Source organism: Verrucomicrobiota bacterium JB022 (assembly GCA_030673845.1).
Lineage (GTDB): Bacteria > Verrucomicrobiota > Verrucomicrobiia > Opitutales > Oceanipulchritudinaceae > WOUP01.
This window is the reverse complement of record JAUTCQ010000001.1, coordinates 228,796-283,834: the sequence shown is the minus strand read 5'-3', so window position 1 is coordinate 283,834 and position 55,039 is coordinate 228,796. Positions and strand designations below refer to the sequence as shown.

At 61.4% G+C, this 55,039-nt stretch carries 64 protein-coding genes, 2 tRNA genes and 1 pseudogene (2 of these 67 running past the window's edge); 58 read left to right on the top strand and 9 right to left on the bottom strand.

Annotation, left to right across the window (positions count from 1 at the left end; translation table 11 throughout):
* The 25 genes from Q7P63_01315 to Q7P63_01195 form a co-directional block, all read left to right on the top strand.
* Positions 1-200 carry the 3' portion of a hypothetical protein gene (locus Q7P63_01315; GenBank protein MDP0498713.1) on the top strand. Its footprint begins 61 nt before the window's first position, so the window shows 200 of its 261 coding nt (coding positions 62-261); its start codon lies beyond the left edge, outside the window; its stop codon occupies positions 198-200.
* Positions 201-208: 8 nt separating this feature from the next.
* Positions 209-373, top strand: coding sequence for a hypothetical protein (locus tag Q7P63_01310; GenBank protein ID MDP0498712.1), 165 nt, complete (start codon positions 209-211; stop codon positions 371-373).
* A gap of 22 nt (positions 374-395) precedes the next feature.
* Positions 396-770, top strand: coding sequence for a hypothetical protein (locus Q7P63_01305; GenBank protein ID MDP0498711.1), 375 nt, complete (start codon positions 396-398; stop codon positions 768-770).
* A 7-nt stretch (positions 771-777) separates the two neighbouring features.
* On the top strand, positions 778-1,110 hold the full coding sequence (locus Q7P63_01300) for a hypothetical protein (GenBank protein ID MDP0498710.1): 333 nt from the start codon (positions 778-780) through the stop codon (positions 1,108-1,110).
* A 21-nt stretch (positions 1,111-1,131) separates the two neighbouring features.
* Positions 1,132-1,293: a hypothetical protein gene (locus Q7P63_01295; GenBank protein ID MDP0498709.1), complete on the top strand. Its 162-nt coding sequence runs from the start codon at positions 1,132-1,134 to the stop codon at positions 1,291-1,293.
* Positions 1,294-1,485: 192 nt separating this feature from the next.
* The gene (locus Q7P63_01290) at positions 1,486-2,553 is read left to right on the top strand and encodes an ATP-binding protein (protein MDP0498708.1); all 1,068 of its coding nucleotides are present in this window, start codon (positions 1,486-1,488) and stop codon (positions 2,551-2,553) included.
* Positions 2,553-2,834 (top strand): hypothetical protein, encoded by a 282-nt coding sequence (locus Q7P63_01285; GenBank protein ID MDP0498707.1) that lies wholly within the window; start codon positions 2,553-2,555, stop codon positions 2,832-2,834. Before Q7P63_01290 ends, Q7P63_01285 begins: the two co-directional genes overlap by 1 nt.
* A complete protein-coding gene (locus Q7P63_01280) occupies positions 2,827-3,525 on the top strand; it encodes a hypothetical protein (GenBank protein ID MDP0498706.1) in 699 nt (232 codons plus the stop codon). The genes Q7P63_01285 and Q7P63_01280 overlap by 8 nt, the downstream gene beginning before the upstream one ends.
* Positions 3,526-3,528: 3 nt before the next feature.
* A complete protein-coding gene (locus Q7P63_01275; GenBank protein ID MDP0498705.1) occupies positions 3,529-4,023 on the top strand; it encodes a hypothetical protein in 495 nt (164 codons plus the stop codon).
* Positions 3,998-4,201 carry a hypothetical protein gene (locus Q7P63_01270; GenBank protein MDP0498704.1) on the top strand — a complete coding sequence of 68 codons (204 nt, stop codon included), beginning with the start codon at positions 3,998-4,000 and terminating at the stop codon, positions 4,199-4,201. Before Q7P63_01275 ends, Q7P63_01270 begins: the two co-directional genes overlap by 26 nt.
* A complete protein-coding gene (locus Q7P63_01265) occupies positions 4,198-4,659 on the top strand; it encodes a RusA family crossover junction endodeoxyribonuclease (GenBank protein MDP0498703.1) in 462 nt (153 codons plus the stop codon). Before Q7P63_01270 ends, Q7P63_01265 begins: the two co-directional genes overlap by 4 nt.
* On the top strand, positions 4,656-6,167 hold the full coding sequence (locus Q7P63_01260; GenBank protein MDP0498702.1) for a DEAD/DEAH box helicase: 1,512 nt from the start codon (positions 4,656-4,658) through the stop codon (positions 6,165-6,167). Before Q7P63_01265 ends, Q7P63_01260 begins: the two co-directional genes overlap by 4 nt.
* Positions 6,164-6,907, top strand: coding sequence for a DNA cytosine methyltransferase (locus Q7P63_01255; protein MDP0498701.1), 744 nt, complete (start codon positions 6,164-6,166; stop codon positions 6,905-6,907). The genes Q7P63_01260 and Q7P63_01255 overlap by 4 nt, the downstream gene beginning before the upstream one ends.
* Positions 6,908-6,939: 32 nt before the next feature.
* The gene (locus Q7P63_01250) at positions 6,940-8,898 is read left to right on the top strand and encodes a bifunctional DNA primase/polymerase (GenBank protein ID MDP0498700.1); all 1,959 of its coding nucleotides are present in this window, start codon (positions 6,940-6,942) and stop codon (positions 8,896-8,898) included.
* Between the two features lie 124 nt (positions 8,899-9,022).
* Positions 9,023-9,562 (top strand): hypothetical protein, encoded by a 540-nt coding sequence (locus Q7P63_01245; GenBank protein ID MDP0498699.1) that lies wholly within the window; start codon positions 9,023-9,025, stop codon positions 9,560-9,562.
* Entirely contained in the window at positions 9,522-10,223 is a 702-nt protein-coding gene (locus Q7P63_01240) for a hypothetical protein (GenBank protein ID MDP0498698.1), read from the top strand. Before Q7P63_01245 ends, Q7P63_01240 begins: the two co-directional genes overlap by 41 nt.
* A gap of 439 nt (positions 10,224-10,662) precedes the next feature.
* On the top strand, positions 10,663-11,376 hold the full coding sequence (locus Q7P63_01235) for an N-6 DNA methylase (protein MDP0498697.1): 714 nt from the start codon (positions 10,663-10,665) through the stop codon (positions 11,374-11,376).
* Between the two features lie 34 nt (positions 11,377-11,410).
* Positions 11,411-12,073 carry a ParB/Srx family N-terminal domain-containing protein gene (locus Q7P63_01230; protein ID MDP0498696.1) on the top strand — a complete coding sequence of 221 codons (663 nt, stop codon included), beginning with the start codon at positions 11,411-11,413 and terminating at the stop codon, positions 12,071-12,073.
* Positions 12,070-13,581, top strand: coding sequence for a ParB N-terminal domain-containing protein (locus tag Q7P63_01225; GenBank protein ID MDP0498695.1), 1,512 nt, complete (start codon positions 12,070-12,072; stop codon positions 13,579-13,581). Before Q7P63_01230 ends, Q7P63_01225 begins: the two co-directional genes overlap by 4 nt.
* Positions 13,578-14,000: a hypothetical protein gene (locus tag Q7P63_01220; protein MDP0498694.1), complete on the top strand. Its 423-nt coding sequence runs from the start codon at positions 13,578-13,580 to the stop codon at positions 13,998-14,000. The genes Q7P63_01225 and Q7P63_01220 overlap by 4 nt, the downstream gene beginning before the upstream one ends.
* Positions 14,001-14,045: 45 nt before the next feature.
* Complete coding sequence (locus tag Q7P63_01215; GenBank protein MDP0498693.1) at positions 14,046-14,750, top strand: methionine biosynthesis protein MetW; 705 nt, start codon at positions 14,046-14,048, stop codon at positions 14,748-14,750.
* Between the two features lie 54 nt (positions 14,751-14,804).
* On the top strand, positions 14,805-15,377 hold the full coding sequence (locus tag Q7P63_01210) for a hypothetical protein (protein ID MDP0498692.1): 573 nt from the start codon (positions 14,805-14,807) through the stop codon (positions 15,375-15,377).
* Between the two features lie 16 nt (positions 15,378-15,393).
* A complete protein-coding gene (locus Q7P63_01205; GenBank protein MDP0498691.1) occupies positions 15,394-15,987 on the top strand; it encodes a hypothetical protein in 594 nt (197 codons plus the stop codon).
* Between the two features lie 55 nt (positions 15,988-16,042).
* On the top strand, positions 16,043-19,087 hold the full coding sequence (locus Q7P63_01200; protein ID MDP0498690.1) for a COR domain-containing protein: 3,045 nt from the start codon (positions 16,043-16,045) through the stop codon (positions 19,085-19,087).
* 103 nt (positions 19,088-19,190) lie between these two features.
* Positions 19,191-20,894: a phage terminase large subunit family protein gene (locus Q7P63_01195; GenBank protein ID MDP0498689.1), complete on the top strand. Its 1,704-nt coding sequence runs from the start codon at positions 19,191-19,193 to the stop codon at positions 20,892-20,894.
* Positions 20,895-20,946: 52 nt separating this feature from the next.
* Here Q7P63_01195 and Q7P63_01190 read toward each other — a convergent pair whose 3' ends face one another.
* Complete coding sequence (locus Q7P63_01190; GenBank protein ID MDP0498688.1) at positions 20,947-21,333, bottom strand: hypothetical protein; 387 nt, start codon at positions 21,331-21,333, stop codon at positions 20,947-20,949.
* Positions 21,334-21,630: 297 nt separating this feature from the next.
* Complete coding sequence (locus Q7P63_01185) at positions 21,631-22,143, bottom strand: hypothetical protein (GenBank protein MDP0498687.1); 513 nt, start codon at positions 22,141-22,143, stop codon at positions 21,631-21,633.
* A gap of 424 nt (positions 22,144-22,567) precedes the next feature.
* On the opposite strand from Q7P63_01185, the gene Q7P63_01180 reads away from it, so the two are divergent.
* The 16 genes and pseudogenes from Q7P63_01180 (at position 22,568) to Q7P63_01105 (ending at position 33,891) form a co-directional block, all read left to right on the top strand.
* The gene (locus Q7P63_01180; GenBank protein MDP0498686.1) at positions 22,568-22,822 is read left to right on the top strand and encodes a hypothetical protein; all 255 of its coding nucleotides are present in this window, start codon (positions 22,568-22,570) and stop codon (positions 22,820-22,822) included.
* Complete coding sequence (locus Q7P63_01175) at positions 22,819-23,073, top strand: hypothetical protein (GenBank protein MDP0498685.1); 255 nt, start codon at positions 22,819-22,821, stop codon at positions 23,071-23,073. Before Q7P63_01180 ends, Q7P63_01175 begins: the two co-directional genes overlap by 4 nt.
* A 15-nt stretch (positions 23,074-23,088) precedes the next feature.
* Positions 23,089-24,312: pseudogene (locus tag Q7P63_01170) on the top strand (phage portal protein).
* A 33-nt stretch (positions 24,313-24,345) separates the two neighbouring features.
* Positions 24,346-24,987, top strand: a complete 642-nt coding sequence (locus tag Q7P63_01165) for a hypothetical protein (GenBank protein MDP0498684.1) — start codon at positions 24,346-24,348, stop codon at positions 24,985-24,987.
* A 15-nt stretch (positions 24,988-25,002) separates the two neighbouring features.
* A complete protein-coding gene (locus Q7P63_01160) occupies positions 25,003-25,797 on the top strand; it encodes a S49 family peptidase (GenBank protein ID MDP0498683.1) in 795 nt (264 codons plus the stop codon).
* Between the two features lie 15 nt (positions 25,798-25,812).
* Complete coding sequence (locus tag Q7P63_01155; protein ID MDP0498682.1) at positions 25,813-26,223, top strand: hypothetical protein; 411 nt, start codon at positions 25,813-25,815, stop codon at positions 26,221-26,223.
* A gap of 52 nt (positions 26,224-26,275) precedes the next feature.
* A complete protein-coding gene (locus Q7P63_01150) occupies positions 26,276-27,184 on the top strand; it encodes a hypothetical protein (GenBank protein MDP0498681.1) in 909 nt (302 codons plus the stop codon).
* A 98-nt stretch (positions 27,185-27,282) separates the two neighbouring features.
* Positions 27,283-27,600, top strand: coding sequence for a hypothetical protein (locus Q7P63_01145; protein ID MDP0498680.1), 318 nt, complete (start codon positions 27,283-27,285; stop codon positions 27,598-27,600).
* A gap of 1 nt (position 27,601) precedes the next feature.
* Positions 27,602-27,853 (top strand): hypothetical protein, encoded by a 252-nt coding sequence (locus Q7P63_01140; GenBank protein ID MDP0498679.1) that lies wholly within the window; start codon positions 27,602-27,604, stop codon positions 27,851-27,853.
* Complete coding sequence (locus Q7P63_01135; protein ID MDP0498678.1) at positions 27,850-28,518, top strand: hypothetical protein; 669 nt, start codon at positions 27,850-27,852, stop codon at positions 28,516-28,518. The genes Q7P63_01140 and Q7P63_01135 overlap by 4 nt, the downstream gene beginning before the upstream one ends.
* A 15-nt stretch (positions 28,519-28,533) precedes the next feature.
* Positions 28,534-28,962 (top strand): hypothetical protein, encoded by a 429-nt coding sequence (locus Q7P63_01130; GenBank protein MDP0498677.1) that lies wholly within the window; start codon positions 28,534-28,536, stop codon positions 28,960-28,962.
* Positions 28,963-28,987: 25 nt separating this feature from the next.
* Positions 28,988-29,275 (top strand): hypothetical protein, encoded by a 288-nt coding sequence (locus tag Q7P63_01125; GenBank protein MDP0498676.1) that lies wholly within the window; start codon positions 28,988-28,990, stop codon positions 29,273-29,275.
* Positions 29,272-30,138: a hypothetical protein gene (locus Q7P63_01120; protein MDP0498675.1), complete on the top strand. Its 867-nt coding sequence runs from the start codon at positions 29,272-29,274 to the stop codon at positions 30,136-30,138. Before Q7P63_01125 ends, Q7P63_01120 begins: the two co-directional genes overlap by 4 nt.
* Positions 30,139-30,159: 21 nt before the next feature.
* Positions 30,160-32,817: a hypothetical protein gene (locus Q7P63_01115; GenBank protein ID MDP0498674.1), complete on the top strand. Its 2,658-nt coding sequence runs from the start codon at positions 30,160-30,162 to the stop codon at positions 32,815-32,817.
* Positions 32,818-33,235: 418 nt separating this feature from the next.
* Positions 33,236-33,649, top strand: a complete 414-nt coding sequence (locus tag Q7P63_01110) for a hypothetical protein (GenBank protein ID MDP0498673.1) — start codon at positions 33,236-33,238, stop codon at positions 33,647-33,649.
* 11 nt (positions 33,650-33,660) lie between these two features.
* Positions 33,661-33,891, top strand: coding sequence for a hypothetical protein (locus Q7P63_01105; GenBank protein MDP0498672.1), 231 nt, complete (start codon positions 33,661-33,663; stop codon positions 33,889-33,891).
* Here Q7P63_01105 and Q7P63_01100 read toward each other — a convergent pair.
* The gene (locus tag Q7P63_01100; GenBank protein ID MDP0498671.1) at positions 33,888-34,046 is read right to left on the bottom strand and encodes a hypothetical protein; all 159 of its coding nucleotides are present in this window, start codon (positions 34,044-34,046) and stop codon (positions 33,888-33,890) included. The two genes, Q7P63_01105 and Q7P63_01100, sit on opposite strands and share 4 nt — an antisense overlap.
* A gap of 19 nt (positions 34,047-34,065) precedes the next feature.
* Here Q7P63_01100 and Q7P63_01095 point away from each other — a divergent pair, with 19 nt between their 5' ends.
* Genes Q7P63_01095 through Q7P63_01060 form a run of 8 tightly spaced genes read left to right on the top strand, consistent with a single transcriptional unit; the run spans position 34,066 to position 43,246 of the window.
* The gene (locus Q7P63_01095; protein ID MDP0498670.1) at positions 34,066-37,443 is read left to right on the top strand and encodes a hypothetical protein; all 3,378 of its coding nucleotides are present in this window, start codon (positions 34,066-34,068) and stop codon (positions 37,441-37,443) included.
* Positions 37,440-39,461 carry a phage BR0599 family protein gene (locus Q7P63_01090; GenBank protein ID MDP0498669.1) on the top strand — a complete coding sequence of 674 codons (2,022 nt, stop codon included), beginning with the start codon at positions 37,440-37,442 and terminating at the stop codon, positions 39,459-39,461. Before Q7P63_01095 ends, Q7P63_01090 begins: the two co-directional genes overlap by 4 nt.
* Positions 39,458-39,970 carry a hypothetical protein gene (locus Q7P63_01085; GenBank protein ID MDP0498668.1) on the top strand — a complete coding sequence of 171 codons (513 nt, stop codon included), beginning with the start codon at positions 39,458-39,460 and terminating at the stop codon, positions 39,968-39,970. The genes Q7P63_01090 and Q7P63_01085 overlap by 4 nt, the downstream gene beginning before the upstream one ends.
* A complete protein-coding gene (locus tag Q7P63_01080; GenBank protein MDP0498667.1) occupies positions 39,960-40,151 on the top strand; it encodes a hypothetical protein in 192 nt (63 codons plus the stop codon). Before Q7P63_01085 ends, Q7P63_01080 begins: the two co-directional genes overlap by 11 nt.
* On the top strand, positions 40,148-42,067 hold the full coding sequence (locus Q7P63_01075) for a hypothetical protein (protein MDP0498666.1): 1,920 nt from the start codon (positions 40,148-40,150) through the stop codon (positions 42,065-42,067). Before Q7P63_01080 ends, Q7P63_01075 begins: the two co-directional genes overlap by 4 nt.
* Before the next feature lie 3 nt (positions 42,068-42,070).
* A complete protein-coding gene (locus Q7P63_01070; protein ID MDP0498665.1) occupies positions 42,071-42,505 on the top strand; it encodes a hypothetical protein in 435 nt (144 codons plus the stop codon).
* Between the two features lie 17 nt (positions 42,506-42,522).
* Entirely contained in the window at positions 42,523-42,804 is a 282-nt protein-coding gene (locus tag Q7P63_01065) for a hypothetical protein (protein MDP0498664.1), read from the top strand.
* Positions 42,794-43,246: a hypothetical protein gene (locus Q7P63_01060; protein MDP0498663.1), complete on the top strand. Its 453-nt coding sequence runs from the start codon at positions 42,794-42,796 to the stop codon at positions 43,244-43,246. The genes Q7P63_01065 and Q7P63_01060 overlap by 11 nt, the downstream gene beginning before the upstream one ends.
* On the opposite strand, the gene Q7P63_01055 is transcribed toward Q7P63_01060, so the two are convergent.
* The 5 genes from Q7P63_01055 to Q7P63_01035 form a co-directional block, all read right to left on the bottom strand.
* Complete coding sequence (locus tag Q7P63_01055; protein MDP0498662.1) at positions 43,247-44,449, bottom strand: site-specific integrase; 1,203 nt, start codon at positions 44,447-44,449, stop codon at positions 43,247-43,249.
* 133 nt (positions 44,450-44,582) lie between these two features.
* Positions 44,583-44,658 (bottom strand) — tRNA-Thr (locus tag Q7P63_01050).
* 108 nt (positions 44,659-44,766) lie between these two features.
* Positions 44,767-44,842, bottom strand: a tRNA-Lys gene (locus Q7P63_01045).
* A 125-nt stretch (positions 44,843-44,967) separates the two neighbouring features.
* Complete coding sequence (locus Q7P63_01040; GenBank protein MDP0498661.1) at positions 44,968-45,567, bottom strand: nitroreductase family protein; 600 nt, start codon at positions 45,565-45,567, stop codon at positions 44,968-44,970.
* Positions 45,568-45,620: 53 nt separating this feature from the next.
* Entirely contained in the window at positions 45,621-46,703 is a 1,083-nt protein-coding gene (locus Q7P63_01035; protein MDP0498660.1) for a glycosyltransferase family 9 protein, read from the bottom strand.
* 128 nt (positions 46,704-46,831) lie between these two features.
* Here Q7P63_01035 and Q7P63_01030 point away from each other — a divergent pair, with 128 nt between their 5' ends.
* From Q7P63_01030 to rpsO, 7 genes are all read left to right on the top strand, one after another.
* A complete protein-coding gene (locus Q7P63_01030) occupies positions 46,832-47,749 on the top strand; it encodes a lipid A biosynthesis acyltransferase (GenBank protein MDP0498659.1) in 918 nt (305 codons plus the stop codon).
* Positions 47,750-47,838: 89 nt separating this feature from the next.
* Positions 47,839-48,243: a hypothetical protein gene (locus Q7P63_01025; GenBank protein ID MDP0498658.1), complete on the top strand. Its 405-nt coding sequence runs from the start codon at positions 47,839-47,841 to the stop codon at positions 48,241-48,243.
* A 220-nt stretch (positions 48,244-48,463) separates the two neighbouring features.
* Positions 48,464-49,252, top strand: coding sequence for a glucosaminidase domain-containing protein (locus tag Q7P63_01020; protein MDP0498657.1), 789 nt, complete (start codon positions 48,464-48,466; stop codon positions 49,250-49,252).
* A gap of 10 nt (positions 49,253-49,262) precedes the next feature.
* Complete coding sequence (locus Q7P63_01015) at positions 49,263-49,631, top strand: DUF721 domain-containing protein (protein MDP0498656.1); 369 nt, start codon at positions 49,263-49,265, stop codon at positions 49,629-49,631.
* Positions 49,632-49,763: 132 nt separating this feature from the next.
* Positions 49,764-51,710: a PAS domain-containing protein gene (locus Q7P63_01010; protein MDP0498655.1), complete on the top strand. Its 1,947-nt coding sequence runs from the start codon at positions 49,764-49,766 to the stop codon at positions 51,708-51,710.
* A complete protein-coding gene (locus Q7P63_01005) occupies positions 51,710-52,333 on the top strand; it encodes a uridine kinase (protein ID MDP0498654.1) in 624 nt (207 codons plus the stop codon). The genes Q7P63_01010 and Q7P63_01005 overlap by 1 nt, the downstream gene beginning before the upstream one ends.
* A gap of 181 nt (positions 52,334-52,514) precedes the next feature.
* A complete protein-coding gene (gene rpsO, locus Q7P63_01000) occupies positions 52,515-52,787 on the top strand; it encodes a 30S ribosomal protein S15 (GenBank protein ID MDP0498653.1) in 273 nt (90 codons plus the stop codon).
* Positions 52,788-52,911: 124 nt separating this feature from the next.
* Here the strand turns inward: rpsO and Q7P63_00995 are convergent, their stop codons facing one another.
* Positions 52,912-53,514 (bottom strand): hypothetical protein, encoded by a 603-nt coding sequence (locus tag Q7P63_00995; protein MDP0498652.1) that lies wholly within the window; start codon positions 53,512-53,514, stop codon positions 52,912-52,914.
* Positions 53,515-53,738: 224 nt separating this feature from the next.
* On the opposite strand from Q7P63_00995, the gene Q7P63_00990 reads away from it, so the two are divergent.
* Entirely contained in the window at positions 53,739-54,101 is a 363-nt protein-coding gene (locus Q7P63_00990) for a hypothetical protein (protein MDP0498651.1), read from the top strand.
* A gap of 136 nt (positions 54,102-54,237) precedes the next feature.
* Positions 54,238-55,039, top strand: partial view of an ATP-binding protein gene (locus Q7P63_00985; protein MDP0498650.1) — the 5' portion only. It continues 26 nt past the right edge of the window; 802 of the gene's 828 nt are visible here — the first part of the coding sequence; the start codon lies at positions 54,238-54,240; its stop codon lies beyond the right edge, outside the window.

Below are 55,039 nucleotides of genomic sequence, written 5' to 3'. Positions count from 1 at the left end.
CGAAGCTTCCAGACGATTCGCTCCGGGCGAGGCTGGACGATCTGCGCAAGCTCACCGAGTCGGACGCCTACGTCCACCGGATCATGCTGCTGATCGACGGCGCCATCCTCCGGGGCATCCCGCCCGAAAAGGCGAGCTACCTGGCGGCCATGGCCTTTCAGGGCGCACTCGCCGCCGAACATCAAACCACTGCCGCGTAACCCTACCGATGAAACGCCGCCGCAAGCAGCCTTCTCTCGATCCGGAAACGCTGGATCGCATCCAAGAGCTTCGCGCCGAGGCCGCCTACTACCTGGGCATCGGCCGCCGCATCGCTGCCATCCGACACATCCACCGGGCCCTGCGCCTCCGCCGCGCGGCCCTTTCCAACTGAATCCTTTCCACACCTTCCTGTCATGTATGCACCCACTGAAATCAACGCCACCGGCCGCTTCACCATCGAGCAATGGGACAAGATCCCCGGCTACGCCAAGGCCCACTTGCTCCACATGGCTCCCGATGGGCCGATCCTGCCTTTCGACGGCGACGCCACGATCTACACCTACGGCGACGGCCCCGACCTCGACCCCGCCTACATGGCGCTTTGGGCCGGGCGCTTCGATGGGGACCGCGAGCCGCTGCTGGTGCACGAGTGGAAGTTCGATCACTGGGCGTTCGAACAGCGCATGTCGGTCGAGGAGTTCCGCAGCCTGCTCGGCAACCTTCAGTTGATCTACCCGGAGCACCTGCGCCCGAAGGCCGACGAGCCCCAACCGCAGCCCGCCGCCTGATCTCGCCATGATCGACGGCATTGAAACACCCGCCGCCCTTGAGGCCCTGATCGAAAGGGTGGCGGCCGAGACGGCCCGGCAGACCCGCGAGGATACGATCGACTTCCTCGTCAAGCGGGGCCTGTTGACGCCACGGGGCAACGTGAAGCTCGAGACCCGCCAGCAACAGGCGGACTACCTCCACATGCCGGTCTCCACCTACCGCCTCCGCATCCTCCCGATGATCAAGGACATTCCCAACCTGAACCGGAACCACCTCGACCGCGCCTACAAGGTCTACCAGGCGCAGAAAGCGGAGAGTGACCGCAAACGCCCAGGCCGCAAGGCCCGCGCCTCCTGATCTCCCCTGCCCTTACCTGCCATGCACTCGCTGATCGATTCCTTCCCGCCCCTTTGCCCCGAGCTGCACGACGTCGAGCCGTCCACCGACTGGCGCCGCCTGCAGCTCACTCCAGCGGATGGCCTGGCGCGCGACACCACACCGGAAGCGCCCGCCCCTCAAGCTTTAGGAGAGCGCACCTAAACCGTCGGGCCTGATGCTCAGGGTCGCGCCCTGAGGCAGCCCCGGCGGTCACTTTTGGTTCATAGCCACAGTTGAGCGAGACAGAGAACTAGAGAGCAGATCAGCAGACAGACAGGAATACAGCGACCATGCCCCGGCCGGAAGCAAGAGAGCCGGCCGGGGCTTCATTTTCCACCCCGCGAATCCACTATCATGAGCATTACCCTCGAAACCGGCGTTCTTAAAGAACCCGAACGGGTCGTAATCTACGGCCCCGAAGGCTGCGGCAAGACGACGCTCGCCAGCCAATTCCCCCGCCCGGTGTTCATCGACACCGAAGGCTCCACCCGGCACATCGACGTGCCCCGCTTCCGCCCGAAGACTTGGGACGACCTGATGGCCGGCATCTGGCAAATCCGCGGCATGCCGCAGTTCCAGTCGGTGATCGTCGACACGGTCGACTGGGCCGAGCGCCTGCTGACCGAGCACGTCTGCAAGAAGGCGAACAAAGACGGCATCGAAGACTTCGGCTACGGCAAGGGCTACGTGATCGTTGCCGAAGAGTGGCGCAAGTTCCTCCTGAACCTCGACCTCCTTCGCGACGAGGGCCTGAACGTCGTTCTAGTTGCGCACAGCGAGATCAAGAAGTTCGAGCAGCCCGACCAGTCCGGCGCCTACGACCGCTGGAAGCTGAAGCTCTCCAAGAACGTCGAGCCGTTGACGAAGGAGTGGTGCGACATGCTGCTCTTCATCAACTACTACACCTCCGTCCAGCAGGACAAGGGCACGAACAAGGCGAAGGCCAAGGGCGGCAAGGAACGTGTGATCTACAGCGAGCACGCCGCCAGTTGGGACGCCAAGAACCGCCACAGCCTGCCCGAGCAAATGCCGCTCGCGTGGGAGTCGTTGGCCCACCTGTTCCCGAACACCGAAGAGCAGCAGCCGAAGACGGCGCCAGCCCCGAAACACGAGCCGTCGGGTAAACCTGCCACGGTCTACGAGAAGAAGGAACCCACCAAGCCGCAGGCCGCTCCGGCGCCCAAGCCGCAACCGGCCGCCCAGGAAGCGGACGACGTGCCCTTCGACTTCCCGAGCGACATCGCCGCCGCCATCGAGGGCCATGAAGACGCCGTGCATGCCTTCCTGATCAAGAAGGATTGGCTGAAGGAAGGGCAGACTTACCGCGACCTGACCCCGAGCCGGATCCGCCAGATCAAGGATCGCCTGCCCCAGTTCTGCACCGCGTGCGGCATTCCCGTGCCGGAGGAGGTGACGTTTTAATGAAAGAAGCCTCTGAACTCGTCAGTGAGAAGGCCGGCGCCGCGTTAACCGACCTGCTTTACGTGCGCTGGGAGGAGATCGTGCGAGCCATGGAAGACATGAACCGCTCGGACATCACCGTCTCGGCCTCGATCAAGATCACCCGCACCAATGCGGGCCACAACCTGAAGACGAAGATCGCCTTCGCCAGCAAGACGGAGGACGAGCGCGAAGACCGCGTGGATCCGCCGGGCCAGGCGACGATCGACTTCAGCCGCGAAATGGAGGTCGAGCATGTCTGAGCTGCTTCACCTTTCGCACGACGTTTCCGGCACCGAGCTGGCTGTCGCCCCAGCCCTGCATGAAGCACGCGGTGCCGCCCTGAAGGCTGCCGCCGAAATCACTACCGTCGTCGACTCCTGGGACGCCGAAGTCGCCACCGATGCCGTCCGTCAGTGCAAGAACCTGGCGAAGGAGGTCGAAGCTGCCCGGAAGCAAGTGAAGCAGCCGATCCTCGACCTGGGCCGCAAGATCGACGACACGTCCAAAGAGTTCAGCAAGGATCTGAACGCCCAGGTCCAGCGCCTCGAGCGGTTGCTGGGGGCGTATCAGGCAGCCGAGCGAGAGAAGGCCGAAAAGGCCCGTCGCGCCGCCCTCGAGGAAGAGCGGAAGATCCGCGAAGCCGCCCAACGGGAAGCGGCCGAAGCCTTCACCGACGAGGAAGCTGAACAGGCTCTTAACAACGCCGCCGACCAAGTCTCCGCGCTTCGCCAGCAAAACACCACGCTCGACTACAAGCCCGCCGGTACGGCCCTGCTGATCCAGCGCAAGTTCGAGGTCGAAGACATCGACGCTCTTTTCCAGGCCCGCCCGGAGCTCTGCAAGATCGAGCCCAACAACGAGGCGATCCGCAGCCTGCTCAAGGTCAGCAAGAAACTGCCTTCGATCCCCGGCATCCGCGCCTGGGAGGAGGCCAAATCATCTATTCGCTAGTCTATGAATCCCACTTTCGATTCCGCCGGTCGCTTCGACGTCAAGATCCTGTCGTCGGTCGTGACCAAATCCAACAAAGGCACGCCGCAAATCGAGATGCGCTTCAAGCGCGGCGACGGCGCCGAGATCAACGGCTGGATGTTCCTCACGGACACGCCCATCGACGGCAATCCGGAAGACACGCCGTTCACGCGCACCCTCGAGACGCTCCAGAAGCTCGGCTTCGACGGCAACTTTGTGACGTTGAACGACCAGCTCAAGGACAAGTCCGCGAACATCGTCTGCGAATTCGAGGCGTATCAGGGCCGCCAGCGCCTGCGGGTGAAGTTCATCAACCCGCCCTACACGCCGCCGGAGCCCGCCGAGGGTAGCCTGCTTCAGCAGCTCACGAAGAAGGCCTTCGCCGCCCAGGGTAAGCCGTATTTCCCGGGCAAGACGCCGCAACCGCAACCTGCCGCCGCTTCCACCGCAGATGAAGACGAAAACCCACCCTTCTAAGCCTTGGCGCCTGCGCTGGACCGAGCGCTTCGAATCCTTCCCGCCCATCGAACGTAGCATGGCCTTCGAGTCTCGTGCCGACCTGGACGCCTGGCGCGCCGCCAAGGGCATCGAGGGCGAAGTCGAGCGCATGAACGCCTTCGGTGACTGGCAACCCGTATCCACGGAGGCCGCATGAGCCGGATCACCTTCGAAGTCTTGGGCGAACCGAAGGGCCAGCCGCGGCAGAAATACTTCGCCGTGCGCACGGCTCGAGGCACGCAGGCCCGGGCGGTCACCCCGCCGACGGCGAACGATTGGAAGACGGCGGTGAAGGTTGCCGTCCGCCCGCACCTGCCCGCGATTCCGATCCTTGGGCCCGTGCGGTTGACGGCGGTCTACCGCTTCGCGCGTCCGAAGGTCCACTACAACAAGTCGGGCCTCAGCAAGAAGGGCCGCGAGTCCTACTGGCACACCGGCAAACCTGATCGGGACAACATCGAGAAGGCCACGCTCGATGCCCTGAGCGACGCGGGCCTCTGGCACGACGACGCCCAGGTCTGCGACGGCAGCATCTCCAAGCGCTACGCCAATCCCGGAGAGCTGCCGGGTGCCACCATCGTGGTCGAACCGCTTCCCCTTGAAAATGGCGGATGAACAAAAATCCATCAGTCACGCTGCGCCCCTACCAGGTCGAGTTCGTACAGAAGACGGCCGAGGCCCTGCTTGAGTATCAGCGGGTGCTCTCGGTTGCCGCTACGGGCGCGGGCAAGACGGTCATGGCTGCCAAGCTGGCCGAGACGCTCGCGTCCTGCGGGCCGGTGCTCTTCCTCGCCGACGCTCAGGAGCTGGTGATGCAGACCGGGCAAAAGTTCTGCAAGGTGCTGGGCCAGTTTCCGGCCGTCGAAATGGCGGAGCACCATGCCCGCCCGGGCGACCGTCTGGTCGTCGGCACGACGCAGAGCGTAGCCCGGCGGCTGGACAAGTGGCCGCGGGACTACTTCGCCACGATCATCGTCGACGAAGCCCACCGTAACACCCTCGGTGCGCAAGCCCAGCAGGTGCTCGGGCACTTTCGCCGGGCCCAGGTTATCGGGATCACGGCCACGCCCTTTCGGTCGGACAAGCAGCAACTCAGCTCATTCTACGAAGCAATCCCGGTCGAGATCGGGCTGGTCCGGCTGATCAAGGAAGGCTTCCTTTCGCCTATCACAATCAAGACGGTGCCGGTCGACGTAGATCTGTCGGGCGTCCGTTCCCTCGCCGGCGACTACAAGGACAGCGACCTCGGCGCCGCGATCACTCCGCACCTCGAGCGTTGCGCGCAGATCCTGCACCGCCATGCGGCCGACCGCCGTACGGTGGCCTTTCTGCCGTTGATCGAGACGAGCAAGGCGTTTGCCGAGGCTTGCCGCCAGGTCGGCCTGCATGCCGTCCACGTCGACGGGACCGACCGCTCGGCCTTGCGCGGCGACTGGCAGGTGATCTGTAACTCGCAGCTCCTGACTACAGGGTGGGACGAGCCGAGTGTCGACTGCGTCTTCGTGCTCCGGCCGACGAAAAGCCTCAGCCTTTACTCGCAGATGGTGGGGCGCGGCACGCGCATCCACCCGGGCAAGGTCAACTGCCTGCTGCTCGATCCGCTTTACCAGGCCGAGCGCATGGACTTGATCCGCCCTGCCCGCCTCGTGGCTGCCAATCAGGAAGAAGCCGAGAGCATCCAGCAGATCCTCGATACTGACGAAGGCGAGCTGCTAGAGATCCGCGAACGCGCCGAAGCCGACCGCCGCAAGGGTATGCTTGAGGCGATGCAGGCCAACGCCAAGCGCAAGAGCCGAACGATCGATGCGGTCGAGCTGGCCCTCTCCCTCGGCGAAACGGCCCTGGCCGAATACGAGCCGGAGGCGATGTGGGAAGGCTATCCCGTGACGGACAAACAGGCCGAAATCCTCGAGCGCAACGGCCTCGATCTGGAGTCGATCAAGTGCAAAGGCCACGCCTCGAAGCTGATCGACCTCCTGATCAAGCGTCGCGAGATGGGCCTGGCCACACCGAAGCAGGTCAAATGGCTCATCCAGTTCAAGCACCCCGAGCCTTGGTCCGCCACCTTCGGCGACGCCACCGAATTCCTCGACCAGCGCTTCGGCAAAAGGAGGACGGCGTGAATGAGCTGGCTCTTTTCGCAGGCGCTGGTGGCGGAATACTCGGAGGACATCTGCTCGGATGGCGGTGCGTCTGCGCTGTCGAAATCGACCCGTACTGCAGGGATGTGTTGGTCGCCCGGCAGAACGATGGCAGCCTCCGGCCCTTCCCGATCTGGGACGATGTATGCACCTTTGACGGACGCCCATGGCGCGGTCGTGTTGATGTCGTTTCTGGCGGCTTTCCCTGCCAAGACATCAGCTCCGCAAATCCAAAAGGGAAAGGCATCCAAGGCGATCGTAGTGGCCTCTGGAAGCAGATGGAACGAATCATTCGCGAGGTGGGACCATACTACGTCTTCGTGGAAAACTCGCCAATGCTCACTGTTCGGGGGCTTGGAGTCGTGCTCGGCGACTTGGCCGCGCTGGGGTACCATGCGCAGTGGGGAGTGCTGGGAGGTGGTGCCGTCGGTGCGATACAAGAAGGCCAGCGAATATGGATCGTCGCTTCTTCGGCCGACAGCGCAGTGCTGGAGAGCTTGGACGTTCCAACGGCTATCCAGCCTTATTCGGAAGAATCACGCCGACGGAAACTTACAAGAGCAGTCAGCGCGATGCTTTCACAAGATGATTACTCCGCTCTCAAACGAGATGCTGATGCTGTGGCCAGAGGGATGGACCGCCTTAGAGCCATTGGAAACGGCCAAGTTCCAGCAGTGGCTCGACTCGCATGGAATATCCTAAGCCACACTCGCCCCCTTTGACCGCCATTTCCTACTGAGCCTTTTCCTTGATCTTGAACGCTGACTACACTTCCTCGCTTGCGACTGCCCGGGCCTTGCGCGCTCAGGGCGTCGCGTGCATCCCGGTGGACCTCGAGAAGCGGCCGTGCCTGCTCTCGTGGAAGGAGTTTCGCGACCAGCTGCCGACCGAGTCCGACCTTTCTCAATTCTTCGCCAACGGCTCCGGCATCGCGATTGTCGCCGGAGCGATCCAATGCATCGACATCGACGTCAAGCACGACCCGTCAATCTGGGAGCGCTATATCGAAGGCCTCGAGGCCGCTGGCTGCAATCCGATCATCGAGCGCCTGGTGATCCAGCGCACGCCATCCGGCGGCTGGCACTTCGTCTTTCGCACCAAGGGCGAGCCGATCCGCAACGTGAAGCTGGCCCGCAAGCCCGACGGCGCCGCCATGATCGAAACACGTGGTGACGGTGGCTACTTTCTGATCGCGCCCTCGAAAGGCTACTCGCTGATCCAGGGCGACTGGGACGAGATCCCGACCATCAGCGACGCCGAACGCGAAAGCCTGCTGGAGGTCGCCCGCAGTCTGGACGAGCGCCAGAGTCCGCGCGAGCACCGGCCATCCATGGGCAGCGGGGACGACCTTTCGCCCGGCGATGCCTACGACGCCCAAGCCGACACCGAGCTACCGGCGCTTCTACGCAAGCACGGCTGGGAGCAATGCGGCCGAATCCACTGGACCCGGCCCGGCAAGACCCACGGCGTCAGTGCCTCGTGGAACCAGATCCCCGGACGCTTCTGGGTTTTCACCACGAGCACGCAATTTGAGGCCGAGCACTCTTACCGGCCGTGGCACGTCTTCGCTATCCTCGAGTGTGGGGGCGACTACCGCCGGGCGGCCGCCGAGTTGAAGCGCCTGGGCTTCGGCTCCAAGCCCGCAGAACCGCCGATGGCAACTTCCCCGCGGGAGAGTCTACAGCAAGCCTTGGCTGCGCCACCGGGCGCGACACAGGGCCAAGCAGGAACCGACATCTTGAAGCGCATCGAGGCCCTCCGCTTCCGCCCGCTGGAGAAGCCGCCCGAGCCGACAATCCTCTGCTACGTTGCGGGCGTTCAAGTGCTGACCAACGGCAACCTGGGCGTGATCTCCGGGCAAGCCAAGTCGGGAAAGTCAGCCTTCCTCGAGGCGCACTTCGCCAGCGCGATGGCTCCGGACCCGGCCGCGATCGACAGCCTGGGCGTCTACGTCCCAAACCCCTACGGCAAGGCCATCATTCACCTCGATACCGAGCAGAGTGCCTACGACCATTGGCAGCTCATTACCCGCGCCCAGCGCCGGGCGGAGACCGAGGAAGTGCCCCCGTGGTTCCTTTCCTACTGCCTGACAGGTATGATGCCGGAAGAGATCATGAACGCCCTTGAGGCGCTGCTACAGGACGCGCTGGAGACCTTCGGCGGCGTCCATAGCGTCTTCATCGACGGCACGGCCGACCTGGTCCACGACCCCAACGACACCCGCGAATCGTTCGCCCTGGTGCGCCACCTGATGGCCTTGGCCAACACCTACGACTGCGGGATCGTGAACGTCATTCACTTGAACCCCGGCAGCGAATCCAAAACGCGCGGACACTTAGGTTCTCAGCTCGAGCGCAAGGCCGAATCGAACCTTCGTCTGGAAGCCGATAAGGGCGTTACTCAAGTCTGGTCGGAGAAGCAACGCCGATCCCCTATCAAGAAAGGAGAGGGACCTGTTTACCGCTGGAGTGTCACTGACAAATGTCACCGCTCAATGTCAGTAGATGAAATAAGCTTAGCCAAAACTACCAAGGGCAAAGCGCCTTCAGCCGTTGATATTCTTGAACTTATAAAACATCACAAGGCTACTGACATGTCTACTGACACAGTCACTAACATAATTTCCGTTATTTCTACTGACATAGGTGTCAGCAAGCGAACCATCTACAGAAAGGTAGATGAACTGAAATCCAAAGGGTTATGGATTTACTGACATTGTCACTGACACACCTACTGACATGTCAGCAGGCAGCTACTGACATTAGCCCCCCTATATATAGGGGGGCATATTATGTCAGTGACGCTGCCATAGGAACTTCTGTCACAGAGCAAAAATCATGAGCCGCCACTACCTGCCCAAAGAGAACCTGAGCTACGAAGACCGCCAACGTATCCGCGACCGTCAATACCTCGAAAGCTGGAAGCGCCTACCCGCACGCAAACGCAAGCAACTCGAGGCCGTTGGACTTGGCCCCGCCCTGCCCGACTACCGAACCGCCAAGCCCGACGTGACCGGGAGCCTCGAACGTGCCACCAGTCGCGACCCCGAACCGGAGGAGCCCGCCCCTGTCGTGAACTTCCAGCTCGACGCAGAAGTGCTCATCGCGGCCTACCGTCGGCTGGTCGGTGAAATCGTCTCCTGCGACAAGGCCGCGCTGACCATCGACTGCCTGGCCCTTGTCACCAACATCGCTTACGACGGCTCGACTCAGGTCGAAATCGCCGAACGCCACGGCGTCACCCGCGCTGCCGTCTCCAAGCGCTGCACGCAACTGACCGACGCACTGGGGCTTCCGCCATCGCGAGCCATGCGGGCGTTGACAGTCCGCGACGCGTATGCCGAACGAGCCCACCAATCCCACCAGCGCAGTGCCTGACCTCTCCATTCAAACCGACGCCTACCAGATCACGCCGACTGGTATCGCGTTCAACCGCGATCTCGAACAGCACGAGTGGGAAGCGCTCGGCTCCAAGCTGGGCGAAGTCGGCCGATCCGTTCAATGGCTAATCGGCGACTGGCTGGCCTATGGCGAGGGCAAAGGCCAGTGGGGCGATACCTACACCGAGGCAATGCGTATCACCGGCCTCGACTACACCACGCTTCGTAACTACGCGAACGTGTCCCGGAAGGTGCAATTGTCGGTGCGCACCTACAATTTGAGCTGGGAGCATCACCGCAAGGTAGCGCCGCTCAAGACGACCGAAGACCAGAAGAAGTGGCTCAAGAAGGCGGAAGACGCTGCCAAGAAGGGCGAGCCGATCTCATCCCGCCGCCTGGCCAAGTCCATCATCGTCGGCCGTGTCGTGAAGAAAGAGGAGATGATGACGCCACCGGCAGAACGCGGCAAAGACAACGTCCACCCGCACGTAAACCGGATCGTCGTCTGGTGGGGCAAGATGAAGCGCGCCGGCTGGCTCGACCGCGCCGAAGACTACCAGCTCACCGACCTCATGCTCGACCTTCAGCCCGTGATCGACATCGCTGCCGAGCTCCGGGCCAAGCTCAAAGAGCTCGAGGCCGAAGAGGCCGACGAGTAGCTCGGACCGCTCGGCCCCCGGGGGGGCGTAAGGAATCTTTTAGGCCACTTATACGCCCTGCGGGGTCCATCGGCAGGGCCGTCAGTTTGAACGAGCGGGGGAATTTTGCATTTCCCACAAAATTTTGAGATCCGTCGCTGGTAAGGCCGCATGAACGCAGGGAATTACGCTTCCGGGGTATTGGGAAAGCAGCCGGTGATTTTCCCAGCGAAAGAGCCTGAAATGGGAACCGCCGATTTCCTCCGAAAGACATAGACGTGAGTTGTCGCCCTGCCAGAGTCTGGATACAATGGAAGCGACTCATAATCAGCGAGAACGACCAGATAGCGTAGACGTCCACGCGCAGTTTAGAGCGATCCTACGGCGGGAGATCAGCCAAGCGAAGAACTGGCCCCGCAAGCCACAGCGGAACCTCCGCGTCGAAAAGCCCTGGGGCTGGATGCTCCCGCTACTCGTGCAAATCGAAAGCGCCTGCTGGGGCCGCTGGGAACACTGGCTGCAGATCCTCGAACGAGGCCAGGTCGGGAGCGATCCCATCCCGCGGATCGAGTTCAATGCGCATGACGCCGAACCTGCCCGGCGGATGCACGAGAAGGCGCTGGACTGCATCTGCGCGGGCACTAGCTGGCAAGGCTGGGACAGCTGGCGGATCTTCGACTACTACCTTGACTGGCTCCTCTATGGGTTCGGCGACCCGACGCAGCGCGAGCTACCGGAGGAGCCGCAAGAAGGCGCGTTCAGCCGCCTCTATCAAGTGTTCTGCCTCGAGGCGATGATCGCCTGGCCTGCGGACCTCTTCGGAGACCTACTCGCTGAAAACCGGCATGGGCGTGGCTCCGGCTTCTTCCCCACCCCGCACGATGTCGTGGAGCTGATGACCACGGCGACCTTCGCCGAAGGCGTCGACCACCGCCTGAAGTCGGTCATGGACCCTTGTGTCGGCACCGGCCGGATGATCCTGCACGCCAGCAATCACTCCTACCTCTTATATGCCCAGGACGTGAACCTCACCGTCCTGAAGGCCTGCCGCGTGAATGGCTACTGCTTCGCCCCTTGGTTCGTGCGGCCGTTGAAGGAACTGAGAAGTGCCAGCCGTGAGCGCCAGATTCAGACTCAAGCGGCCGAGCAGTTGTCACTATCGTTCAGTGCCTAAAGACCTTCCTCCCTTTGACAGCTCATCCGCTTGCATGACGCAAGCAGCGACGCCCAAAGCAAAGTCACTGGCGGATGGGGTTGAGGTCTGGTGCAGCTTTGACCGGCTGGTGCCGATTGAAGACCTCGCACCGAATCCGCGCAATCCGAACACCCACCCGGCCCGGCAGATCGAGCTGCTGGCCAAGAACGTGCGCTACTTTGGGTGGCGGCACCCAATCACGGTGTCGAACCGCAGCGGGATGATTGTGGCGGGGCATGGCCGATTGGAAGCCGCGAAGGTGCTTGGCGTGAAGCTGGTCCCGGTAGACTTTCAGGACTTCGCCAGCGAGAGTGACGAGACGGCGGTGTTGGTGGCCGACAATCGACTGGCTGAACTGGCTTCGCTCGACCTCAACTCGCTGGAGTCGGTCATCGAAGACTTGCAGGTAGTGGACTTCGACACGCTGCTGACCGGCTTCGAAGCTTCCGACCTGGAGAGCCTGCTAGGCGCCTCGCCGGGGCCTGAAGAGGAAACCGATGAAGACGAAGCGGAGGACTCCGAGGAGGAACGGAGTGAGGTCGGCTTCTCGCTGGGCCAGTATCGCTTCAAGATCCCCCAGGAGGCTTACCTCATCTGGCTCGACGAACTGAAACAGAAGGTGGGCTTCGACAAGGAGTCCGTCCTGAAGGAACTCCGCCAACGCCTCGCCCTGTGATTCAGCTCGAACCCATCGGGGCCGTCAGCCCCTCCACCTACAACCCACGGTCGGCCGACCCGGCGCGGCTCGACATCATCGAGCTGTCGCTGCGCAAGCTGGGCTTCATCGCTCCTATCTTTGCCGACCGCAACGGTGAAATCCTCTCGGGCCACCAGCGGCATCTGGTCGCGACGCGGATGGGCGCGCAACGGCTGCCTGTCTTCCGCACCAAGGAGCTGCCGCTCGAGCAGCGCAAGGCCCTGAACATCGTCTTCAACCGGGCGACGAACGACTTCGACTGGAACAGCACGCCAAGCCGTGCCACCCGCGAGCTTGAAGCCATCGACCTCCCGCGGCTGGCCGATGCCATCCCCGACAAGGCAGTCGATACGCTCGACTTCCACCGGTGCCTGAACCCTCAACAGGTCAGCGTGAAGGAGCTTTGCCAGGTGAACGCCGGACGCTGGCTGCGCTACGCCCGCAATCTGGCCAACACCCTGTACCGGCAGGGCATCCTGATGCCGATCGTCTGCCGCCAAGACGGCACGGTCATCAACGGCATTGGGCGGCTCGAGATGCTGGCTGAGCAAAAGCGCGAGACCGCGCCCGTGGTCTACGTGAGCGACGACGAAGCCGCGTTCGCCCAGGCGATGATGAACCTGCTCTCGATGGACTTCGACGTGCATACCCGCTACGCCGATCTCCTGCGCCACAACTCCTTTCGCCGGGCGCGCCGGGTGCGCGACGAGCTGGGGCACGGCTTCACCTTTGCCGTCCATGGCCGCAAGTCCTGCAAGACCTTCGACATTTCCAATCCGGAGCAGCGGGCCTTGTGGGCCAAAGAGCACGGCACGCGGATCCTCGACTTTGGGGCCGGGCACCTGACGGAAACGAAGATGCTGCGCCGCGCCGGTTTCGACGTTACGCCCTTCGAGCCCTATCACATTACCGGCGCCACCATCGACAAGGACAAGAGCGTCGGGATCGTGCGCGAGTTCCTGGCAACAGTAGCCAGCGGCAAGGACTGGTCTTCGATCTTCCTCGCCAGCGTGCTCAACTCCGTGCCCTTCGAGACCGACCGGGAGCACATCGCCGTCATTCTGGCGGCGCTCTGCCACCCGCAGACGAAGCTCTACGCCTGCGCCTCGAGCACGACCGAAACCGGCTGGCGTCAAGTGAACGGCAAGGCCTTCCTCAACGAGAACAACGCGGCCAATATCGCCTTTCGCCTGGACTACGAATCGGGCATCCGGCTGGGCGACTTTCAGGAGAAGCCGAAGGTCCAGAGATACCACACGGAAGCCGAGTTTCATCGGCTCTGGACTCGCTACTTCCGGTCGGTTACTATCCGGGAAATGACCCATAATGTCACCGCTGCCTGCGCCCACGCCCGGCGCGTCGATGCCGACCGTCTGCGCGCCGCTCTGGAATTCGAGTTCGACCTGCCCTACCCCGACGGCACCCGCCTGGGGATGGTCGCCGAAGCGAAAGCCGCCTTCAGCCAACGTCTCGGGATCGACCTGTGATCTACCTGCTCGACCTCAACTACACCCTCGTCGGCAATTCGCCGGAGCGCGGCTCTGCGCCCATCCGACCCTTCATCCGCCAGATCGAACAGGAGGAATACCGGCAATGGCTGGTCGAGCTGCTGCGACCGCACCAGGTGATCCTCATCACGGCTCGACCGGATAGCTATCGCGAGCCCACCCTTACCCGGATCCAGGAGCAGACCGGCTGGCAACCTGAGGCCGCCTTCTTTGCCGAAATCCGCAATCGGCCGCCGCAGATCAAGCAGCACCTGCTGGAGACCCACATCTTCCCGCGCTATGGGCGCACGGGCTTCTACGGCCTTGAGAGCAACCCGCGCACGCGGAGCATGTATGAGAAGTTCGGCATCGCGTCCGAACCCGTGACGGACCCTGAGCGCTTCCGGCTTCCCGCCTAAAAGGTGTTCACCTGTTCACGCATTGATTGACAGAAGCGCATTGGCATGGCGCCACAAATCGACGCGGACGAGTGCATCCAGACTCACTCCAGCAATTGGGTGTTCGACGAGCATGTCGCACCCCACTTCGATGAGCACGTGCGCAAAAGCGTGCCGGACTACGATCGCGTGCAGGAGCTGGCCGCGAGCTTCTCCGACTGGTTCACCTACCCCGGCTGCACGGTCATCGACTTCGGCGCCTCGACCGGCGAGACCATGCGCCGCATCCGCGAACGCCACTCCAAGGACATTCGCCTGGTCGGCTACGACAACAGCATGGCGATGATCGCCCAGGCGGCGCAAAAGGGCATCGGCGTCACGTTTCAGGATCTCGAGCGCCTGACGGCCCTGCCCCATTTCAGCTATGGCGTGGCGCTCTACACGCTGCAATTCCTGCGCCCGGGGCCTCGGCGGGAGTTGCTGGCCCGGATCGGCGACCGTCTCGAGCTCGGCGGGGCCATGATGATCGTCGAGAAGGTGATGGGCAGTTGCTCCACCACGCAAGACATCATCCAGCAGCTCTACTGGGACATGAAGCTCGCCAACGGCCTGACACCGGCTCAGGTGCTGAACAAGGCGCAAGCCCTGCGTGGCTGCATGTTTCCCCAGACGATGCAGGAGAACGAGGCCGACTTCCGCGCCGCCGGTTTCTCCCAAATCGAGGTCGTCTTCAAGGACGTGCAGTTCTGCGGCTGGCTGCTGATCCGTTGAACCACTTGGCTTGATTCATCCTTCACTGGTATATACTCTTGCAGCTAGCGTCGTATGCCTATTCAGCCAAATATGGAGTGGTATTCCAAGGAGAGCCAGAAGGCCAAAGTTTGTTGCCGGTGCCCCTTCGGCTCTTATTCAAAATGCCCCCGCTATTTCATCACCGCCCAATTACTTCAAGAAATGGGTAGCGTCCCTCTCGATAACCGCGTCTCTAAAAAATATACAGACCAATGGAAACGCTCAAATCTCTGGGATGAACGGGCTGAGGACGAGACTTCAGTCTCTGGAGGAGAGCGAAAAATGTTATCAAATGCTTGCCCTGAAGTGGTCTTCGATCAATTCGGGATTTTTGCTACATATCTGTATTCCTACCCATCAGCTGAAGAACAAGACGAAGCGATCGCAGCCCTGCAAATTGAGGAAGGAAGTGACGATTGGCGTCTTCAATGGTACAAGATAACGCCTCAACATTACACAACATGCAGATTCTTCTCGCTTCTTTCTCGACAAAGCGAAGAACCCGAAAGAATTGTAGACCTAAAGCCCACATTCTCGGGAATGACATTGAATCTTAACCCGCTGATCCAAAGAGTTTGGACTTGGATCAAAGGGCTGATCCGTTGACGCCCTATCGGCTCTGATGGGGCAAGAGGGCTTACATGAAGAGGCAGCCAAGAAAATCCTGCAGAAGGATTACGAGAACCTCGTGCGCAAGGTCGCTTCGGGCAAGACGCTGACGGCAACCGAGCGAGCCCTGGTGGAAGCCAGACTTGTCGGGTCGAACCAATCGACGGCCCGCGCTGGATCCATTGCGGAACTGGCGGAAGCCCTCGGCGTGAACCGGCGGACCATCACCAACTGGCGCAAGCTGAAAGGCGCACCCAAAACCGCCACCAACGGCCAGCACGATGTCGCCGCATGGCGTGAGTTCGTCCGAACAAAGGGCCTCAAGGGAAAGGAGGCAGCCTCGGATGTCGACGCCCTGAAGCGCCGGCGGATGGAAATCGACGTCGAAGAGCGGGAGTTCCGCCTCTCCGTGCGGCGGGGTCAGTATGTCGCCATCGACGAGGTCCGCCAAATCTGGACCACAGAGGTCAACAAAGCCATCGCCCTCTTACGCCAGAAATTCGAGAGCGAACTGCCGCCGGTGCTCTCAGGCATGGACGCCGTAGCGATCCGGCAGGAGTGCGCGAGGGCGATTGATGAGGTGTGTGAGACGCTGAACGAAGCGTGAAGTAAAGCGTTCCGACTGGACGACATGATGATGAAGATCTAGTGAATATGCCGCAATGCATGAAGACGGATACAGTGAAGCTCTTAGACGGATTGCACAGGAAAAGCAGGAACGAAGCGGACAACTCGATCTATGTGACCTGGGTCTGACCCTCTTACCCAGCGAACTGGCCGAGTTGGAAGATTTGGAGTCGCTTTTACTGGGAGGTACTTTTTCCCCTCACGGCAACCCACTCAATGGATCGGGTGCCTTGTCCCCGCTTTCCAAATTAACTAAGCTAAAGGAGCTAAAATGCAGCGACACCAGTATCATTGATCTCTCGCCATTGGCTGAGCTGCAGAGCCTCAAATGGCTCGAGTGTGAGAACACCGCAGTGACTGACCTTAGACCTTTAAAGGGGCTAAAGAACCTTCAGGAGGTCCATTGTTCTCACACGAGGGTCAGCGACCTCAGTCCCTTCGAAAAGCTCCAGAGCCTCAAAGTCCTGATTTGCAGCTTTACCGACGTAAACGACCTTACCCCTTTGGCGGAACTTCGAAACCTGCAAATACTCGACTGCTCCCTTACAAAGGTGAGCGATCTTTCGCCATTGGCTCGGGTCCAGAGCCTCCGCCTCCTATGTTGCTATGGTTGCGCAGTCCATAATCTTGCTCCCCTGTCTGGGCTCCAGGCCCTCCAAGAGCTCGATTGCGCAGCTAACGCGATCCATGATCTAGGCCCCTTGGCCGGGCTCCAGAGCCTGATAAGGCTCAACTGTTCGGATACGCGAGTTAGCGACCTTCACCCACTGGCGGGACTTCAGAACCTCTATGACCTCGAATGCCAAAACTTATCACTTAATCAGCTTCCCGAAGCACTGGTCCTCAAGGCTTCTCTCGAGCTGTGGGATTTCTCAGGGACTACCGTCAAAGGCGTCCCTGCCGAGGTGGTGAGGGATCTAGAACAGCTACGGAACCATTTGCGTGACCTGAAGAAAGCAGAACCAGCAACGTTTACGGACATCAAAGTGATCATCATCGGCAATGGATACGTTGGCAAAACCCAACTTTGCCGGCACCTCCAAGGGAAGGCCTATGACGAGGCAGAGCCTAGCACGCATGGCATACACCTTAGCCGCATGGCATTCCCAGCCCCCATTGGAGTGGAGCAAGAGAGTGACATCGCCTGCAACTACTGGGACTTCGGTGGGCAAGACCTCTATCACGGCACCCACGCGCTCTTTATGCGCACTCGGGCGGTCTTCATCGTCGCCTGGACTCCCGCACTCGAAAACACCGACCGATACCGAGACCAACAGAACCAGCGCCTCCCTTACTGGCTGGAATATGTCTACCACCTTGGAGGCGCCCATAGCCCGGTCGTCGTGGTGCAAACGCAGTGCGATAAGGTATCTTCGGAAGCCATTGTCCCCGACAATGAGATCCTGAAGCAGTTTCGCGGCATGCGACCGCGCACGGTTCATTTTAGCGCCAGAACTGGCTACGGCGCCGACAGCCTACGCCAAGCGATTTTAGACGCTGTAGGCGCATTGAGACAGAACGAGGGAATCAGCCACATCGGTGCAGGGCGCATGCGGGTGCACCGCCAACTTACCACCTGGCAAGAAGAGGATCGCCAGCGTCCTGAAGCCGATCGCTTGCACCGCACCTTGAGCTGGTCGGCGTTCAAGGCCCTATGCGACCTAGGCAATGGCGATGTGTCTTCCCCTGAAAGCCTGCTGCACTTCCTCCACGACACCGGACGGCTCTTCCACGACGGCGACCATTTTGAAAGCCAGATCATCCTCGATCAAAGCTGGGCACTCAATGCGATCTACGCCGTTTTCGACCGCAAACCCAAAGGGCATCGCAACCAGAGCCTGGCCGACCGCATCCGCAGTCAACAAGGCCGCTTTACCCTCGACGACCTCGCCGCCTGGCTATGGGATGCTCAAGGCTATTCGCGTGCCGACCAAGAGATGTTCCTCAGCATGATGCTCTCCTGCGGCATCGCCTTTATTTTGGAGAGAGACGAAGAGCTCGGTAACACCTACGTAGCCCCAGAACTGCTGCCCGCCGATCAAGATGCGCTCAAGGTCTCTATGCATGGGCGCTGGGATGAAGAAGCAGAAACGGTTGAACGCATCTATCGATACGATTTCCTTCACCACGGGCTCATCCGCAGTCTGATCTTCAAGATCGGATCCGAAGCGGGGGCCTATGGCCACTACTGGAAAAACGGAGCCTTTGTATTCCACGAAGCACATTCCGGCTCCTCTGCACTCGTTGAGGCCCGCTTCACCGGAGGCACAAAGGGCGAGATCCACCTGCGCACTCAAGGCAGGGATCCACGAAAGCTCAACGCCCTTATCCACAAGTGGATCAATAATGTTGGCAACCACTGCGCCTGTAAATGCACCGCCACCATCGAGCCTGAAGACCGCCCCCAGCGAAACGTCGCCTTGCCCGAAAAAGACCCCAGCTATCAGCCCAAAATGGATGACAGGCGCAAAATCCCCAATTGTGCACTCGAAATCGCTGTTTCTTACGCCTGGTGGGACAACGACGACGATAAGAGCGACAGCCAGGGTAGAGTCGACTCCTTCTGCGAACAAATGTTAGAGGCCGGGATCAAGGTCATCCGTGATAAAACCCATGCCTTAGTCCACCATAGCTTGAGTGAATTCATGAATCGAATTTCTCGTGCGGACCGCGTCTATATCTTCCTCAGTGATCGATACCTAAAGTCTGAAAACTGTATGTATGAACTCTACGGTGCATGGCAGCATGTTCTAACCGACCACGAAGACTTCCGAACCAAAGCCCGAGTCTATTTCATTAAATCGGCCCGAGATATACAAAAGCCCATTGGCCGTATGAAGCGCGGCAAATTCTGGGGCGAAAAATATAAAAAGCTTCAGGAGGCTATCAAAGAATGTGGTCACGAATACCTTTCCCCGTCGGACAAGGCCAAGTGGGATCTTATGCGCCACTTTGCGATTGAAACGAGCGAAATCCTTAGCACCATCAGTGACTCCAATCAGCTCCGAGACTTCGATAACTTCACCAAAGACGCCATCGCGACCGAGATCGCCGAGATCGAGAAGCTGCGCACCAAGTAGTTGACGCCCCCGCCCCGGCGTGACGAACACGCTGCAGCAAATCTGGCGCGAGGCCTGGCGGCCGCCTGACCGCAGGACGCCGTGGGAATGGTGCGAAGAGCATGTGCGCTCAATTCCCTATTCCCCGATTCCGGGGCGGTTCCGAACTGAGAACGCCCCTTGGATGCGCGAGGTGATGGAAACGATCGTCGACCCGCGGGTGCGGCTGGTCTCGATTGTGGCGAGCGTGCAGAGTTCGAAGACGACGATCCCCGAGCTGACGCTCTGCTACATCGTGGCGAATCTGCCGGGGCCTTGTCTCTGGCTCGACCAGACGGACGAGGATGCGAAGGACCAGGCCGAATCCCGCTTGCACGTCCTGTTCGAGGAGTGCGAGCCGGTGACCCGCCTCTTCCCGCTCAATCCCCACAAGAAGCGCAAGAGTACCGTCCACTTTGCCAACGGGATGAGCCTCTGGGTGCGCGGGGCTGAGAACAAGACCAACCTCCAGCGCCGCTCCATTCGCTGGTTGATTGGAGACGAAACCTGGCGCTGGCCTGCGGGACACATGGCCGAGGCTGAGGCGCGGGTGACGGCCTTCGGATGGCTGGGGAAGTGCGTGTTCACCAGCCAGGGCGGGACGGCGGATGACGACACGCACAGTAAGTTCGAGACGACGGACATGCGCGAGTGGACCTTCGCCTGCCCGGCCTGCGGGGAGCGTCAGCCCTTCAAGTGGGAGCAGATCGAGTGGCCGAAGGACTGCAAGGACGCCAGCGGCCGCTACGACTTTTCGCGCATCAGGCAGGCGACCGCCATGCACTGCGCGCACTGCAACCACGCAATCGAGGACACGCCGGAGAGCCGCCGCCGGCTGAACGCGACGGGCAAGTTCGTCCCTCAGAATCCGAACGCGGCGAAGGAGACGGTCGGCTTCCACTGGAACGGCCTCTGCGCCATGTCGTGGGGCGCGTTGGCTGAGGAATACCTGCGGGCCAAGATGGCGGAAAGGAAAGGCGATATCAGCCGCTTGCAGGTGTTTTACCAGAAGCGCCTCGCCCTGCCCTGGAACGATTACGCGGAGGACTTCAAGGTCGAGATCGCGGCCAGCGGCTACCGTCTCGGCGAAGATTGGGAAGAGGAAGCGGGGCTCGATGCAAAGGCGCAGCTACTGGCCGCACCCTTCCCGGCCGAGTCATGCCGGGTGCGCCTGCGCTTCCTGACCGTCGACGTGCAGATGGACCACTTCTGGCTCGTCGTGCGGAGCTGGTCGGCCGAGGGGCAATCCCGGCTACTCTGGTGCCAGCGTGCACTCACCTGGGAAGACATTGAGCAGGCCCAGGAGCGCTTCGAGATCCACGCGGGCCTCGTGTTCGTCGACGCTGGCTACAACAGCTATGAGGTCTACCGCCGTTGCGCCGCCCGTGGCTGGACCGCCCTCATGGGCGACGGCGCCCACGCTTCGTTCGGGCACCGAGACGGCAAGCGACGCATGCAGCGCTTCTACTCCCCTGCCCGACGAACGGACGTCTCCGGTCGGGTCTGCGTGATGCACTACTGGTCCAACCTCTCAATCAAGGACATCCTCGCCCGCCTCCGCCGCGAAGCCGGCCCCGATGGTGAACCCATGTGGCAAGTCCCCGCGGACGCTCCCGAAGACTACCTCAAGCAACTCGAGAGCGAGCACCGCCAGCATGTCAAAGGCAAATGGCAGTGGGTCCAAATCGGCAAGCGTCCGAATCACTATTGGGACGCGGAAAGTATGCAGGTGGTCGCCGCTGTCATGTTGAAGCTCATCAGCAGCGAGGCAACTGACGCCTCAGATTGACATCAAGCGGCCATGTGACTTCTGAGCTACGATAACAGGGATGGAGCTCCTTCTATTCGAGGCCATCCATCCCATATCCCATCGATTTCAGAACTTGGATAAAACCTGCCCTTTGCTTCGTGTGACTAGTCCAGATCTGCTTGGGAAATTCACCTTCGGTATTCCCAATATGCAAGGTCTTGTAGCAGTCAGAATGTTCCTCATCCTCTTGATCCATAGAGAATGCAGCTACGCCTTGAAAAGATTCATATTCACATGCCAGCTTCTCGAACTGGAATTTGTTGTACGACGTCCAGCGGAATCCTGTAGTTCCAAACACCTTTTTAGCGAGTTGATCAAGGAGATTCGTTAGCTCCTGCATAGCCAAACCATCATATTGCTCTCGATGGTCGATATACTCTTTAGTAGCTCTTTGTATCAATAAGGGCAGAGACAACATATCGTGTAAATCGACAAAACCAGCGATTCATTAACATCACATGCGAATCTAGCAAAAAAAACACCAGCAGACACTACAGTTTTTTTAGAAACTATGACCTAACCTCTAAAACGCGGATCAAAGCACGTTCATACTTGGCCCTCGATTTCGCTGAGGTGCCCCTCCTGGAAACCCTCACTGGCACTAGGAGATCCGAATCCTGCATGCGCACTGAACTTGTCGACATATAACGGCTTGCTCCGAATCCGCACAATCCGAACCGCACTCTGAGAGCGCTGTTTGAAATATCGTAGGTGATCACAACCGAGCAAGAAGCGGTTTAGCTTTCTTGACCACATCCCTGCCTAAGCGCGTGGCTTCTCGAGTAATAGCAACACATTCAACCATTGTACCTTCGCTACAACCCTCCGCTACTGGGCCGCCTGGTCGAACATCTTCGACGATAGACTGTAAAATTTGATAGAACCTGACTATATCCCCAATAAGGGGATAGGGAAGAAGGCCAATCCTAGACAAATGGGATTTGTAGACTGGGCAGTAATCTTCCGGAATCATTACATGGTAGTCCAACTGACTTCGGCGCCCCTTGCGGTAATCCTCAATTATTCGTTCCATGTCCTCTGCGTAGTGCCTGCGGTCCAAGTGAACTGTTATCATCTCGATTTCCGCTACCATCGCTGCAAAAACTACTTTTCGTTCTTCATTCTGCTTCCAGCGCTCCATAGCCTTCGTCGTGAAATAAGTAACCAAGCCACCAACAACAGCACCCATGAGAGCTGAAAACGCAGGAACGAGAAGTTCGTATTGCATACGGTAGGGAATCTAAAAGCTTAGGGGATGACCTTTGAGGATTGTTCCTAGTGGATTAAACCCTTGAGTGTATACCGCTCGAGCGGAGCCTCCGAGGACTCCTCTCCGCTAAGTCAGCAAGAGTGACTTCAGCTCCCGTTTCTAACGCCTTAGCGAGGCGGTGGAGTGATTTGGTAACCGCGCTCTTGCAGCATCATCCTAAGCCGGATAAGCTTATTGAGTTCAGCATTGTAATTTTGATTGCCCGTTACCACCTCTACAGCCTCTTTTCTCTCCGAAGGCTCCATTTCAGCTAGCTCATGGGAGTAAATGAAAAACTCCGTATGAATTGTGGCAGTTCTACGCCCAGGGGACGCATGATTCACAGCCTGCTGCATTTTTTTGACGATAGGATTCATTGGTCCTTTGACATCCTCCCGCCTGCATGGCGGCAGTTGATTACTCCATAGGCTTTACCACGTCAGAGGTCGAGGAAATCCTTCAGGCGCAGAAGGCGGAGCTGAAGCGCACCCAGCAGGCCTACGCCGACAACGGCTCGAGCGTGACGAAGCGGCGGATCTCGGAGATCCACGAGATCATCGCGGCGTGCCAGCGGGCGTTGCAGAAGCTCGACCCGGAGAATTACGCACCGCCGCGCAGAGTGATGGGCACCTTCGTTGACAGGTGCCTGCCGCTGTGAAGCTTTTCCGACGCCGCCAAAGCCAACCGAAAGCCCAGCCCGAGGGCTTCGCTACCAGCACGCACCAACTGCCGAACACCTCGTTTTCGTGGGCTGACGCCGCGCCTGCGATGCAGGCCTCTTCGGCCTACGAGTCGGCTAACTACTCTCACCGGCGGGCGCGCATCCCTGGGGCCGCGCCGACGGACGCGAAGAAGGAGTTGACCTCGGGCACGCGCAGCGAGTTGGTGCGCAAGTCGCGCTACCTGTAAAAGAACTCGGGCTTCTCGCGCGAGATCGTGGGCGACATGGCGATCTATTCGACCGGCGACGGGATGAAGCCGCAGGCGCAGACGGACGATGATGCGTGGAACCGCCAGGCCGAAGCAATCTTCAAGCAGTGGGCGGCGCGGGCCGAGATCACGCGGCGGTTTTCGTTCGAGGAGTGCCAGCACCTCGTCTGCCGTGGGCTCGATGTCGACGGCGAATACTTTGTGATGAAGGTGCGCGACCGGAACGACTGGCCGCGCCTGCAACTGATCGAAGCCCACCGCATCGGCGATCCTTCCCTCCCGTTTGAGAGCCAGGACGGCGTTATCGTGGATGCCTATGGCGCGCCCATTGCCTACCGTCTGCGGCTCGACGACGAATCGACCCGCAATGTGCCCGCGAACGCGATGATGCACATCTACGAGCCGGAGAACGCCAGCGCGCTTCGCAGTGCTCCGACTCTCCAGCATTCGATCCTGAACGTGCAGGACTCCATCGAGCTGCTGGCCCTCGAGAAGCACGCGGTGAAGGCCAATTCGGATGCGGCCAATGTCATCACGCGGGACGCCGAGGGCTTGAGTGGAGACGACTTGGCTTCTCGCCTGAGTGGAGCGGCCGACGACGATCCCACAGACCCGGCTTCGCTCCAGCGGATCATTGGCGGGAAGACGATCTCCCTGCGCCCGGGCGAGAAGTTCGAAGCCTTTGAATCGAAGCGCCCGAGCCCGACCTTCATGGGCTTCTACGATGCGCTCCTGCGGGACTCTTCGGCGGGGATGCTGCCCTATGAGTTTGTGTCCGACCCTTCCAAGGTGGGCGGCGCAGCCACCCGCCTGGTGGTGGCGAAAGCCGACCGGCGCTTTTCCTATCGGCAGATGATCCTGATCAAGCGCTTCCTCGTGCCCGTCTGGGGCTACGTGATTGGCAACGCCATCGACCGCGGCTTACTTGCGCCGAAAAAGGGCTGGAACCTCGTCAGCTGGGTGACGCCGCGCCGGGTAACCGTAGATGCCGGCCGCGAAGCCCAGCAGAACCGCGCCGATGTGGAGACCGGCCTGAAGACGCTCAGCGACCACTACGCCGAGTTGGGCATGGACTTCCGGGAAGAACTTGAGCGCCGCGCAGCCGATGCGGCTGCAATCGTGGAAGCAGCGGAACGGTATGGGGTGCCCGTGTCCATGCTGTGGAAGCCGAGCGGGACGCAGGTGGTGGCAGAACAGAACGACAATTCAATAGGTTGACTCTCTAGATCTAGATCGAATAGAAGCTCAATTATGAACGACGAATCAATAAGCCTGTCAAAACGATGGAGTCAATTCGTAGCAGGCTTTATTGTAGCCATCTCCCATGCAAAGAGTATTGACTGGTCGGACCAAGATCTAATCGACAGCATCTTGCTAGACTCTGAGCGCTGGTCCAAAAGCGACCTTGGCTTCGATAGTTCTCTTAGAAGTCAAAAATACAGCAATGGCGACATTCGTCTCAGCAGTGAAGACGGCAAAACAATGTTTAACCTGATCGCTGAAGATGGAGCTGAAGCTCTAATGATAGGATTGGCTGCGACAGCGGATGCCATTTGCCAATCCATATATAAAGACATCGAGGGGGAACATACTGATACACTTAGCTCAACTACAGCTTATGTTCAATACTACCAAAAGCGCTTAAAGGGTGTTACGCAGCATACTTGGTGCATTAAGGGCATGTTCGAGCTTATCGCAATCAGAAACACACTACTACATTCGAACGGATACTGGTGTGAAAAGTCTATAGGCATTTTAGAACTTGGAGAAGTAGACACAAGTTCCATCGACTGCTCTAGGCGAATACGTGTAAGTTTCGACGACATCTACAAGTATAGACGTGCACTTCGAACTTTTGCAGGTGAGTTAAAACGTCTTTCAGTCCCCCGTTGACAAGCCCGTCGTGGCATGCGTTTTGCCACTGCCCTACTCCGCCACGAGCCTTTGTTGATCGAGCCGCGCCTGCTGACCTCCTTTGTGGAGCGGTGCGGGTGGTATCAGGAGGCGATGGCGGAGATCTACGGCGAGCCGCCGAAGCCGCGAGTAGAAGACGGCATCGGGATCGTCCCGATCTGTGGGCCCATCGGCCAAGGCTTGATGCCCATCGAAAAGATGTGGGGCGCGTGTGATGTGCTGGACGCGGCGGCGGCAGTCGAGGACTTCGCGCAGGACAACAAGGTCAAGGCGCTGCTGCTCGAAATCGACTCGCCTGGCGGGACGCTGTCGGGCGTGCCCGAGCTGGGTGAGTTGGTGGCCGAGTTCCCGAAGCCGACCTTTGCCTACACGCAAGGTATGGCCTGCTCTGCCGCCTACTGGATCGGTAGCCGGGCCGATTCGATTTTCTGCACGCCAAGCGCGGACGTCGGCAGCATCGGCGTCTTCACCGCTTGGCTCAACGTGACGAAGTGGATGGAGCTAAACGGGCTCTTCACCGAGATGGTCAAGGCTGGCACCTACAAGGCGATGGGCTACCCGGGTACCGATCTGACCGACGAACAGCGGGCGCTCATTCAAGCCCGCGTCGACCAGGTGCACGTGATGTTCAAGGACGCAGTGACGCGTAAGCGCCGGTTTGTGGACCCGGGGTCGATGGAGGGCCAGAGCTTTTACGGAGGCGAGGCCGCCCAGCGCGGGCTCGTGACGGCCACCGTGCCCAACCGCGCCGCGATGCTCGCACGGATCGCCCAAGCGGCCGCCGGTTGACACGCCGAGCCGGGCATGCCGACACTTGAAGAACGCCTTGCCGCGGCCGAAGAACGGGCCACCAAACTCGAGGGCCAGCTGACGACCCTCCAGACCGAAAACGCCGATCTGCAAAAGCGCCTGCAGGCCGCTGAGACCTCGCGAGACGAGGAGCAAACGCAGGTGACCGAGTTGCAAAAGCAGCTCAAGGAAAGCCGCCAAGAGGGCCAGAACCTCGCCAACAAGGTCAAGGACCTCGAGGCCAATGCGAAGACGGCTGAGGCCGAAGCTGCGAACATCTGCGCCAGCGTCGGCGTGACGCCCGCCCCGGTGACGTCGAAGGGCGACCAGACCAGCGAGGACTACGCCGCGAGGATCAAGGCGGCCAAGTCCCCCGGCGAGCAAACTCGCCTCTACCGCCAATACAAGGACAAGCTGAGCCGATAGCCGCCTGCCCGCTGACACTTCACCCACCACGTAATCATTTCCCACTGCCACCATGGCCAACACGCTGACCAACATTCAAGATATTCGGATCGCCCAGGCGTTCCTCGAGGCCTACCGCGCGAAGCTGCTTTCGCTGATGGTCTTCTCCACCGACTTTTCTCCCGAGTTTCTGCAGCGCGGCAAGACCGTCACGGTGCCGATTGTCGGCGCGAGCCTCCCGAACAGTTCGACCTTTGGCGGCAGCTACAGCGCAAACGCCGACCGCACCACGACTGGTCTCGAAGTTGTCTGCGACAAGCACTTTGTGCGCAGCTTCCACCTGACCGACCGCGAGTTCGCCGAGTCGAGCTTCGTTGCCCTCGAACGCCAGGCTCGGGCGGAAGCTCACCAACTCGCTCACGATGTGCTTCAGGAAATCTTCTCTGTCATCACGTTGGCCAACTACGGTGCGCCGGTGATCGACCCCGTTGCTGAGGCGGACTTCGACGCAAGCACCGTGCTCCAGATCCGGCGCGGCTGTGCGGCCGCCAAGATGCCGACGACGGAGCGTGCGCTGATTCTCGACGACGCTTACTATACGGCGCTGCTGGCCGATAAGACGGTGAGCCAGAGCTACCTCGCGCAAATGGCTCAGCCCGCCTTGATGGAGGCCCTCGTTCCGCGCATCTACGGCTTCAATGTCCACGATACGGTCGTGCTGCCCGAAAACGACGAAGACCTCGTCGGCTTCGCGGCCCACCCGTCCGGACTGGCCGTGGCCATGCGCTACCTCGCCCCGCTGCGTCCGGAGTCCTACCTCGAGGCGGCGCCGGTCACGGACCCGGAAACCGGCATCACCTTCGGCTACCGTCGCTTCTACGACAACGACGCCGGCAAGGAGTTCGTCGCCTTCGAGTGCCTCTTTGGCTACAAGAAGGCGCTCACCGACGGCATCAAGCGCATCACCAAGCCGGCCGCGTAAAGCACCTTTTTTTGGCTGGATACTCGTTCACAGTTCGGGCCGCTTGCCGCAAGGCAGGCGGCCCTTTTGCGTCCGACCGTTGACACCGTGAGCCTCGCGTGAATCAACGACAAATTGACGAGGCTGAAGGGTTCGCCGAGCTGCTGACCATTTCCGGTATCGAGCTGACCCACAAGGGCAGCCCGTTTCAGGCACTGCTGGGCGACATCGACCGAGACGCCGAACCCTACGACCTGACCCCAGGTGACGACGACGCGGTGACGGTAAAGACGTGGCTCTCGTCATTCCCCGGCGGGCTGCCGCGCGAGGGTGCCTACTTCGAAGACGCCAGCGGCGCGAGCTACCGCCTCATCAGCGCGGACCGCAAGCCCGCCAAGCTGACCGTCATCTTCACGTGCTCCGTCACCTACTCCTGAGATGGACGAGCGTCTTGCAAAACTCGAGGCCCAGGTGGACGCGCTTGAACGGCGGGTCGTGAAGCTCGATCACCTGCTGATCGGCGTCGACGGGACGAACGGCGTGCGGTCAGAGATTCGCGCCATGCGCTCCGATCTCAAAGACCTGGCGAATCAGGTGGGCGCACTGCAAAAGGTCGCCTGGACGGCGGCCATGATTCCGAGTGTAGCGGTGGCCGTGGTCGCGCTCCTGAAGTTCATCGGCAAGCTATGAGCCTGAACCTGCAGCTCGACAGCAAAGCGGCACACCAGTTCCAACTGGTGCTGACTGAATACATCGCCTGGAATAAGCGCGATATTGGCCCGCTGCTCGACGCCCGTGCGACCCGCATCCGTTGGGAAATCTACAAGCGCTTCCGGGATCTGGCGCCTACGAAGGACGAGTTGGAAACAGACCTCAAAGCCCGCGGCTATCGCGTGAAGCGCCGACGCCGCCGGGGAGCGGGAACCAAGAAGCGGTTCGTCAAGATCCGTAACAAGAAGATCCGCGAGCAGTTCCAGAAGCGGCGGCCATCCCCCACCCGCCTCGAACTCGAAGAGGAAATCGCGCTGCGCCAGGCGTCGATCAAGTTCCTCTCGGTCGGCTTCCTTTTTCGGGAGTGGAAGCGCGCCAAGGACGGCCAGAGTGGCGACTTCAAGGCTACGGGGAAGAAGTTCCAGGGCGGCCGCAGCCGGACCATCGGCAAGGCCGATGTGAACACGAGCGCCGGACTCGCAGATCCCCGCGTCATCATCACCAGCTACCTCGAGGGTGTGGTGAAGCAGAATCAGCAGCGCGGCATCGTAGATCAGGTTCTGGCCGGTGAGGTGGCCGACATGCAGGTCTACATCCGTCGCAAGCAAGAGCAGGCCTTCCGGCAGACCATGCGGCGCGGTTGACACCGGCGGCGGAGCATGGAGCTCCCCGAGGTGATCCCGAACCTGATTGCGTTGCTGCGTGCCAGCGATGTGCCGGAGTCGTGCCCGATCCTCTCCAGCGCGGACGCCGAGCACAACCGGCGGCTGGCCGAGGCGCTCAAGAATCCTGGCATCGTGATCGTGGTCACCCTCGCGCTGGGCGATCCGAAGGAGCCCTCCCGCGCCGAGTTGGTGATGGACAACCAGATCCTGATCTCGGTGCTCGAGAACCCGGAGACGAACACCAGCGGCCTCACCTGCCTCGCTTTGGTCCAGCAGGTTCTGACGGCGATCTACCGCCCGGAATGGAGCGGCCCGCGTGGAGCCAAACCCAAGTTCAACCTCGGCAAGCCCGCCTACGAAGCGGGACCGCTCGATGATGGCCTGACCGTCTACTTCGTGAACGCGACCTGCACAACTCGCTAATCACCAACATCTACCCATCCGCCACATGATCCGATTGATCGACAATCCCGACGCCGTCGCCGCGAAGCACACCAAGGTGCCGACCGAACGCCGACTGCAGCTCGTCGGCTTCCTGCGCCAGGCCGATCCCGACCGGCTGCCCTACGTCCTGAAGACGATGCAGGACAACAAGATTCCCGAGGCCGAACTGGCCCTCGTCGAAGATGTGCTCGGCGTTGCCAAGCCCGCACCCACTCCGGCCGCCACCACTGCGCCCACGGCTCCCAAAGCCCTTTCTCCCTCCACCTCCACTGAAACCAAGGAATCCAAGTGAGCGCCGAAGACTTTGTCATCGCCCAGATCAACCCGCGCGACGTAGTGGCCATGACGGCCGAGGTCTACGTCGGCAACGGCAAGACTCCCGAGACCAACAGCCGCTACGGACTGCTCGGTAGCAGCGCCTCGCTCGAATACGCGCCGAACTCGGAGACCAAGACCAAGATGGTCCCGGTGCGTGGCATCAAGCGTCCGGTCGGCGCCCACACCACCAAGATCGAGCCGAAATACAACGTCACCTCGAACGAGCTGAGCCAGAAGATCGTGAACATGGTCTTCTTCACGGACGCGGACTATGACTTCGGCTCGGCGGGTGCGGACAACGCCCAGACCGGCCTGAGCGCCGTGGCGGGCACCGCGTGGGACTTCGACGCCACCTCGACCGGCGAAGCCGTCAAGGCGGGCGACTGCACCGACGTCCTCGACGCCAGCGGCAAGCCCGTGCAAGCCATCACAGCCATTGTGCTCGCCGGCGTGAACTCCGCCTATGGCGCGGCTGGCGACTCGACCACGCTGGCCGAAGGTATCGACTACCGCCTCGACCCGCTCCTGGGCCAGATCGTCTGGCTCAAGCCGATCGACGACGACGTGATCACGCCGACCATCACCAGCGAGACGATCACCTCCACGAGTCGCAACTACATGCGCAAGCTCAAGCCCAACCGCAAGGGCTTCATCGAGCGCATGTGCCGCATCTTCTGGTATGACCAGGACGACGAGTCGAACTGGGTCATGGCGCACAAGGACTTCCTCGCCCGCTTCACGGTCACCAGCGGCTTTACCGCCGACGGCGAAGCCGACGCCGAGCCGCAAGTCGAGATCACCGTCCTCACCGACGGCTACATGCTCAAGCGCGTCTAGCGCTGCTGCCTGCCCGAGACGATGAGCGTAGTCCTCAAGATCAATCTGGCCACTCGGCAGCTCCTCAACTTCCCCGTGCGTATCTCGCGGGGAGGTCCGCGCCTGCTGGAGGTCGTTTTTTACAATGGCACGGAGCCGACCCTTCTGGCCGACGGTGCCACCGTCGCGCTGGATCTATACGTGCCGGACGATCTTGAGACGCCCATCCCCGGCAGCACGGTCAGCAGTTGGAGCGTTGACGAGGGCGAGGCGACCTACCGGGCAACTCTCGACACCGGGCGCGGGCTCTTGGGCGGGCTGGCTTACCCTACCCTCTACGGTCGCATCCGATGGGTCGAGCCTGGCTTCGACGTCATTCAATCGGATTTCTTCCACGTCCTCTACCGAGCCGAGGCGCAAGAAGGCGTCGAACAAGTAGTGCCGTGGGAACGGCTGGTCAACGTACCTGCCTACTTCCCATCTCAGACGCTCCTTCCGGTTACTGCGGAGACGGTCGCCTACGGCCCGGGATCCGCCGGACAGGCTCTCGAACGCTTGGACGGCACGGTCGCCCGCAGCTTCCGACAGATCAGCCCGCCGGGTAATTTCGGCTTCGACTACGCGCCGCTGATCCGATCCTTGATCGACTCCATGGCAGGCGCGGGCGGGGTGATCGAAATCCCCCCGGGGATTTGGTATATCAAGTCCAACCTATCCATCCCGATGCACGTCGAACTTGCGCCGAAGGGCGGTGTGCTACGGGTGGTCGGCGATACCGTGTTGAGCCTGTTCTGCCGGATCCGAGACTGCCATTATCAGTGGCTACTACTAGACGAAGGAGCGGCAAATCTCAATGAGAGCCAGGTGCCCTTCGGCGCGCCCGCCCGACCGGTATGGGTCGACGGGCGTCTGGGCTGGGATCGGACCGATAGCCAGGGCAACGTGATCGACGCTGCCGATGCGTTCAACATCGTGCTGAACCGCTGGAAGGCCGTTGACGTGTCTGGACGTTACGCCATCGCGAAGGATGTGTGGTGTAAGCAGAACGGAGTTCACGTTGTCAACACCTCTCGCCGTCACTTCCTTGACGGCATTGACCGTGCCGCAAACGTCTCTTTTCGCTTCGGTCGCAACCTTGCCGACTGGCAGCAAATGTCGCACGACCTCACAGATGGGCCTCAGATCCAAGGGCTCCACCTCTCCTCCGTTCGCAACTACCCTGGCTTCGATCATAAGAAGGCGACAAGGCCGATGCTTCACATGGAAGGGGTTACTGCCACAACCGTGAAGGATTTGCGATTGTTTGGGCCAAATTCCGATTCGGGAGAGAGCTATAGCGCTGGCCTCGAAATCGTTGGCATGTTCGACTCGGTTTTCATCAATACGAAAATTACCGGGTTTGGTCACATGTCTAACCCGGACATCGCTACGATCAATGTGCGGGCGTTCGCCCACGTTAACGCAAGCGGCCATGTAACGCGCACATCCTCCAACGAGGTGACGTTCATCAAGACCCACATCGAATCGACGTGCGGCGGGTGTGTCTTCATCGACGGCCCATCAAGCACCAACCACATCAAGTTCTATGATCTGAAGCAGGAGACCTCGCAGGTCACACTGGCAGACGGCCTCTACAACCCCCCGATTTTCCGAACCCGCAACTGCTCCAGCATCGTGGTCGACGGCGACAGTTACGCCCTTCTCACCGCTGGCGGTTGCAGGCGGTATCGTTACGGCTTGATTGAATTCGATAAGTCGAACTGGGGTGGCACCTACAACATGCAGATTGGCTTCTCGGCGCCGAGCAACCCGAAGGGCGTTTACGACCAGACGTGTTTGTTCGCGACTCAAGGCGAGCTGGTAGTTGGGCACCAGTATCGGATTGATCGAGGTGACTGCGACTTCACCAATGCCGGTGCCGACTCCAACACCATCGGAAGCGTGTTTACATCGATCAACGATGGCAGCTCCAGCGATTGGGGGGCCTCGCCTGTTACCGCTTTGCGCAACTGGGGCAGCGAAGATCCGACGGCACCAGGGACCAATGGCTGGATCGTGTGCCCGGCGCCTATTGGAATGAGCGATGGCTGTCGCTCATTCCAGGGCAACATCTATGGCCGGGAGCGGACGGACACGCTCGGATTTCACAGCTTGATCTACTGCCCTGGAGGCTTGGCTGCGGAGGGTCGCAGCTCGATGAACATCCAGTATTACCCCAGCATCACGACCTCCAACCTCTATCGGGTTTGGCCGTCAAATTCCGTGTCCGGGGGTATGCCTACGCCGAATGTGCTGCGCGGTCCTACTACCGTCTACATGGGCTGGACAGGCAGTCAGGGCGTTACAGACATGTATGGCCTCGGCGTTACCCACCACAGCATCACTTGGGGGGTGCAACCGCTGTGGGATGAAGCGGCGCCGGGCGGCCAGCAAGGCTACGGTTTCGGGGTTGGACTGTGGTCAACCAACGACCTGAATCGTGATCTCTGGATGGTTTTCGACCGGGTCAAGAACCGCCTGAAAATCAATAAGCAGACCGAAATCTACGCTGGTAGGTTTTCTCCATTGGTCCTCCGTAATGGGGGCACCCCGGAAACCCGGATCGCTCTCTTCATCGGCACGCAGGGAACGCTCCGGATTGTCGAAAACTATGACGACTCAATGCAGCCGTTGTCCCTTGACGCAGGCCGCGCTCTGTAAGCCCACCCAATATTTATGGAGACGAATTCCAAACTTACCCCGGAGCAATGGGACGCTTTACCCGATTGGGCCCAGCTTCGGTTTGCTGACATGTGCCCCTACCTGAGTGACGACGAACTGCGCGAGCACCTCAATGGCCTCGTCAGTCTCGCAATGCAACTGCCTGCGGGCACCGCAACTGTCACGTGGGCTGGAGCCGGCCTCACGCTCGATCTGACCTTTAGCCAACCTGATGCGACCTACACCGTCACAGTCAGCGCGAATCTGGAGGATCGGCCCGCGGCTCGTCCGACCATCTCTGCCGCTGTCGTGCTAGTCGAAGAGATCCTCCGCGGCGTTGACACCTCAGATCCTCTGTGGAGGGACCAGCACGGTATAGTTTCCCCTCCCAGCTCCGAATCCTGAGATCCAACCTACCATGACCGAGAACACCAACACCGACGGCCACGACATGGCCATTCTGACCGAGGGGCGCAAGACGCTCACCGTCATCGACCGACAAGGCCAAGAACACGAGGTGACCGTCCACAAGGTCGGCCTGCAGCACATGCACAAGCTCCTCGAGGCGAGCGGCGACGACTATGCGCTGGCGCAGACCTACCTCGACCCGCGCGAGCCGCGCCCCGGCGCCTGGCTCAAGCAGCTGACCGACGAGAGCCTGATGGACATCCTCGAGGAAGGCGGTGAGATCAACGACCCTTTGTTCGATCGCTGGTGGACGCGTCAGCAGAAGCGGATGAAAGCGCTGGGCGTCGATCCGCAAAAGTTCATCGAGGAAGGCATGGCCCGCGCCATGGACGCGCAGCTCGCGAAAGCGAAGGCGAGCGCGTAGGGATCGCCGCCGTGCTCGGTACGCTGGTGCGCGCCGGGCACGATCCAGACCGGGTTCTCGACTACCCGATAGACAAGATCGAGCTGCTCTACCGCGAGATTGTCGCGGACCGCTACCGACAGATCGTGATCGAGATGGACGCCTTCAGATCGGCCGAGGCCTCAGTCCATGGAGGCAAGAAGGGCCACCAGAGCTACCGCGAATTCCGCCGCCACCTCAAGAAGGCCAGTCGGCGGGACTAGGCGTTGCAGATCCGCAACCACAGTTGACGGCAGAACTCACCCAGGAGGATGCCCAAGGGCCATGATAAAAGGCCCTGCCACCACTCCAACTGCCCCGTCACGACCTGCATCAAGCAGCAGACCGGCAGCAGCACGAGGTAAAAGATCACCAACATCACGATCAGGTTAGCCTAAATGGACACGCAATTCAACATCAAGCTGAACGCTCGCGGCGACTGGAAGGACCTCGAACGCGGCAGCAACGTTCTCTACGAGTTGAATGCTCGGCTGGCTGGCATCGCCTCCTTCATCAAGGGCGGAGCCCTCTTGCAGCTGGGGGCGCAACTCGCCCAGTCGGTCACGCAACTCCCACAGATGGCGCGGCAGTCCGTCGCCGCCGGCGTGGCTTTCAACGCGATGGTAGAGACGCAGACGGTGGGCCTGAAGTCTCTCACCGGATCGGCCGAGGTTGCGCAGCGCCGCATGTCCGATCTGGTGACGTTCGCGGCCGACACGCCATTCCAGCTCCCGGACATCATCCAGGCCAACCGCCTACTGCAGACCTTTGGCGGTTCGACCCTCGCGGCTCGCGACAACCTGACCCTCGTGGGCGACTCGGCCGCCTTTGCAAACCGAGGTTTTGCCGAAGTGTCGGAATGGGTGGGCAAGCTCTACAGCGGCTTGCAGAGCGGAGAGCCCATCGGCGAGGCGACCGGGCGCTTGCTCGAAATGGGGATCATCTCCACCGAGTCGAAGGCTAGGCTCGAAGCATTGGCCGCGAGCGGCGGCAGCGTAGAGCAGGCCATGAGCGCCATTCGGGAGGCGCTCCAACACACCAGCGGTTCCATGCAGGAGCAGAGCCGCACCTTCGGCGGACTAACCTCGACTCTGCAAGACGCCGTGGCGATGGAACAGGCCGAAGCCTTTGCGCCGGTCTATGACGCGCTGAAGGACTCGCTCGAAGGCGTGATCGACGAGGTGGAAGGCGGACTGCCGCTCTTGAGCCAAATGGGCATCCTGTTGGGCGACCTGACCCGCTTCGGCATTGGGGCGGCGAAGGTGCTGGCGACTCTCGCCGAGTATGCTTCACCCCTGATCTGGGCGGCGTCGGCGGTGGGAGTTGGAGCGATGACGCTCAGCATCAGCAAGTATACGATCGAAACGATCAAGGCCACCGCCGCTACCCTCGGTTTCAACAAAGCCAAACAGGCCGCATTCTTCCAAGGGCCTCCCGCTGCTGGCTGGCCTGCCATGGTCGGGCGCTTTTCCACCAGCGTCGGCTCTGCGACGGGCCTCATGGGCAAGATGGCCGCCGGGGCTGGCGCTCTCGGCACATCGATCCGCCTGGCCTTCGCCGCCAATCCCATCGGACTGGCGGTGACGGCACTCACCGTCGGCATCACGCTGATCTGGCAGTGGACCGCCGCCTGGCGGGCGAGCCGTCAGGAGCAGGAGCGTATCCAAGACGGTCTCAAGCAGCTATCGGCGACTCACGCGGAGCGCATGGGCGAGTTGCAGAGCGAGGCCGAGCTGCTGGACTACATCAAGGACAAGCGCGAAGAGATCCTGAAGCTGGAGCGCGAGGGCACCAAGGAAAGCCGTGAGCAGGCGCGGCTCTTGCGTCAGCAGGTAGCCGAAGCAGAAAAGGTGACGCTGGCCGAGCTGCGGGCAAATCAGCTCCGCCGACAAGCCGACCGCGAACGCGAGCGAGGCCTGAAGGAGCTGGAGGCCAACCGCGCCTATCTCCAAGGTCCGGAGACGAAGGAAGGAAAGCTCTCCGCGATGGAGGCCCGGCGCGATGCGCTTCCCGAAGTAGACGTCGACGCAGCGCTGGCGGAGATCGATCGACTGCGCACCGTCCAGTCGAAGGAAGCCATCGAGAGGCAACTAGCCGCACAGGATGCCCCCGCATCGTCAATGGGCGACAGCATCCGCCGTTTTGATCCTGAGCTGGAGCGCCAATTTCAGGAGGCGCCTTCTCAAGCGGAACTGTATCAAGGGATCGCCGACTGGTCGGCTTTGATCGACGAAGCAGCCGAACGGAAGAAGCTCGAGGAAGATATCGCCAGCCTAAAAGCGGAGCTGGACCGCGAAGCCGAAGAACGTCGGTCTGGTCTTCGCCAAGAAGAACTGTCGGGTCTCAACCTGCAGGCATCCGCGCTGGAGAACCAATTCGAGCGCGGTGCCCTTTCGGCGGAACAGTATCACGACCGCTATCTTGAGATCCTCGATGAGCAGCAGTCGCGCGAACGCGAGGCGATCACCGCCCGCGTCACCGACGAAGCCGCCCGGGCCCAAGCGCTGGCCAACCTCGACGAGGAATACCGCCAGCGCCGCGAAGGCGTAGAACAGGACATCGAGGACGCAGTCAAGCAGCGGATCGACAATACCTGGCAGGCTTACGAGGACTACTACCGAAAGCAACTCGAGAAGCTGGACGAAGAACAGCGCGACCTGCTGGCCAAAGGCACGCCTGATGCGATCGCCCGGGCGACCGCGCTTGAGCGCCAACGCCTGCAACTGATCGAGCAAGCCGTCGCCAAGGCCCGAGAACTCAACGAACTTTCAGCGGGGGCGGGAATCCCCGATGCCGTCGACCCCGTCACTGGCGGGAGCGTCGATCCGTATGAATTTGGGAACGTCCCAGATTCGCCGTTGTCGCAATACGAACCGGAAGACAAATGGGACCGCCTTTCCGAAGAGCTTGAGCAGCGCTCGGAGGATTGGGCTGCCATCGCGGCAGCTCCTTTCGAAGGCATGTTCTCGGGGCTATCCAACGGGCTGGATAAGTTATTCCAGACGGGCAAGATCACGTGGGAAGGCCTACGCAGCGTGGGCCAAAGCGTCTTTGCGTCGTTCACGAAGGGGATCGCCGACATGGCAGCCGCGTGGCTGACGAAGCACGTCATGATGCAGGGGGCTATGAAGGCCCTTTCCGCGCTCGGCTCCATGTTAAAGAAAAAGGAGACGGCCGAGACGATGCAGCAGGAGGCGATGAAGACGCCCCAGCTGGCGACTAATGCCACTTTCGCCAGTATCGGCAGCTTCGGTGTAGCTGCGATTGTGGGCTTGGCCTTGGTGCTCGCCGCCATGGCTGCAATGGGAGCCTTCTACACGGGCGGCTATACTGGCGACGGCGGCAAATACGAAACCGCCGGCGTGGTGCACAAGGGCGAAGTTGTCTGGAGCCAGGAGGACGTAGCGCGCTCCGGAGGCGTGGCCAGAGTCGAGCAGATGCGCACCGGCGGCGTCGACCAGATGTCCTACCCGCTCGGCCTGCAGCTCTCCCGTATGGCTGGTTACGCTGACGGTGGCTACGTAACTGGCGACTCGGCGATGGGCAGCGCCTGGACGAATCGTCCGGCGATCACCGATCCTTACGCGGCCGTCGAACGCGCCGCCACTCGCAACACCTACGCGCCCCAAGTCCAAGCCGACACCAGCGACCTCAGCCGCAGCGTGATTTACGTTGTCGGGACCGACGCCGAAGCCCAGCGCCTCAAAGAAACTATCCCGGGCGAGGTCGAAATCCGCCGCATGGCCCAAGACGAAATCCGCCGTTTGCGCTCATGATCCAGATCAACTACGCAGGCGAAAGCCTCTTACTCTGGCCCTACGCCCCAAACTGGGCGCGGCGGGTCCGCAGTGAACACGAGTTGCCCGGTCGAGTGGAGGCCGGGCTTTCCAATCTCGAGGCCGGGCACCCGGCGGGGGAGACGCTACGCACGAGCCTGACCTTTACGGCCGACTTGATCCACGATGAGGCTGTTGCCGTGAAGCGGGCGCTCCGGGCCATGACCACCGAGCGCGTCGCGATGCCGTTCTGGCCCGCCGCCAAGCCCCGCGCCGAGTATGCCGCTGCCAAGATCCACGGCGGGCTGAACATCTCCTATCAGGTCGACGAGATCGGCTGGCCGACGTTCAGCCGCTGGGAGATCCACACCGGGCTCGCTCCATCGTCTGCCTACGGTGCCGACGCCCAGACCTACACCGCACCGCTGCTCCTCGGCTATCTGGACGACCCCGGCGGCGGTTTCGACAGTGACGAGGACTGGGCGTTCGGCGTTGACTTCGAGGAAGACTCAGACGCCTCTCACGCGCTTCAGATCGCGACCGTTGCCGCTGCGGACGGCCCTGCCCTCGCGGCCTCTACGCCAAAGCTCTTCCCACTCCGGCACGACTGGAGCCGCAGCCCCAAGGAGTCCCACACGATCCAACTGGAGCGCGAGACGCTGGGCAATGGGCGTCGCTATCAACTCGTCTACCACGGCGCACAAAGCCGACAGGAACTCGGGCTGCAGTGCACATTCCTCGAAGCCGCCGAGGCCTCCGCCGTCCTACGCTTCTTCCTCGACCGGCAGGGCACCGCTGACGCCTTCTGGATGTGCGGCAACCTCGCCCCTACCCGCCTGACTGCCGATGTGCAGCCAGGCGATTCTGTCCTGTCCGTCGAGGACGGTCTGGCGCTGGCCGGGATGCCGCCCTACCTCGCGCTGTGTGACCGCGAGCAGATTCGCCCGCTCAAGATCACAGGCACCGCCGCAAGCTCGCTCACCCTCACTGGCATTGCGGCCGCCAGTTTCCGGGAAGACGAAACCAGCATCTGCCCGCTGCTCCTGACCCGCTTCGACCGACGGGTGATCCGGGTGCAGTGGGAGACGGACGAGGTGGGCGAGATCGACCTCGACTTGATCGAGGTGCCCGCCGCCTACGATCCGCCCGTCGGCTCATCCATTGGCGTGCAACCCAAGCTGGCCAGCCTCTACACCTTCACCAGCGGCGGCCAGACCTGGCGCTATACCGGCTGGGAGCGCGACCTGAGCTATGGCGGCAACGTCTACCTCGCCGAGCAGATTGAGCACGCGGACATCACCCACACGCTCGACCTCAACGACGCCGTGAGTCTGACCTGCGACCGGCAGATCGCGCCGGTATTCCAGCTCTGGAGGTGCGAGCGCGGCACGGTTGGCCTTGCCATCGATCTGGCGGAAGTCTCCGGCGAAACGGCCAGCAACGCGCGTCGCGTCTTCACCGGAGAGGTCCGCGAGCCCAAGGCCAGCGGCAGCACGCTCAAGTCCAAGTGCGGGCTCTGGCGGGTGCTCGACAACTTCGTGCCCAGAGCTCGCTTTGCCGGAACCTGCCAATGGCCTCTCTACGGAGAGGCTTGCGGCCTATTACTGGCGAACTGGCGTTTCACCGCCCTGCTGACCGACGTCGGCACGCCGGGCTATCCGTTCACCTTCACCGTCAACAGCCTCGCTCGTGAGAACGGGCAGCCGCTCCCGGCCAGCTTCGGCAGCATCAACTGGTTTGCCCGCGGCTACGTCGAACTCAACGGGGACATCGTCCGCATCCAGCAGTCCACCGCTCTTTCCTCCGGCATCATCACCGTGACGCTCGCCCGCGATCCCAAGACGTTCCCCACAGTCGGGGATGCCCTCGTGCTCGTGCGCGGCTGCGACGGACGGCGCACGACCTGCCAGTTCGCGTTTGACAACTACGCGAACTGGGGAGGCGCCTTGGTGGCAACCGGCAACCTCAGCCTGCTCAAGGTCGACCTCCCGTCTCAAAATTCTGGAGCGAAGAAATGACGCCGACCTTTTACGACACCCCGGAACGCCAGGCCCAACTCATCGCGGAAGCCCGCACATGGCTGCATACGCCTTTTCGCACCAACGGCAGCGCCAAGGGCAAGGCCTGCGACTGCCACAACCTCGTCTACGCCCTGCACTGCGCGACCGGTGCATGGGGCCCGTTTCCGATTCCGCGCGGCCAATCCGGTATTGCCGGCATGCTTCAGGTGCGCCGCATGAGTTCGTTCTTCCACACACGACCGGAGTGCCGCGAAGTCGAGCTGCCAGACGAGTCCTTCGGGATCCTGCGATTGGTCGAGTCGCTGCAGCCGGGGGACATCCTCACCGGCGAAACCATCGGGGGAGAGTATCACCTGGCAACCTTCCTCGGCACTGTCGACGGACAGCTCGGCGCGATTGTGTCTACCACTCACCGCTCCGGCGTCGCCTTCTTCAACCTGCTCGACCCGAGTTGGAGCCGCCCGATCGTCACCACCTTCCGGATCCTGCCGCACGATGTCCGCTAACTTTGACGAACCAACAGACCAGCCGATCCTCGCGAACATCGCGGCGGACGAGGTCTCAAGCAATCAGCAGCGGCATTATCCCTACTTGGCGGGCACTCAGCCGATCGCGCTCTCGTGGGTCGGTCAGGTCTACGACCAGCGCACAGTGCCGGTGAAACAGGACTCTGGAGGTAAGAAGTGAGCGGCGGCGGAAAAGGTGGAGGGAAGACGGTCATCGGCTACGACTACTACGCCTCGTTTGCGGGTGTAGCCGGCCTCGGCACGGCTGATGCGCTGATCGAGTTGATCGTCGATGGCAAGAGTGTCTGGCGACCAGCCAGCCCGGTCTTGCGAACGACGGCCGCTAATCCCTATATCTTCGTGCTGGCGGCCACTGGCTCCGAGGGCGCAGAGAAGACCTATGACGGCCGCGTCTACTTCTACTGGGGCACCACGAATCAAGTGCTCACGGATCCTGTCTTGACCAAACCGGGGCGCTCCCACCCGCCTTACCGCCGCCGTGTGCTGGTGGTGTTCGAGGACTTCTACTGCGGCTTTGAGCGGGACTCGGTTCCGAACATGCAGATCGTTTATCGCCGCGAGGCAGACCAGCAGACGGTCGTAGCGACGCTGGATAATGGCCAGGTAAGCCCGATGGCTGTCGCAGCCGAATGGCTGACCAACCCGGTCACCGGCGTAGGGCTTGCCGCCTCGAAGGTTGACTCAGCTTCATGGGATCCCATCGCCGCAGCGCTCGAAGATAGTCAGGCGACCGAATACCTCTCGGTGGCCCTGAGTTCCGGGCAGCGCCTGAGGGAGGCGCTCAACCGGCTGCGCAACTACAGCGACGTCTGGTTTCGTGTCGGCCGTACCGGCAAGATCGAAGCAGGGCGCGTGCTGATCGGCGAAGAGCCGGCAGGGCTGCCCGTTATCACAGCAGACGATCTGACCGACCTGCCGGACCTCAACCCGGTGACGCCGGCGGAGGTGCCCGACCGCATCAACCTGAAGTATGTCTCCGAAAGCAACGCTTACCAGGAACGCATCGTGCGTTTCGACGATCCCGCCGGCCGCATCCAGACCGACGGCGAACGCGATCAGGAGACGACGATGGACTGGATCGTGCGAGACGCCCAGGCGGCCGCCAAGGTTACGGAGATCGGCGAGCAGGCGGTGACTCCCTACTGGGAAGGCAGTATCTCGGTGCGCTTCGCCCGCTGGTGGGATTTGGGCCTGCAAGTCGGGGATCCCTTTGTGCTCGAGTATGCGCCGATGGGCTTTCGCGAGGTGATGCGGGCAGAGCAGGCTTCCGGCTTTTCCTCGCGGGGCGGACCCGTGCGGCTGCGGATCGAATCAGAGCGCCGCCTGCGCCCGAAGGGAGCCGATGCGGGCGTCGACGATCCCGTCTTCGAGGCTCCCGAGGCCCCGGGCGACCTCGAGTATTTCCACGTGCTGCAGGCCACCTCAGCGGCCGCCGGGGGCGAGGCCTACGGTCTGGTAGCCTTGGCTGGCCGATCGGGATACCAGACCCGCTACGCCTCGCTTTTCTGGCGTCTCAATGGCTCCGCCGCCTTCAGCGAAATGGGCACGCTAATATCCTTCGCCGTGCCGGTAAAGCTGAGCGCAGCGCTCTCCGCTTCTGGGCAAGATGACGATGAAACCGGCGGCATCCTGATCGAGGAATACGTGCCGGCGCCGCTCGGATTCGGCGACATCCCCGGGACCCAAAGCGAAGAAGAGGTTCTAGCCGACAACCTCCTGCTCATCGTGGTCGACGGGGCGAACTACGAGATCCTGACCGTGAAGAGCCTCGAGTCTCCGGTAGGCGATCAGTATCCGGTCTACGCCCTGCGCGGCCGCCTCGGAACCACCAAGGGTGATTTCTCCGCCGGCTCACCCGCTTACTTGGCCTTCCGTAGCCAGCTGCTTCTGTTGACCAGTGGCGCGTGGTCCTCAGTCGCCAATGCCTCGACCACCGCCGAGCGCACCATCTACGTCAAGGCCCAGCCAGTGGGAGCGGGCGGAACTCTCGATCTGGTCGACGCAACCGAACATTCACTCGAGCTGCACACCCAGCTCTCCGAGCCCGTAATCATTGACGGCAACGCCGCAATTTAAGCCATGGCTCAAGTCATTCCCACCCGCATCAAGTTCTTGCGCCGCACGGCCACCGAGCTGGACGCCATCGCCGCCGAAGCCGTCGAACCCGCGCTCGAGACCGACACCGGCAACGTCCGCCTCTCCGACGCAGCGGGTGCCTGGTCCTATTACCTACTCGCCATCCCCGCCGCCGGTCTCACCGACGGCGACCACTTCCAGTGGAACGGCACCCAACTCGAGCGCGTTCCCCGCGGCCCCGCCGTCGCCGACGTCGATACAACCGATTTGCCGGCCGCCGGAGTGATAGGCGCCCTACCCGTCTCCGATCCTCCCACGCAAGCCGAGGTGCAGTCGCTACGGGACGAGTGCGAGCACCTGCGGACCGCTCTGGCCGAAGCCATTGGCACCATCCACGCGCTGCGTGACCGGCTTCAGGCAGCGGGCATCATCGGTTGACATCCGGCGGCCATCGTATGCACGCCGCCCTCTTGATCCTCCCCGCCGTCCTGCTCGCGACCGCCATCGGCGGCTGCAGCCAGACCGGCTGCCGCCAGGCCCCCGAGTTCCGCCTTGCCACCGCCCAGGAATACCCGGCGCTCACCCGCGAGCACGAGTCGCAATGGTCCCGCACGATCCCAGCCTACGTCCGCGCGGGTGAAGACCGGCCCGGAGTCGACTACCTCTACCTCGAGGACGGTCGCGGCGGCTACCGCCAATCCAACTGGCTGATCGGAGTCGACTACAATGCTCACTGATTTTTTCACCGGCATCCCGACCGAGGTCATCACTGGACTGGGTAGCCTGGCGGTCGGGGCATGGACCAAGATCCAAGCCCTCAAGCACGCCCAGCAGCAGTTCACGCTCGAGTTGCTGGCTCGTCAGACGGCCCTCGCCGATGCCTCCGCCAACGCCGCCCATGCCCGGGGTGGCGAATGGACACGCCGCATCCTGGCCATCATGGCCGGCTTCTTCATTTTCGGCATCCCCTCAGTCTTGGCCCTAGCGCAATTTGCGGGACTCAACCCGGTCACTACCTACCTCTACACACAGGCAGGAGGCGGGTTCTGGATCTTCGGCAAGGCGGATGAGATGTATTCGGCGATCACGACAGGCTACGTGATCACTCCCCTGCACACGCACCTGGCCACTATGATCATGTGCTACTACTTCGGCGCGGGCGTGATCAAGAGCCGGTAGCTAAATGCGCAACGCAGGGCGGCACCGGTCCGGCACCTCCAGCGGCGAGTAGACGCCGTCCGGGAAGATCGAGAAATACATGGCCGATTCCATTCGGGTGCGGCTTTGCTTGTAGTGTCGAACGAATGTGCGGGGCTGGGTCTCGTGCCCAGTGACGCTCATGGCCCACTCGTAGCCGAGGTTGTAGGCGTGACTGGCGAACGAGTGCCTCATGATGTCGTGCCCCCAGGTTTGAATACCTCTCGATTCTCGCACGCTCGTGAGCGTACGGTACCACTGTTGAGTATCAACCGGCGCGATCTTCCCGCGAGCCGGATTCGGAGCGTAGGCATCGAGCCATGCCCACACACTTGAAGGCAGATCGGTCAGTTCTCGCTTCTCTCGGACCTTGGACATTTTACCCGAGATCCGGATAACCCGCATTTCCCAGTCGACGGCATCCCATGTGATCCGTTGCAGCTCTCCCTCCGGCCGGAGCCCGACAAATAGCGCCAGCGCCAGTGCGGCGCGGTAATGGGGCGGAGCGCCGTCTATGAGGTCGCGCGCCTCATCCCACCGGAGCGCGGCAATGGTGTGCTCGTCCTGGCGCACGGTCCCCTTCTGTGCCTTCACCGGCTCCCGCCAGCCCTGGGTGGCGGCAAAATTCAGAAAGGCCGAAAAGGAGCCAACCGCCGAGCGGTAGCCAGACGGCGACTGGTAGGTCCTCTCGAGATGAGCCCACAGGGCTGGCAGGTCAATCGTGTCGACCATCTCCTCATGATGGCCCCTCTTCCACGGCAGCACGTGCGATTGGTAGGAGGCCAGCGTCTTCGGCCGCAGGTTGCGCCGTTCGCAATCCACCAGCCAGCGGTCGTAGGCGTGCTCGACCGTGACCGTGGTTCGTTGCGCGGTAGCAATCGCTGCTACCGCCAAATCTACGGCCCGATCCAACGGCAGGCCTGCGGCCTCCGCAGCTCGCTTGATCCGCTGCCAGTTGGTGCGCTCCTGGGCTGGTAGCGCCAGCCCGATACCGGCCATCTGCCGCTCTTTCTCGAGCGCAGCGACGAATTCTTCGGCTTCGAGCTTGTAGGCAAAGTGCTGGGTCTTACGCTTGCCCGCGTCCTTGTAGGTCACCCGCCACGGCTTGGCGCGGTCGCCGAGGTTGATGATTCTCGCGACCGGCCTGCTACCATTTGCTACCAAATCCATTTGAGCCGCGAGCATGGTAGCAGCCAGTAGCACGAGCAAGCCTAAGTCGTTGTAAAAACATCCGAATATGTCCGCCTTTCGGATATGATTGAAACCAAGGGAGAGGGTCGAAGCCTCTTAAGAACCGTTGCAAATCAACGGGATAAAATGGAGCCAGCTGTCGGACTCGAACCGACGACCCACTGATTACAAATCAGTAGCTCTACCAACTGAGCTAAGCTGGCGGGTGGGCGGTAAGGGCCGCTTGCGTCTCTGAGATATGGATGGAGAGACGGGTGGCGAGCCAAAAGTCGCGCAGGTTTTTCCTTGGGCCGCACCATCTAACAAAAAAATGGTACCAGATCTGGGACTCGAACCCAGAACCAACGGATTAAGAGTCCGCTGCTCTACCAATTGAGCTAATCTGGCCCGAATGGAAAGTTTGTGATAGTGCTGAGGGGTATAGGGCTTGGCAAGCCTTTTTGTGGAAAAATGGTGAATTTATTGACCACCAATTCACCAAACCCCTCTTCATCAGCATCATGCGGGTTGCCTTAGAAGGTGTCTTCGAGAACGACTTTGTCGTAGGGGCGCCAGCCGAGCTTGGGTTGGGCGGGCTTGATCCCCTTCCCCACCGCGATCATGAAGGAGATGACGTGGTCTTTGGGCAGTCGGATGAGCTCGCCGACTTTCTGAAAGTCGAAGCCGTCCATGGGGCTGGTTTCGTAGCCGAGGGCTTTGGCTGCGAGCATGAGGGTGGCGCCGGCGAGGCCACAGGAGCGGTGGGCTTCGTCGATCTGCACGCGCTCCTTGCCCTCATAGTAGTCCTTGATGGCGGGCTTGAAGTAGTCTTTGACCGGCTGCGGGGCGTCGGAGAGCGGTTCTTCGAGGTCTTGCCAGGCCTTGAGGTCGGCGGTGAGCACGACGAGGAGGGAGGCGTCGGTGACTTGGGCCTGATCCCAGGCGGCGGCACGGATCTGGCGGCGCAGCTCGGGATTGCGCACGAGCACAAAGCGCCAGTTCTGCAGGTTAAAGGCGGTGGGCGCCTTGCGCACGTAGTCCATCAGCTGGCGGACTTCCGCGTCGGTCATTTGGTGGGCGGGGTCGTAGGCTTTGACGGCCCGGCGTTCGTTGATCGCGGTCAGGGTATCCATAATACCTTGAAACAAAGATGCCCCGGGCGCTTTTTCAAGAGCCGAAAGGCGTTTTACAAGCGGGATGGGGCGCGGCGGCGTGGGTGGCTGGCGGGCCAGGGGTGAGTGCGCACCAGTTCTCGCCAGGCTTGCACGACCAGCTCGGGCTCGACTTCGCCGGGCGCCCAGCGAATCCAGTCGAGCCCTTGAGGGGTGGCGATCAGCACGGGGGCCTGGCGGGCGAGGGGGCGTTCGCGATGCGGGTCGGTGCGGCCAAAGATGGCGACCAGCGGGCAGTTGACGGCGGCGGCGGCGTGGGCGGGCCCGGCACTGACGCTGATCATGCTGTGCGCGTATTCGAGCAGTGGCAGGAGACGCGACGCGGTGAGACCTTCCGCCAGACTGGCGACGCGGCGGTAGCGGCAGAGGTCGAGAATGCGGCGGTGATAGGGCAGGTCTTCGGGCGTGCCGCAGAGCAGGAAGCGCGCGCCTTCGGCTTCGACCGACAGGGTGTCGATGACAGCGGCCCAGTGGCGCTCGGGCCAGCGGCAGTTGAGGCGGGCGCTGGCGTCTTCCTCTTCTTGCGTGAGGTGGGTGCCGGGCTGGATGAGGATAAAGGGGCGGTCGTCCCACTGGCGCCCGGTCAGCCAGCTGAGGCATTCGCGGCGCTGGCGGTCGTCGACTTGCAGCACGGGGGCTGGTAGCTCACGCAGCGGGGCGTCGGCACAAAATGCGCTTTGCCAGCGTGGCGGGCACTGCGAAGCGAGGCGGAGTTGATAGGCTACCTGGTGTTCTCGCGGCCCGCGGGGGTAATGCCGGGCGTCGATAATGTCACCAGCTTGCAGCCCGGCCAGCTCCAGCAGCGGATAGAGGCGCGCGGCGTCGCCAAAGAGGTAGGCGGGAGCGGGCCCGATCTCGCGCAGCTCTTTCACCAGGGCTTGCTGCGAGGGGTTGAGCCAGTAGGGCAGCCGATCTGGCCGGAGAATTCTCACTTCGCCCCACTGCTCGGCCAGCAACTCGTCGGACCAGCCCGCTCGGTGGATGAGCAACGGCGACATGCCGTAGCTGCGCTGCAAGCGGGCGAGCGCAGGCAAGAGCATGATTTGGTCGGCCATGCCGCCAAAGCGGTAGGCAACCGGCTGGTGAGCCGTCGTCATGCAGAGAAGGTATACAAGGGGTGAATACGTTGAAGCAAGTGGGTTAGGTGCCTCTCGCGTCACAATCAGGCAACAATCGCTTGTCGGTGGATTGCCAAGCGGTGGGGTTTTGCTGCAATATGTTGGGCATGAGCGTGCCCGAAGGCGAAATCGACTTTTCCCGCCCGCGTTACTGGCCTTCGTGGCTGGGGTTGGGAGTGCTGCAGGCGGCCAGCCGCATGGACTACGCGGATGTGCTGGCCTACGGCGCGGCCCTGGGTGAAGGCGTTTACCGCGCCTGCCCGATCCGCGCCCAAGTGGCCCGCGTCAACCTGCGCATTTGCTTCCCGGAGTTGGCCGAAAGCGAACGGGAGGACCTGGTGCGGGAAAATTTCCGCCAGATGGGCATCGCGGCGCTGGAGCTGGGGCACAACTGGTATCGCTCGAACCGCGACTTCGATCTTCCGCATACCTTGAGCGGTCTGGAGCACCTCCAGGCGGTGCAGGCGCAGGGGCGGGGCGCAATTCTGCTGATCCCGCACTTTATCCACCTGGAGACAACCGGCCGGATCGTGCAGTGGCATGTTCCGGGGCTGAGCGCTCTCTATCGCCCGCCGAACAACAAACTTTTTGCGCGGGAAATGCACCAGCGGCGGCACGCTTTTCTGGAAGCCATCCCGATGAGCGATGTCAAAACGCTGATCCGGGCGCTCAAACAGGGCAAATCGGTAATGTATGCGCCGGACCAGGGGCGGAAGATCAAGGATTCCGCACTTGTGCCGTTCTTTGGCGAACCGGCGATCACCAACACCGCCACCTCCCGGCTGGCCAAGATGACCAACGCCGCCGTCTTGCCCGTTGCCGCACGGCGCGACATGCAAGGCGGCGTGGTCCGAGTCGAAATCGGGCCCGAAATGGCCGATATGCAAGGTCTGGACCCGCTGGCGGGCGCCTTGGCCATGAACCGCATGCTGGAGGCTGCGATCCGGCGCGCCCCAGCCCAGTATTTGTGGTTGCACAAGCGCTTCAAACGCCGCGGCGAGGGCCTGCCCGACGTCTATCGCTGACAGCGGTCACTAACGCCCGACTCCTGAAGGCTTGACTCCCGAGCCGCACCCTTCAGTTTCGCACCACAACACGATCCCCTGTTTCTGCCATGTCCGCCACCAGTCAAAAGTCTCCCTCGTCTTCCCGATCCTCTTCCGGCTCGAATCGCCGCAACAGCAAGTCGGATCGCCGCTACCAACGCCGGGGGGAGATGCGCCACTCGTGGCTGGCGCTCGGCTCGGTCTTCATGCTCATCGTGGCGGGCTGCACCTTCATGGTATTGAAGGACTTCGACCGCTTGATCGCTCCAGGGGCGGCATTCGTGGTGGCCTTGATCGGCCTCCTCATGGCGCGGCGCGGCATGCGCAACATCTTCCGCAGCCATGGCCTCATCCAAGGGGAAAGCCATGCCAAGATCGGCTTCTGGTGCAACCTGATCTTCGGTCTGCTGATGTTCGTGCTCTTCACGGTGCGTTTCGTCAACGCCTTGGTCAACGGGCAGATCCTCTTCTAGAAAACCCCGGTCTTTCAGGCAGGCGTTCCCCTATTCCACCCCACAATCATTGCCCGGGTGGCGAGCAATCCAGCGTGAATGCTTGATTGTGCCGTAAGCCCTTGTAACGTAGGGGCGTCTCTGGATTATGCTGTTTTCCACTTCGACAACCGGGCGGATACGTCCCGTCGTCGGGCGCGCTTCACGGCAGCGCCTGCGTCGGATTACCCCCTGGGCGGCGATGCTGGTGATCCTGGCCACGGCAGGCATCGGGTTCAACAGCGCCCATCATTCGCTGCCCCGGTATGAATGGGTGCGTCGTACCTTGCCAGACTTCAACGCTTTCAACGATCCGAGCGAGCGCAAACAGGCCTTCATCTCGTTCCTCGCGCCGCAGATCGAGATCATCAACGAGCGCATCCTCAGCCAGCGGCAGCGCCTCTACGGCATCTGGCAGCACTGGCAGAACACGGGGGAGCTACCCGACCGCGATGAGAGCTTTCTCGACGAGCTTGCGCTGGAATACCGCTTCACCTGGCCCGGCACACCTACCGAGGCCGATTTTCAGGCGCTGGCCGAGCGGGTCGATACCATCCCGGTGGGGCTCGCCATCGCCCAGGCTGCGCTCGAAACCGGCTGGGGCACCTCGTCGCTCGCCCGCTTCGAGAACAACCTCTACGGCATGCTCTGTTATGAACCGGGCTGCGGCAAGGAACCGACCGACCGGCCGCCGCACCTGCCCTATTACGAGTATGCTACCTACCCGAGCGTAACGGCCTCCCTGCGCGCCTACGTGCGCAACCTCAATACCAACAACGCCTACCGAGAGCTGCGCGCAATCCGCTCCGAGATGCGCGGCGGGGGGATGGACGCCACAGGCCACGCCCTGGCCGCCGGCCTCGTGCTCTATTCCGACGAAGGCGAACTTTACATTGTAAAGATACGCAATATCATCCGACAGAATCGCCTGGATGAGGCCGACGGCTATCTGGCAGGGCCCGCTGCCCCCGTCTTGCCCTTCCCGGGATGATTTCCTGCGGATGTTTTACTCGCGCCAAGTCAACAACCTCCTCTCCAACCTCAAAGGGCTGCCGGAGGACGAAAGCCACAGCCTCGACCGGGGAGCCAAGCGGCTGGACTCCCTGATGGAGGTGATTTTCGAGCGGCACAAGATCGACCAGGAGACGCCGGAGGAGACGGTGATGCAAAACTGGGCCCGCATCGTCGGCGCGCGCTATGCCCAACGCTGCGCCCCCACCAAGATCGACACCGATGGCGTCTTGCTCGTCCGGGTGGGCAACTCCATCGTCCGCCGCGAGCTGCAATTTACCGAAGACCGGATCATGACGGCGCTGCGCAGCTTGCCCAACTGTGCCCATATCGAAGGCGTCCGCTTCATTGCCGGGTAAAGCATGAGGACAAACGCCCTGTAACGGGGAAACACCCGACGTTGCTCATTCGCGAATCCGGCGCATCTGGTGTAAAAACCTAAGTGAGAGGGAAAAGACTCCGATCTTGGTTAACTAGAACAAATGTTTTTAATGTCGAACGCCGTAGACACTGCCGGGCCCGAAGGCCAAGACCCAGCCGCCGAGCTGCGCCAGCTGCGCGCCGAAAACACCCGCCTGCGCCAGCGGATCGACGAGCAGGACCTGCGGTTCGAAACATTGATCGAAGGCAGCCGCGCCGGCTACTGGACCTGGGATATCGCGAGCGAAGAGATGTTTCTCAGCCCGGGAGCCTTGGCGATCTTCGGCATCTCGGCCACCACCGTCCAGAACCGGCACGACCTCCGCGTACTCATTTTACCCGACGACCTCACCCTCGTCGCCCGGGTGCGTGAGCAGCATATTTTGAGCAAGGGCCGCATCCCCTTTCGCTGCACCTTCCGCGCGCGCCACCGCGAAGGCGGCATCATCTGGGTGCACAGCTTTGGCCGCATCGCCAGCTGGACGCCCGATGGGCGGCCTTCCCTCATGTTTGGCTGCTGCTTCGACGTCACCCGCGAACAGGAGCAGCAACAGGCCTTCGAAGCCAGTTTCGAGCAGCTCCACCTCATCCTTTCCAACATCCACGCTGGCATCTGGGACCACAACGTCGAGACCGGCGAGGCCATCTGGTCGGACCGGCTCTACGAGATCCTGGGCTACGAGGCGGGCGCGCTGCCAGCCTCGCGCGAGACGCTCTACCAGCTGATGCACCCCGACGACCGGGAAAAAGTCCGCCTGGCCGCGCGCAACCACTTTGAGGAAGGCCTGCCCTACCGGGTCGAATTCCGCGTGCGCCACCAGCACGGACACTACCACTGGGTGGAAGCGCACGGCACCTGCACCCGCGCCACCGACGGCCAGCCGCTGCGCATGATCGGCGCCATGCTCGACATTCAGGACCGCAAGGAAAAGGAGCTCGCGCTCGAACGCCAAAGCTACCACCTGCACGAGGTGACGCGCCTCGCCATGATCGGCAGCTGGGAGCTCGATTTCGTCAACGAAACGCTCTACTGGTCCCCCGAAGTGCGGGAAATGCATGGCGTCGCCTCCGATTTCAAGCCCGACCTGCTGACGGGGATAGACTTCTATGTCGAGGAAGACCGGCCCACCATCACCGAAGCCGTCAAGCAGTGCCGCCTCGCCTGCAAACCCTTCGAGCTGCAGTTGCGCCTGCAGCCGGTGGAAGGGGAAATTTTTTGGGCACGAGCCCGCGGCGAACCCGTTCTCGACTCCAAAGGCGAGGTGGTGAAGCTGCGGGGCATTCTCCAGAACATCGACGAACCCAAGCGCCGCGAGCTGGAGCTGCGCCGCACCCTGGAAGTCGTGAGCAAGCAAAACACCCGGCTGACCCACTTTGCACATATCGTGACGCACAACCTGCGCACCCACACGGGCAACCTGCGCAGCCTGCTCGACCTCTACCGCACCGAAGACGATGCCGAGATGCGCGAAGAGCTGATCGAGCTCTTCGGCTCCACCAGCGAAACACTCTTCAGCACGATCGAAGAGCTGTCCGAACTGGTGAAGGTGCAAAGCCAGGTGGAGCAAGAGCGCGCAGTCCTCGCCTTTGAGGACGTGCTGCAAAAGGTGAAACAGATCCTCGCATCCGAGGTTGAGGCTCTGGACGCCCAGATCGAAGCCGACTTCTCCGCCGCGCCCCAGATCGCCTTCGTGCCCGCCTACCTGGAAAGCATCTTCCTCAACATGGCATCCAACGCGCTCAAATACCGTTCGCCGGAGCGCGTGCCCCTCCTGCGCATCCGCAGTCGCCCCCTGCCCGGCGGACACGTCGAGCTGGCATTTCGCGACAACGGCCAGGGGATCGACCTGCAGCGCCACGGGCACAAGCTCTTCGGCCTTTACCAGACCTTCCACCGCAACGCCGACGCCCACGGGGTCGGGCTCTTCCTCGTCAAAAGCCAGGTCGAGTCGCAAGGTGGCAGCGTATCGGTGCGCAGCGAAGTCGACGTCGGGACTACCTTCACCTTCGTGCTTTGATGAGCGAGCCCGTCTACGTGATCGGCTTTGGCGGCGGCTCGGCCAGCGGCAAGAGCCTGCTCGCGCGCTGGCTCCACGCCCGTCTCCCCGACACATCCGCCCTGCTGGAGCTGGACCGCTATTACCAGGGCCCGGACGATATCCCGCCCGCCCTCGCCGGCAATTACGACCATCCGGGCTGCCTCCAAGGCGAGCGTTTTTGCCGGGATGTGGCAGCTCTGCGCGCCGGGCAAGCGGTGGAGGTGCCACGCTACGACTTCACCACTCACCAGCCTTGCGGCACCGAGCCCTTCCCACCCCGCCCGGTGCTGATCCTCGACGGCGTGCTACTCTTTGCCCTGCCCGGCCTGCGCGCCTTGATCGACCTCGCGGTGTTTGTGGACGCCCCGGCGGACCTCCGTCTCGCTCGGCGGCTGCAACGCGATGTGGGCGAACGCGGGCGCAGCGCCGCCAGTGTGCACGCGCAATTTACCTCGACCGTCGAGCCGATGCACGCCCACTACGTGCAGCCCTACGCGGCCAGCGCCGACCTCGTCGTCTCCAATACTGGCACCACCGAAGCGGCGATCGAGAGCCTGCGGTGTCAGCTGCGCGAAAAAGCATCCGTCCGCCTGGCTTTTTGACTTGCCAGCACCGCCGGCACTGATTGTTTTCTTCCTCTTTGCGTTGAGAACTGAGCGCGCGAGCGAGCAGTTCCGCGACTGGCCCGGATCCCCGGGTTAAAACGGTCGGACCGGCCTCGGCGGGTTCGGCGGAAGTGGTGAGTCGCCCTTCCCCCGCAGTCGTGCACCTCATCAAAAATACATGTCTACCTCCAGCCAAGTTGACAAGGCCAGCGTTATCGCTGACTTCAAGACCCACGAATCCGACACCGGCAGCCCGGAAGTCCAGATCGCGCTCCTGACCGCGCGCATCGTGCACCTGACGGATCACCTCCGCACGCACCGCAAGGACTTCCACTCCCGCCGCGGCCTGATCGCTCTGACCAATCGCCGTCGTAAGCTGCTCGACTACGTCAAGAAGCACGACCTCGAGAAGTACAAGAGCATGCTCGAGCGCCTCAAGCTGCGCCGCTAGTTCGATTCCGGGTTCATCACCCTTTCCTGCAAGCCAACCACCGCACGTGGTTGGCTTTTTTGTGCTCCGGGAATCAAGGGCGGAGGAGTTCTGGAAGTGGTTTCAGCCGCAGATGAAACGCAGATTAGCGCGGATGATCAAACTGCTCGACCTGCCCACGCCTGCTGCCCCTATGCTTCAGGAATCCATACAGCCAAGCAAACAGCCTCCAAAATAAAAAAAGTAGCACAAAGCCCACGCCCGAGACCACCCAACGCACATCTTCCCAAAAACGTTCATCTTGAAGCGTCTCCTCCCGCATGCTTGGCACGACAAACTCTGCGCTAGTCAAATCAAAGGGATCCTTGAGATTCCTGTATTCGTCCAGTCTCTCCATAGCAAAGAGGCTGTTTCCAATAAACGGGATTCGAAAGATCGGCCAAGGCCGCAACTCCCAACCGTGCAGGTAATTCGAAACAATGGTGTCCCCGTCCTCAAATATTATCTCGTTTCGCCGGATGATTACATAGCCGAGGCCAAGCCAATAACGTGTACCGCCATCCCATTTCATGAGGGCACCGGGCAGAGCTAACAATGGGCGATTATAGTCGTTTACGTCTTTCCGGCTGATGGCCAAGACTAAGTCCACATGCCCTACGACAAAGGCCAGCAAAAAGAAGCCGAAGTAGAACCTAATCGCCTTTTTCACGAGTAAGCGCATCGCAATCCAGATAAAGAAATTCGGCATGTAAGTCACCAGAATTTCTTGCGCGCAGGTTGATCCTATCTCCACCCATACAAACGTGCATTAACTTAAATATTTACGGTCAGAAAATCAGCCATTGGACATGAGAGGCCTTAAGCGATTTCATCCACACCGCTTCCGCGAGCTATAAGCGGCCTTGGACCGACAGGCGATTCGCGCCCGTCCGCCGCCTCACGAAAGCTACACTCCCCACCCCAAAAAAGAACATGAACAACCGCAGCTACACCGCGCTCTTTGCGCTCCTTCTCTCCTTCCTCTTCCCGGCTGTCGCCTCGGCCAATACCGTCACAGAGACGTTTACCTCCAACGGCTCGCTGGTCGTGTTCCAAATCAACTTCCAGCAGAACGCGCCGCAAGTCTACTACCTGTATGACGAAGACAACCAGATCGTCGGCGCCTGGGATGCGGCAGGCTATTCGTATGCACCGCTTGGCGGCACCCAGCCCGATGACGGGACCGTCTATTCCGACTACGCGTGGTTTGAATTTAACAGCCTGCCGGCGGGCGAATACCGGCTCGAAGTCTCCAGCCACATGACAATCTATTACGTCTACGTGGACGTTTATTAAGCGGACCTCTCAGATTCCCGAGCATTCGACGACGCTGGCGACTTGTTCGCCAGCGTCTTTTGCTAGACAAGCCAACTGCGCCGAAATATCCCGATCCGACTTCCAATTTGGCCCGTTTTTCCCATGCTGCGGGGCCATGAAGCGCTCTTATCTCCCCCTTCTGGCTGCAGCCATCCTCTCTTCGGCCGCCACGGCGACGGCCCAGACATTGACCAAAGTCTGGGAAACCGAACCGGTGCTGACGACTTGCGAATCGGCCCTCTACTATCACACGGGCGACTACATTTTCGTCAGCAACATCGTCGGCAACCCCGCCGAAGCCGACGGGGTCGGCTTCATCTCCAAGGTTTCGACCGAGGGCAAGGTGCTGGAGCTCAAGTGGGTCGAAGGCCTCGACGCGCCCAAGGGCCTCGCGATCAGCGACGGCAAGCTCTACGTGGCCGACCTCGACGACCTGGTGGAGATCGACCTTGCAACCGGCAAGATCCTCAAGCGCTACCCCGTCAAAGATGCCGTGTTCCTCAACGACGTGGCGGCCTACGCGGGCAAGGTCTACGTCTCCGACACGCGCACGGGCAAAGTCCACGTGCTGAAAAAGGGCAAGATCTCCCTCTTCGCCGACGACCGCGAGGGGGTCAACGGGCTCCAGTTCCGCAATGGCAAGCTCTACGCGCTGGATAACCTGGGCTTCCGCCAGTACCCGCTCGACGGCTCGGCCCCGGAGATGGTGAGCGACGGCGTCAAGGGCGGCGACGGCCTGGTGGCGCTGACCGGCGATACCTGGGTCGCCAGCCACTGGTCGGGCGAAGTCTTCCTCGTGCAAGGCAGCAAGGCCACCCAGATGCTAGATACCCGAGAGCAGGGCCTGAATACCGCCGACATCGGCTATATCCCGGCAGAGCGACTGGTCCTCGTGCCCACCTTTGCCGGTAATACCG

Coding starts and splice junctions, on each gene's coding strand:
- Q7P63_01310 (MDP0498712.1), top strand. CDS start 209: ATGAAACGCCGCCGCAAGCAGCCTTCTCTCGATCCGGAAACGCTGGAT.
- Q7P63_01305 (MDP0498711.1), top strand. CDS start 396: ATGTATGCACCCACTGAAATCAACGCCACCGGCCGCTTCACCATCGAG.
- Q7P63_01300 (MDP0498710.1), top strand. CDS start 778: ATGATCGACGGCATTGAAACACCCGCCGCCCTTGAGGCCCTGATCGAA.
- Q7P63_01295 (MDP0498709.1), top strand. CDS start 1,132: ATGCACTCGCTGATCGATTCCTTCCCGCCCCTTTGCCCCGAGCTGCAC.
- Q7P63_01290 (MDP0498708.1), top strand. CDS start 1,486: ATGAGCATTACCCTCGAAACCGGCGTTCTTAAAGAACCCGAACGGGTC.
- Q7P63_01285 (MDP0498707.1), top strand. CDS start 2,553: ATGAAAGAAGCCTCTGAACTCGTCAGTGAGAAGGCCGGCGCCGCGTTA.
- Q7P63_01280 (MDP0498706.1), top strand. CDS start 2,827: ATGTCTGAGCTGCTTCACCTTTCGCACGACGTTTCCGGCACCGAGCTG.
- Q7P63_01275 (MDP0498705.1), top strand. CDS start 3,529: ATGAATCCCACTTTCGATTCCGCCGGTCGCTTCGACGTCAAGATCCTG.
- Q7P63_01270 (MDP0498704.1), top strand. CDS start 3,998: ATGAAGACGAAAACCCACCCTTCTAAGCCTTGGCGCCTGCGCTGGACC.
- Q7P63_01265 (MDP0498703.1), top strand. CDS start 4,198: ATGAGCCGGATCACCTTCGAAGTCTTGGGCGAACCGAAGGGCCAGCCG.
- Q7P63_01260 (MDP0498702.1), top strand. CDS start 4,656: ATGAACAAAAATCCATCAGTCACGCTGCGCCCCTACCAGGTCGAGTTC.
- Q7P63_01245 (MDP0498699.1), top strand. CDS start 9,023: ATGAGCCGCCACTACCTGCCCAAAGAGAACCTGAGCTACGAAGACCGC.
- Q7P63_01240 (MDP0498698.1), top strand. CDS start 9,522: ATGCCGAACGAGCCCACCAATCCCACCAGCGCAGTGCCTGACCTCTCC.
- Q7P63_01235 (MDP0498697.1), top strand. CDS start 10,663: ATGCTCCCGCTACTCGTGCAAATCGAAAGCGCCTGCTGGGGCCGCTGG.
- Q7P63_01230 (MDP0498696.1), top strand. CDS start 11,411: ATGACGCAAGCAGCGACGCCCAAAGCAAAGTCACTGGCGGATGGGGTT.
- Q7P63_01215 (MDP0498693.1), top strand. CDS start 14,046: ATGGCGCCACAAATCGACGCGGACGAGTGCATCCAGACTCACTCCAGC.
- Q7P63_01210 (MDP0498692.1), top strand. CDS start 14,805: ATGCCTATTCAGCCAAATATGGAGTGGTATTCCAAGGAGAGCCAGAAG.
- Q7P63_01205 (MDP0498691.1), top strand. CDS start 15,394: ATGGGGCAAGAGGGCTTACATGAAGAGGCAGCCAAGAAAATCCTGCAG.
- Q7P63_01200 (MDP0498690.1), top strand. CDS start 16,043: ATGCATGAAGACGGATACAGTGAAGCTCTTAGACGGATTGCACAGGAA.
- Q7P63_01190 (MDP0498688.1), bottom strand. CDS start 21,333: ATGTTGTCTCTGCCCTTATTGATACAAAGAGCTACTAAAGAGTATATC.
- Q7P63_01185 (MDP0498687.1), bottom strand. CDS start 22,143: ATGCAATACGAACTTCTCGTTCCTGCGTTTTCAGCTCTCATGGGTGCT.
- Q7P63_01180 (MDP0498686.1), top strand. CDS start 22,568: ATGGCGGCAGTTGATTACTCCATAGGCTTTACCACGTCAGAGGTCGAG.
- Q7P63_01165 (MDP0498684.1), top strand. CDS start 24,346: ATGAACGACGAATCAATAAGCCTGTCAAAACGATGGAGTCAATTCGTA.
- Q7P63_01160 (MDP0498683.1), top strand. CDS start 25,003: ATGCGTTTTGCCACTGCCCTACTCCGCCACGAGCCTTTGTTGATCGAG.
- Q7P63_01155 (MDP0498682.1), top strand. CDS start 25,813: ATGCCGACACTTGAAGAACGCCTTGCCGCGGCCGAAGAACGGGCCACC.
- Q7P63_01150 (MDP0498681.1), top strand. CDS start 26,276: ATGGCCAACACGCTGACCAACATTCAAGATATTCGGATCGCCCAGGCG.
- Q7P63_01140 (MDP0498679.1), top strand. CDS start 27,602: ATGGACGAGCGTCTTGCAAAACTCGAGGCCCAGGTGGACGCGCTTGAA.
- Q7P63_01135 (MDP0498678.1), top strand. CDS start 27,850: ATGAGCCTGAACCTGCAGCTCGACAGCAAAGCGGCACACCAGTTCCAA.
- Q7P63_01130 (MDP0498677.1), top strand. CDS start 28,534: ATGGAGCTCCCCGAGGTGATCCCGAACCTGATTGCGTTGCTGCGTGCC.
- Q7P63_01125 (MDP0498676.1), top strand. CDS start 28,988: ATGATCCGATTGATCGACAATCCCGACGCCGTCGCCGCGAAGCACACC.
- Q7P63_01115 (MDP0498674.1), top strand. CDS start 30,160: ATGAGCGTAGTCCTCAAGATCAATCTGGCCACTCGGCAGCTCCTCAAC.
- Q7P63_01110 (MDP0498673.1), top strand. CDS start 33,236: ATGACCGAGAACACCAACACCGACGGCCACGACATGGCCATTCTGACC.
- Q7P63_01100 (MDP0498671.1), bottom strand. CDS start 34,046: ATGTTGGTGATCTTTTACCTCGTGCTGCTGCCGGTCTGCTGCTTGATG.
- Q7P63_01095 (MDP0498670.1), top strand. CDS start 34,066: ATGGACACGCAATTCAACATCAAGCTGAACGCTCGCGGCGACTGGAAG.
- Q7P63_01090 (MDP0498669.1), top strand. CDS start 37,440: ATGATCCAGATCAACTACGCAGGCGAAAGCCTCTTACTCTGGCCCTAC.
- Q7P63_01085 (MDP0498668.1), top strand. CDS start 39,458: ATGACGCCGACCTTTTACGACACCCCGGAACGCCAGGCCCAACTCATC.
- Q7P63_01080 (MDP0498667.1), top strand. CDS start 39,960: ATGTCCGCTAACTTTGACGAACCAACAGACCAGCCGATCCTCGCGAAC.
- Q7P63_01070 (MDP0498665.1), top strand. CDS start 42,071: ATGGCTCAAGTCATTCCCACCCGCATCAAGTTCTTGCGCCGCACGGCC.
- Q7P63_01065 (MDP0498664.1), top strand. CDS start 42,523: ATGCACGCCGCCCTCTTGATCCTCCCCGCCGTCCTGCTCGCGACCGCC.
- Q7P63_01060 (MDP0498663.1), top strand. CDS start 42,794: ATGCTCACTGATTTTTTCACCGGCATCCCGACCGAGGTCATCACTGGA.
- Q7P63_01055 (MDP0498662.1), bottom strand. CDS start 44,449: ATGCTCGCGGCTCAAATGGATTTGGTAGCAAATGGTAGCAGGCCGGTC.
- Q7P63_01040 (MDP0498661.1), bottom strand. CDS start 45,567: ATGGATACCCTGACCGCGATCAACGAACGCCGGGCCGTCAAAGCCTAC.
- Q7P63_01035 (MDP0498660.1), bottom strand. CDS start 46,703: ATGACGACGGCTCACCAGCCGGTTGCCTACCGCTTTGGCGGCATGGCC.
- Q7P63_01030 (MDP0498659.1), top strand. CDS start 46,832: ATGAGCGTGCCCGAAGGCGAAATCGACTTTTCCCGCCCGCGTTACTGG.
- Q7P63_01025 (MDP0498658.1), top strand. CDS start 47,839: ATGTCCGCCACCAGTCAAAAGTCTCCCTCGTCTTCCCGATCCTCTTCC.
- Q7P63_01020 (MDP0498657.1), top strand. CDS start 48,464: ATGCTGGTGATCCTGGCCACGGCAGGCATCGGGTTCAACAGCGCCCAT.
- Q7P63_01015 (MDP0498656.1), top strand. CDS start 49,263: ATGTTTTACTCGCGCCAAGTCAACAACCTCCTCTCCAACCTCAAAGGG.
- Q7P63_01010 (MDP0498655.1), top strand. CDS start 49,764: ATGTCGAACGCCGTAGACACTGCCGGGCCCGAAGGCCAAGACCCAGCC.
- Q7P63_01005 (MDP0498654.1), top strand. CDS start 51,710: ATGAGCGAGCCCGTCTACGTGATCGGCTTTGGCGGCGGCTCGGCCAGC.
- rpsO (MDP0498653.1), top strand. CDS start 52,515: ATGTCTACCTCCAGCCAAGTTGACAAGGCCAGCGTTATCGCTGACTTC.
- Q7P63_00995 (MDP0498652.1), bottom strand. CDS start 53,514: ATGCCGAATTTCTTTATCTGGATTGCGATGCGCTTACTCGTGAAAAAG.
- Q7P63_00990 (MDP0498651.1), top strand. CDS start 53,739: ATGAACAACCGCAGCTACACCGCGCTCTTTGCGCTCCTTCTCTCCTTC.